Genomic DNA, 57,671 nt, shown 5'->3' with positions numbered 1-57,671 from the left:
TTTTGGCATGACGAGAAAAAGTGAAGATTTCAATTTTTTTCGATCAACTCTTGTGCCAGCTGTATGTGATTTGTCGCCCCGCGTGAACCGGCATCGTACATAAGCGCCGGCTTGGCATGGCTCTGTGATTCGCTGAGTGTGATATTGCGCTGAATAACTGTGGTGAACACCAACTCTTTGAAATGATGTTTCACTTCTTCATATATCTGATTATGAAGACGCAGGCGGGAGTCATACATGGTGAGCACGAAACCCTCTATTTCAAGCTTGGTGTTCAGTTTCGATTTGATGATCTTTATCGTATTCAGCAGTTTACTCAACCCTTCAAGGGCGAAATATTCGCATTGTACGGGTATCAATACCGAATCGGCGGCAGTAAGCGCATTGACCGTGATGATACCTAATGAAGGCGAGCAATCGATCAGGATAAAATCATACTGCCCTCTTATGGGATACAAAAGATCCCTGAGCCTTTTCTCCCTGTTCTCCATCTGCACCATCTCCAATTCCGCGCCTACCAGATTGATATGGGACGAGATAATATCGATATTTTCAAATGGAGTATGTTGCACCGCCTCCGCGGGGGCACATTTACCGATCAACCCTTCATAAATAGTATTTGCCGCTTTTTTAATATCAATACCCAAACCGGAGGAGGCGTTAGCCTGCGGGTCGGCATCCACCACCAACACCTTTTTTTCCAATGCGGCAAGTGATGCCGCAAGGTTAATCGTGGTTGTGGTCTTGCCCACCCCTCCCTTCTGATTTGCCAGAGCGATGATTCTTCCCATATTATTCCGTTTTCGGGCAACAAAATAAGTAATAAATCAGTTAACTCTGTGTTAATTATTTAAAACATTGTTTTTTTTGTTGATAAAAAGGGGAAATCAAGACAATCCACACAGGAAACCGCGTGTCTATTCCCATATGAAATCGATATCTTTTTGGTATTTACCCAACAGGTTATCTTTCTGGAAGAAAAACTCTTCTTCCCCGAAAGCCGGCTTGAGTTCATCGAACCAGGTCGCCTTTTTATCGTATCGGGCAAAGAAAGGGATATCCACTAAATGGGGATTACGGCACTGAAGGAAGCGAAGCACAAACACCTTCTCCCCTCTCACTTGCGTAACACCCAACACCTGTATTTTTCCGGGATTAGCGCTCATGCTGGGGCCGCGGACAGTCCGACAGATACCGCTCACATTCCGATAAGCCTTCCTGAAAACATTCCATGCTTTTTCAAGCGGCACTTCGAAAAAAGTTTTGGAACCTGTGTCGCGCGCGACAAACATATAATAAGGGATCAGTCCCTGCCTGACCTGCTCTTTCCACATGTTTGCCCACACCTTCGGATCATCGTTAATATGACGCAACAAAGGGGATTGGGTCCGGATCTGCGCACCGGTATTAAGTATCCTCGCAATAGCCTGTTTCACCGCATCGGTAGAGAGCTCTACCGGATGATTGAAATGTCCCTGAAAAGCAAGGTGCTTTCCGGCTTTCTTCACCTTCTCGAACAAGCGTAACATGTCATCGGCATCTTTGTCTGTCAGGAACCGGTAAGGCCAGTAAGCCAGCGTCTTAGATCCTATACGGATATTACGGATATGTGAAAATTCCTTTGTCAGTAGCGGTTCGATATAGGCCGACAGGATACTTGCTTTGGCCGTAAGCGGATCGCCCCCTGTAAAAAGCACATCCGACACCTTGGGATGCTTCAACAGATATTTATGGAGCAGATCTGCCTCTTTCATAGCAAATTTCAGCTCGTTCATGCCGGAGAACTGCGGCCAGCGGAAACAGAAAGTACAATAAGCGTGGCATGTCTGCCCCTGACTGGGGAAGAAGAGTACCGTCTCGCGGTATTTATGCTGCATGCCGTGTAGTTTTATCCCATCCACCATCGGCACATTATGTTCCTGTCCCGCCGGATTGGGATTCAGCTTCATCCTGATATCATACACTTTCTGCTTCAATCCTGCCTCATCATTTGCGTCGATCAATTTTTTCACCTGCGCGTAATGGGTTTTCGCCAGCATCTCTTCCCGGGGAAAAGTGAGCGTGAAGATAGGATCTTCCGGCACATTGCCCCAGTCGATCAACTCTTCCACCACATAGTTGTTCGCCTTGAAAGGCAGTACCCTTCCCACCACTCCAATGGCCTCCCGCTCCTGATCGGAGAGGGCACTCAGTTGGGGCAGGTCATTATAGTTACGCAAAATGAAATTTCTATACTTTTTATTCTCCATATCCATTGAATTATGTTTTATTTGGTGAAACACAGGAAGCGCACAAGCACCCGAGTACCGGGAAATGAGGGTTTAGATCACAGTTCAAGATAAACAAAAATAAGACAAAAGTATCAAAAAGACAACCGAATTAATACATTTTTGTATTTTTTGGCGAAATAAAAAATCAGTTTGCCTATTTTTGAAGAAAAAGCAATATTTATCATCAAAGTATCGCGGTAAATACAAATATAATGATTAATTTTGCAGCCTGATGAAAATATATTTTTCACATACACACTACCCCAAAGCAACCGTTTTAGTCCGACGATGCTTTTGACCTATACGGAGACCCCGGTTTCCGTGCCATTCCCCCTTTTATCTTTTTTCGCCTTCGGGCATCACTCTGCCAACAACCCATTAATTTTTTATTGTTTTAGGATGAATGTTATTATTCATATAGCCAATAGCGGCTACGTAGGTTATGCGCAAGAGATTTGCGATTTGATTTACGAGTCGGCGCAAGCACGCGGTACCGGTATTGCCAAGCGCAGCGCCGAGTATATTGCTGAAAAGATCGAGGCCGGCAAAGCGGTAATCGCCCTCGATGGCGATAAACTCGTGGGCTTTGCCTATATTGAAACTTTCAGCCACAAACGTTTTGTGGCTAACTCGGGACTGGTGGTACATCCCGATTACCGCAACCAGGGACTAGCAAAGAAAATCAAACGAAGAATATTCGATCTCTCCCGCAAACTCTACCCCAACGCCAAGATATTCAGCATCACTACGGGTCTGGCCGTGATGAAAATGAACACGGAACTGGGATTTAAGCCGGTCACTTTTTCAGAACTGACGGACGATGAAGAGTTCTGGAAAGGATGCCAGGGATGCCGGAATTTGGATATCCTGCAACGTAACAACTACAAGATGTGCTTGTGTACAGGGTTGCTTTACGACCCCAAAGCCCATCCGGCACAGCAGGCCAGCCCCTTCGCCAAGAAGGTGGTCAAACCGGTCATCAAAATAAAGAAAACCAACAAATTGCATAAAAAATGAAGAAAAAAGTAGTATTAGCATTTAGTGGCGGCCTCGATACTTCCTTTTGTGTACCTTGGCTGATCAATGAGAAAGGACTGGAAGTACACACCGTGATTGTGAATACCGGTGGCTTTTCGGATGAAGAAGCAAAATCGATTGGAGAACGAGCCCTGAAACTGGGCGCTACCACGCACACCTGTATCAATGCTGTGGAGGATTATTATGAGAAAGGTATCAGATACCTGATCTATGGCAACATATTAAAGAACAACACCTATCCGTTGTCAGTCAGTTCCGAGCGTTTCTTTCAGGCAATGGCCGTCCTGGATCATGTAAAGAAACTAGGCGCTGATTTCGTGGCGCACGGAAGTACCGGTGCCGGAAACGACCAGGTACGTTTCGATCTTGTATTCGAAGTGCTGGCGCCGGAGGTGCAAATCCTCGCGCCAATCCGCGAACTAAGCCTTTCCCGACAGCAGGAGATCGACTACCTGAAAGGGAAAGGGTTCGACTTCTCGTGGGAGAAATCGAAATATTCCATCAACCAAGGTATCTGGGGTACCAGCGTGGGAGGTGTGGAGACGTTGAAATCATCGGGTGTCCTCCCCGAAGAGGCGTATCCGTCGCAGGTGACCGACTGGGGTACTGAGCGGATCACCCTGGGATTTGAAAAAGGCGAACCGGTCTCACTCAACGGCGAAAAGATGCCACCCGTGACACTGATCCACAGGTTGCACAAGATCGCCTCTAAATACGGTATCGGCCGTGATGTCCACGTAGGGGATACTATCATCGGCACCAAAGGACGTGTGGCTTTTGAGGCGCCTGCCCCACTGATCATCGTCAAGGCGCATCATCTGTTGGAAAAACATGTACTCACCAAACAGCAACTCTACTGGAAAGACCAGCTCTCCAACTGGTACGGACAACTCATGCACGAAGCACAATATCTGGAGCCCGTGATGCGCAATATCGAAACTTTCCTCGACGACACCCAGCAGTTTGTGACCGGCGAGGTGGAAATAGAATTGCGTCCCTACCATTTTGCGGTATTGGGATGTTCCAGCGAATACGACCTGATGAACGCTAAATTCGGCGAATACGGGGAGACCAACAAATCGTTCTCCGGACAGGATGTGGTAGGATTCACAAAAGTGATCGCCAACCCGTTGAAAATTTATTACACCATTCACGACAATGATTAACGTAAGTATAGCTGGCGGAACCGGCTACACGGCAGGCGAACTGCTTCGTATCCTGGTCCGCCACCCTGAAGTCAATATTGAAACGGTCATCAGCACCACCTCGGTGGGCATGCCCGTGGCGGAGATGCACCGTGACCTGTTGGGAGAGACCGAGCTGGTCTTTAGCGACACTTTCCGTCAACCCGACGTGCTTTTCCTTTGCCTGGGACACGGACTCTCACGCGCGTTTCTAAATGACAACGATGTTCCTCCCTCATGCAAGATCATCGATCTTGGAAATGATTTCCGCAATGATCCGGTATTTAACGGCAGGAATTTTGTGTTCGGACTGTGCGAACAAAATCGAGAACAGATCCGCACGGCAGACAGCGTAGCCAATCCAGGCTGTTTTGCCACGACCATCATGCTGGCGCTATTGCCGCTGGCATCCCGGAATCTCTTGACAGACGAAATACATATACACGCCATCACAGGTTCCACGGGTGCCGGGAAACGGCCGGCCGACACAACTCACTTCAGTTATCGCGACAATAATATCTCCGTATATAAGCCATTCACACATCAGCATCTGGAAGAGATCGTCCACACATTGACGAGTGCGGGTAACAGCGACCTACCGCGGATCAACTTCGTGCCAATGCGGGGCGATTTCACCCGTGGTATTTTTGCCAGTGTCTATACAAAGTGGAATGAGGCAATGCCCGAAGCTGCCGTGGTCGATCTTTACGAAGAGTATTACCGGTCGTCCCCGTTCGTCTTTGTCTCGCAACACCCCATCAGCCTGAAAGAGGTGGTAAACACCAACAAAGGATTATTGCATATCGAGTTTCATAACGGCTATATCCACATTACCTCGATTACCGATAACCTCATAAAAGGCGCGTCAGGACAGGCAGTACAAAATATGAACCTGATGTTCGGACTGGATGAAACGACAGGGCTGAAACTGAAAGGAAGCGCTTTTTGACAATGTGGGAAGGAGGGAAAGTGGGAAAGTGGAAAGGTCGAAAGGTGGAAAGGTCGAAAAATGGGAAGGTCGAAAAGTGATTACGCAGCATCCCAAATCAAACTTCCCGAATTCTTTCTTCACTTTTCATTCTTCATTTTTCACTTTTCATTCTTAATTTTTAATTCTTCATTCTTAATTTTTAATTCTTAATTTTTAATTCTTCACTTCATTAGATGAATCTATTCGACGTATATAGTTTATGGGAGATTGAACCGATACGGGCACAGGGTTGCCATGTATGGGACAGTGAAGGGACGAAGTATCTCGACCTTTACGGCGGACATGCGGTAATCTCCATCGGACACTCTCATCCCCATTATGTAAAAGCGGTGCAAGACCAAATAGAGAAGATCGGCTTCTACTCCAACTCGGTACAAAATTCCTTACAGCAGGAACTGGCCGATAAACTGGCAGAACAATCGGGTTATGCCGACTATTCGCTTTTTCTCTGCAACTCCGGCGCCGAAGCCAATGAAAACGCATTGAAGCTGGCATCGTTCCATACCGGAAAAAAACGTGTGATCGCGTTCCATGGGGCTTTCCACGGACGCACCTCCGGTGCGGTCGCCGTCACGGAGAATCCGGCCATTCAAGCGCCTTTCAACACAGGGCATGAGGTCACCTTTGTGCCACTCAATGATATGGAAGCAGTGAAAGCTGAAATCCTGAAAGGTGATGTGGCGGCAGTTATTATCGAAGGCATACTCGGTGTTGCCGGTATTTTTACTCCGGAAACTTCATTCTTGCAACAACTGGCGCTTCTCTGCAGCCAAAACAACGTTATATTGATCCTCGACGAGATACAATCGGGTTACGGCCGCAGTGGACAATTCTTTGCCCATCAATCCGCCGGCATACGGCCCGACTTGATTACGATGGCCAAAGGGATGGGTAACGGTTTTCCGATCGGAGGTTTACTCATCTCACCCCAATTCGAAGCAAAAAAGGGAATCCTCGGGACCACTTTCGGAGGCAATCATTTGGCTTGTGCTGCCGCCATCGCAGTTCTCGATGTATTGAAAGCGGAGTCGCTGGTGGAAAATGCGGCGTATATGGGTGATTATCTGAAACAGGAGCTATCGGAAATAAACGGTATCGCGGAGATCCGCGGACGGGGATTGATGCTCGGTGTCGAATTCCTTCCGGAATGTGGAGCCGTTCGCGACCGGCTTCTTTATGAAAGCCATATTTTCACCGGCGGGGCAAAGAACAACGTGATGCGTCTGTTACCTTCACTTTCGATATCAAAAGCAGAAATCGACACTTTTATTACTGAACTAAAAGATAAATTGATATGAGAAACTTCACTTCCGTGCATGACATCGGAGACTTGAAAAGTGCACTTGCAAAGGCAAAACAGGTCAAAGAGAACCCCTTTGCAGACCAGGAACTGGGTAAAAATAAAACCTTGTTGATGATCTTCTTCAATTCAAGCCTGCGTACCCGCCTGAGCACCCAGAAAGCGGCATTGAACCTCGGCATGAACGTGATTGTACTCGATATCAATCAAGGCGCCTGGAAGTTAGAGACCGAAAAAGGAGTCATTATGGATGGAGATAAACCGGAACATATCCTGGAAGCGATTCCCGTGATGGGCTCCTACTGCGATGTGATCGGGGTACGCTCTTTTGCCCAGTTCGAAAACAAGGCGTATGATTATAATGAAGTCATACTGAATCAGTTTATACGATATTCGGGTAAACCGGTCTTCAGCATGGAGGCAGCCACACGCCATCCATTGCAAAGTTTTGCCGACCTGATCACTATGGAAGAGTATAAAAAAACAGAGAAGCCGAAGGTAGTGCTCACCTGGGCACCCCATCCGCGCGCGTTACCCCAGGCGGTTCCCAACTCATTTGCCGAGTGGATGAACGCTGCCGGCTATGAATTCGTGATCACCCATCCCGAAGGATATGAACTGGACGACGAGTTTGTCGGGAATGCCGTAGTGGAATATGATAAAGAGAAAGCCTACAAAGGAGCCGACTTTATTTATGCCAAAAACTGGGCGGCATACCAGGATCCGAACTACGGAAAAATCTTAAGCACCGACCGCGCATGGACTGTAGACACCGAAAAAATGGCCCTGACTCATAACGCTTATTTCATGCATTGCCTGCCGGTACGCCGCAACATGATCGTCAGCGACGAGGTGATCGAAAGCCCGCGATCGATTGTGATCCCGGAAGCGGCTAACCGTGTGGTTTCAGCACAAGTGGTGCTGAAAGAGATATTACTGGGATTGTAAAAAAGTGGGAAAGTGGGAAAGTGGGAAAGTGGGAAAACGAAAACCGACTCATCAACCTTCTTCAATCCCATCCAATCTGAATCAACCTATATCAACATGACAGAGAGCAAAAAAGCGGCCCTTTCAATTGTAAAGATCGGGGGCAATATAGTAGATAATCCGGAAGCACTGGAACCCTTCCTGAATGACTTTCATCAACTCGAAGGGCATAAACTCTTGGTACACGGCGGCGGGGTGATGGCTTCCAAGATGGCAAAACAACTTGGGATCGAGACCAAAATGATAGATGGCCGCCGCATCACCGACGAAGAAACGCTGAAATTGGTTACCATGGTATATGCGGGATGGGGAAACAAAAACATAGTGGCGTTACTCCAAAAAACAGGATGCAATGCCCTCGGGCTCTCAGGTGCCGACGCCAATACCATTCCGGCAACACGTCGCTCTCCCGTACCGGTCGATTTTGGTTTTGCCGGCGATCCTGATCCGGATAAAACCAACACGGCTTTTATCTCTCAACTGATAGAGAGCGGCATCACCCCGGTGTTTTGTGCCATCACGCACGACGGTGGCGGTTCATTGCTGAACACCAACGCCGATACCATCGCCTATACATTAGCAACGGCACTTTCGGGAAAGTATCTTGTCTCGATCTATTACTGCTTCGAGAAAGAAGGGGTAATGATGGATGTGAACGATCCGGCCAGTATGATTCCGAGGATGACCAGGGAAGAGTATGAAAGATACAAACAAAAGGGCATTATCGTCGAGGGCATGATCCCAAAACTTGACAATTCTTTCAGGGCCATGGAGAATGGGGTGTCGAAAGTGGTGGTTTTACATGCGAAAAACTTATTATCCGGAAAAGGGACGGTGTTAGGCTGATGTGAAGAGTGAAGAGTGAAGAGTGAAGAATGAAGAATGAAGAATGAAGAGTGAAGAATGAAGAATGAAGAATTGAATTTGTAATTGGTAATTGGTAATTGGTAATTGGTAATTTCTTATGGATATTTTCACACAAAACGCGGTTGAACTGCTAAGGAAACTGGTTTCTATCCGATCATTTTCCGGAGAGGAGGATTTGCGGAGCAATTTTCTGACGGAATATTTCAATGAAAAAGGGATTTCCACAGAGCGTGTCGGCAATAACCTGATTGTCCGTCAACCCCGTCACGACGAGTCGAAACCAACGCTGATGTTAAACTCGCATCTCGATACTGTCCAACCCAACGCCGGATACACCTTCGATCCATTCACCCCACCCCACACCCATTCACATGTTTACGGACTGGGGAGTAATGATGCGGGAGCCAGTGTGGTTACTCTGTTGCAGACATTCCTATATTTCTACGAAAAGGAACTACCTGTTAATCTCTTGTTGGCTTTGTCCGCGGAAGAGGAAAACTCCGGTCGGAATGGAATGACGTTGCTTTGGCGGAAACTCTCCGACGAAGTGGATATGGCCATTATCGGTGAACCGACCGGCATGAGGGCTGCCATAGCCGAAAGAGGATTGCTGGTGATCGACGGGGAGGCGAAGGGGATGAGCGGTCATGCCGCCCGTGACGAGGGAGTAAACGCACTTTATATCGCACTGGACGATATTGCCGTCCTGAGAGCGATGAGGTTCGACAAGATATCACCCACGATGGGAGAGGTGAAACTGACCGTCACGCAGATCAATGCCGGCACACAACATAATGTGGTTCCTGACCGGTGCAGTTTTGTGGTGGATATCCGACCCACAGAAATGTACACCAACAGCGAGATCATGGAGATACTCCAACCGAAAGTGAAAAGCGGACTGAAAGCACGCTCGCTTACCAATCGGAGCTCAGCCACACCGGCTGATCACCTGTTACTGCGATGCGTGCGACAACTCGGCATTGAAAGCTATACCTCCCCAACCACGTCGGACTGGATGAGGGTCACCTGCCCTGCCCTGAAAATGGGGCCTGGGGAATCAGCGCGCTCCCACCGCCCCGATGAGTTCGTATTGACAGAGGAACTCAAACAGGGTATCGAAGGATATATCCGTTTGATAAACAATTTAATGAAGTGACAAAACATAAAAAGACATGGCAAAAATATGGGATAAAGGCTTTGATGCCAATCAGAGAGTGGCAGATTTTACCGTAGGAAACGACCGTGAACTCGACCTGCGTTTGGCAAAACATGATATCCTGGGCTCGATGGCGCACATCAAAATGCTGGTGAAAATCGGCCTTCTGCAGGCGGAAGAGGAGACCGTACTACGAACCGAACTGCAATATATCCTGACAGAGGTGGAACAGGGAAATTTCAAGCTCGACAACGATGCCGAAGACATCCACTCGCAAATAGAAGCGATGCTGACCGAGAGGCTGGGAGAAATGGGCAAAAAGATCCATTCGGGCCGTTCCCGTAACGACCAGGTATTGGTCGATATCAAGCTTTATCTCAGAGAGGAAATCCGGCAGATCAAGGAGGAGGTGATTCAACTGTTCAATTTGCTGCAGTCACTCAGCGAACAACATAGAGAGGTATTGTTGCCCGGTTACACGCACGGACAGATAGCCATGCCCTCTTCTTTCGGGTTGTGGTTCGGCGCCTATGCCGAAGCGTTGGTAGACGACATGCATACGCTGGCGGCAGCATGGCAGGTAGCCGATCAGAATCCATTGGGTTCCGCCGCCGGTTATGGCAGTTCTTTCCCTTTGGATCGTGAGATGACCACCCGCGAACTGGGATTCGCGACGATGAGCTACAACGTGGTTGCCGCCCAGATGGGACGTGGCAAGACTGAACGGATCCTGGCCCAAAGCATGTCGAATATTGCTTCCACACTCAACAAGCTGGCCGCGGATAACTGCATGTACCTTTCAGGGAATTACGGATTTATCTCTTATCCCGACGAACTGACCACAGGATCGAGCATCATGCCACACAAAAAGAATCCCGACGTGTGGGAACTGATCCGGGGGCACAGTAACCGACTGCAGAGCCTGCCCAATGAAATGGCATTGATGACCACCAATATGCCGCACGGCTATCATCGTGACTACCAGTTGCTGAAGGAAGTGCTCTTCCCGGCCTCGGAAACCCTTCACCGGCTTTTACAGATGACATGTTTCATGCTGGAAAATATTTCGGTTAACAAAGAGATTCTCTCCGACCCTCGGTATGAATACCTCTTTACCGTGGAAGAGGTGAACCACCGTGTATTACAGGGTATCCCGTTCAGAGAAGCTTATCAGCAGGTAGGCAAGGAAGTTCAGGCCGGTTCTTTCCGTGCCCCGAAAGAAATACACCACACCCACGCCGGCAGCATCGGCAATCTTTGTACGGAAGAGATCAGAAAGAAGATGGAGAGAGCTTCAGAGCCTATCAGGTAACAAAAACTTTTTATCAAAATATTTTCTCAATATTAATCTTTTCACTAATTTCGCAAAATTAAATTGAAAGCCTTGAGACCATAGTTTGTACATCTTGGATCTCCCGACATGTTTAAAATATTCATTACACACCCGAAGGGAATGATTATTTTGAACATCGAAGGTTCCATATACCGAAATGAAAAATAAAATAGTCATATGAAAAAAATAATTATCTTTTTATTTGTCTTAAATATCAACGTCCTACTCAGTCAAGAGAAGATAGATTTTGATGAATTTTTATCTAAATTCGAAATAATTCAGGCAGACACGATCAGTAAAGCAGATGTATGGTGTCCAAGACTTCATATTAACAAAGAGTCCGTCATATCATTCGTTACAACGGAAAATGACTGTAAGTGTGAGGAAGGGATGTTGTGGTTTCGGTACGAAAAAAAATAGAGTTTGGTAAATATTTTATTGCATTTATAAGAGTTACGATTCGTGTGAATCAATAAAACAGATCAAGATGAAAAAATTAACAAGAAAAAGTTTGGATGAATTGGCAATTAAAATGCCGATTTTAGATGAAATCCAACAAAAAACATTTGTGGGTGGAGGAGAAGGGTCTCAATATAATCCTTACACCGTGGCTGAATTTGATGCCATGTGTGCAAGTGGAAGTTGGAATGGAGGGTATGTAGAGGGTTGGGGATATACTTTCCCGGACATAACCGTTAGTGGATCATATGGTGGGAGTGGATCATATGGTGGGAGTGGATCATATGGTGGGAGTGGATCATATGGCTACAATTATACAACAATACAATCAGATAATTTTTATGGTTATGATAGTTCAGACCCTCAGGGTTGTTATCGGAGGTGTCAGGAAATGTTAACCGCAGGAGGAGGGACATTGAGTGGTGAAAGAATAGCGATGACAGAGGTAGGAGAAGACGGCGTCGCAGGTGCAGCGACAACAAATGCAGCAAATGGTATCAGTGCAATTGATGCTGCATTAAGGGCGGGACAACCTATTATTGTGGGAGTTGATTATAAGTCAGGTAGTCCCAACTCAGATAATATGACTGATCATTTCATTATTATAACAGGAAGTACAACCACCCTAAATTCTGACGGCACAACTTCTACTATTTATAATTTCTATGACCCAGCGACCAATAATTCAACATATGGCACTTCTTCTAATAATACATTAAGCTTGAGTGACGGAAGACTTACAGGGAGTTTTCAAAAACCTAATGGAGATGTAAATAATTATACAGTAACCACTGTCCGAACCAACCAATAAAACAAATAAAATGAAAAAGATTATTGCATTTTTATGCGTGCTAAACACCACTATAGCTTTAGGGCAACAAATTGAATTGTTCGATAGTTACATGATCAATTTCAGAGAAATTCAGGCAGATACAGTCAGTAGAAATAATTTCATCTCCGGTAAGGAAATTTCCAAGGAATTGGTTCGGTGTTTTGTCCCCGATAAAGATGACTGTGAGTGTTCAAAAAAGGGAGTATGGTATAGATATGCGTCGAAGATGGAAAAAAGTGATTTTATTATCGCAATTATCTCCAAAGATTGCGATATAACAAAGGCAGGGTTTTATCCGTATAGTGATGACATACTCATGGTATACTCAAAAGAAGGAAAAATAATAGATTATGAAGTCGTTTCCCGAGAAGGAGATGCATGGCATTGCTATTATAGCGGAACATGGGAACCCCTTATGCTTCAAGTAGAACAGGCTTTCGTGGAGAATCGAAATATGAAATCCCAAGGAGCTCTCCCATGTTTTATCAATACATACCTTTATACGATGACCAGTAATGGAATGATAAAGAAAACAATTCTTTCGGAAAAGCAAGAAGGAGAAATTATAACTACAATAGATCAAGATGGACCAAAAAGATTGATTATTAAAAAACGAAAATAATAAATAATCGAATCAGAGAATTAAAAACAAATCAGGCACCCCCTCAGGCAACACATTAATCCTTAATCACAAGCCATTCCTTCCTGCGCAACAAATACAAAAAGAATAAACCGGCAGTTGCCGCCGTAAGGCGGTGTGCCGGCAAACCAATGGGCGAAGCCTGGCGCGACACCATCCTCACAAAGCCTTCTGACCCTATTGTTTATCGAAAATGTTGACATTTTGCCACTCCATGTGCGCTTTTTTTCGTACTTTTGCGGGAAATATTGGATATTCTGAAATCGTTCCCAAGGGGAATTAAGAACCAAAGCATACATCCACCATTAGTGAATTTAGCAAACAATGAACTTACTTGACAGTTTGATCGAAAGGGCAAAAGCGGACATACAACGGATCGTGTTGCCCGAAGGTACCGAAAAGCGAACTCTGACAGCAGCCGATCAACTGCTCCGTGATGGTCTGGCAGAAATAATACTGCTGGGAAATCCCGCGGAAATCAGGGAAATCGCAAAAGAATCAGGACTCTCCCATATCGGAAAAGCCCACATCATCAATCCAAAAGAGCATGCAAAGAAAGAGGCGTATGCCCACCTTCTTGTCGAATCACGTAAAAAGAAAGGGATGACATATGAGCAGGCCTCTCAATTAGTGGAAGATCCGCTATATCTGGCCTGTCTGATGATCAAAGCCGGAGATGCCGACGGTGAGATCGCCGGCGCGAAGAATACCACAGGCGACGTGCTCCGGCCCGCCTTGCAAATTATCAAGACCTCACCCGGAGTAACGGTTGTGTCGGGGGCGTTCATCATGTTCACACAAACCCCTCAATATGGGGAAAATGGGACATTGCTTTTTGCCGATTGCGCCGTAATGCCTGATCCTACCGCCGAAGAACTGGCATCTATCGCCGTCGCCTCGGCACAAACCATGAAAAGCCTGGTGGGCGTGGAACCCCGTGTGGCCATGCTCAGTTTCTCCACGAAAGGAAGCGCCGAACATGAGATGATCGACAAGGTACGAGAAGCAACCCGTGTGGCAAAGCAGATCGATCCGGAATTGCGGATTGACGGAGAGTTACAGGCAGACGCCGCACTTGTCCCCTCTGTGGGAACAAGTAAAGCGCCGCAAAGTACCATTGCCGGCAAAGCCAATGTACTGGTTTTCCCTACCCTCGAAGCGGGAAATATCGGTTACAAGCTGGTACAGCGACTGGGAAACGCGGAAGCTGTCGGACCGGTATTGCAAGGCATGGCTGCTCCGGTGAACGATCTTTCACGTGGCTGTTCTGTAGAAGACATTTACAACATGGTAGCCATTACGGCCAATCAGGCTATCGGATTAAAACAAAACAAATAGCCGCAGGATATGAGTGAAACAATCATAGAACCTATTGAGAATTATGGACTTACCATCTCCCCCGAGAGCAAGAATAAACCATTGTTCTCGAAGATAGGGGTAGTAGGTGCCGGGAAAGAGGGACGGACCATCATCAATATGGCTGCGACAGCCGGCATGGAGGTGGTCTTTTTGGATGAGTCGCAGGAACGAATCGACTTTGTCATAGGTGAATTGGGAAAGATCATGGATCAGAAGATCAGCAGTTGGGGATTGACGCCCTCAGAAAAAAAGATCATTATGAACCGTATCACCCCCACTCTTGTGTATGAGGATTTCAAAGGCTGCGACCTTGTCATAGAGTGTACACGGTATTCGGAAAGCGGTCGTCGTAGCACGCCCCTACGTAAGAATATCTTCAAAAGATTGGAAGAGATACTGGATGAAGATGCCATCATCGCCTCCAACGGATCCACCGTAATCATCAGTGAGCTGGCTGCCGATCTGGCTCATAAGGAGCGCTGCGTGAGCCTCTATTTCCCTGTGTCTCATCCCGATGCCCGCATCCTGGAGATCGTGAGCGGCATGTACACCTCGGAGGAGGTTTATCACAAGATGGAGATCTTCGCCAAATTGATCAAATACAAGCCTCACCGCATTAACGAAAGCAACGGGAACGTAAGCCTGCGGATGCTGGTAGTGATGATCAATGAGGCTTGCCAGATCCTGTTGGAAAGAGTCAGTTCCATAGAAAATATTGAAGAGACTTTCACCATCATTTACGGCCAACGCTACGGTATTTTCCGTATGGCCGATATTATCGGGATAGAACGCCTTGTCACCCTCATGGAGGCCATGTTCAACGATTTCGGGGCGAAGCATTATAAGCCCAATCCTATTTTATGGAAACTCTACCGTTCCAACCAACTGGGTGTGCGCACAGGAAAAGGGTTCTATATTTACGATAGTGACGGGAACCCGGTATCCATCAACAAAAACATAGTTTAATCAGCGTCAAGGCACAAGGGCCGGGAACCAAGACTTGAAAGTCAAGATAATTTTGGCATAAAGAACAAAGAAGATGAAGATATTGGTCTTAAATTGTGGAAGTTCATCCATCAAATATAAGCTTTTCGAAATGGAAAGCAAAGAGGTGATTGCCCAGGGGGGTGTGGAAAAAATCGGAATGAAGGGATCTTTCCTTAAATTCGTCCTTCCCGACGGAGAGAAAGTGATGTTGGAGGGCGAGATCCTTGAGCACCGTGCCGGTATTGAATACATTTTGGGAGTTCTGCTCAGTGAGAAATACGGATGCATCAGGTCGTTGGACGAAATAGAGGCGGTCGGCCACCGCGTGGTGCATGGTGGTGAACGTTTCAATTCAAGCGTACTTATTACCGATGAGGTGATTGAGATATTGAACGAGTGTATTGAACTGGCGCCACTGCACAATCCCCCCAACCTGAAAGGTATTTATGCGATCCAGGAACTGATGCCCGACACGCCACAGGTGGGAGTCTTCGACACCGCTTTTCATCAGACCATGCCTGATTATGCCTACATGTACGGGATACCCTATTCATTATACGAGAAATACGGCATCCGCCGATACGGTTTTCACGGCACCAGCCATCGCTACGTTTCGGCACGTGCCTGTGAATTCCTGGACGTTCCTTACGAAGAGCAACGTATCATCACCGCCCATATCGGCAACGGAGGATCAGTGGCTGCCATCAAAAACGGGAAATCCATCGACACCAGCATGGGGATGACTCCCGTGGAAGGTTTGATCATGGGTACCCGGTCGGGTGATGTGGACCCCGGTGTGATCTCCTACATCATGGAAAAAGAACACATGGGTACCACAGGCATCTCCACGCTGTTGAATAAATTCTCCGGCGTACTGGGTATTTCCGGCATTTCTTCCGATATGCGCGAGATCGAAGCCGGCATCAAAAACGGCAATAAACGAGCGATCCTGGCAATGGATAGTTACAATTACCGCATCAAGAAATATGTGGGATCATACGCTGCCGTGCTGGGAGGTGTGGATATCCTGGTGTTTACGGGAGGCGTGGGCGAAAATCAGGCTGTCACCCGAAGGGATGTATGCAGGAACATGGAATTCATGGGGATTGAACTGGATGAGGAGGTGAACGCCTCGGCACGCGCCAAAGAGGTGGTGATCAGTAAACCCACTTCCAAGGTGAAAGTGGTGATCATCCCTACAGATGAGGAGTTGTCAATTGCAAATGACACGATAAAGATACTACAGGGGGAGTAAAAAAAACCGGTTTCCAATCAATCTCCGGCGGAGCAGCGATGGGGAGAGAGGATAGAGGAGGTACAGTGGCAATTTTTGACTTTCATCCATGCGAGGGTTACTCCATAGATTAGTGGTAAAACTCTGCTTTACCGGCATATTTTTACTGCCAAATGGCAATTTATCGGCGCAGGAAAATATGCATATACAGCTACTTGGTCCTGAACAAGGGCTGAGTCAAAGCTCCGTTTTAAGCATCCATCAGGATAGCTTGGGATTTATTTGGATCGGCACCCGGGACGGATTAAACGAATACAACGGAACCAATATAAAAGTTTACCGGCATGTGTTGAGTGATTCTTCCAGTATCGCCGGCAACCATATTAATGACATAGAAAACGGGAAAAACGGAAATATATGGATTGCCCACAACAAAGGTGTCAGTCTTTTTGACAGAAGAAGAGGTGTTTTCAGGAATTACGAAGTGGGAAGATATTCCAATAACGAAATGCGCTCGATATCGGTCATCAATGGGCGTATCTGGAGCTGTGGCTGGACAGGGATCTACCTGTATGATGAGGAGAAGGACCTGTTCACAAAACCTGACATTCACGCTCCAAATGCGGATGTGTTTGACGCTTCCGTATCCAAGATCGTACTATCGCCCCAAAAGGATGAGTACTGGATTGCCACAACAACCCGGGGACTCTTCCGTTATAATCACACAAAAAACGAGATCACCCGGCGACAGGGTAAACCGGGGGAAATGATCCGGTTAAATGAAAACGAACGAATTGAAGATATTCTTTTTCATCCTAACGGGAAAGCATATGTTGCCACCTACCACCACGGCGTTTATGAATGCGACCTTACAGGAAAACCTCTACGGCATTGGTCATCCTCCGGTAAGGGAACCTACTACTCTCCCTATAATAATGTGCGATCTTTGGCATTGGATAAAAACGGGAAAATATGGATCGGTAGTTTTCAAGGCATTGGACTGCTTGATCCGGTGACGGGTGAACTGGTCAACATCAATCTATCCCATGGATTCACCAATATAGGAAATGCCTCTATCCGTTCATTGCTGGTCGATAAGAACGGATCCTTATGGATAGGCACATACCATGACGGGCTATTCCTGTATGACGATTATTTATCCCGGTTCAAAACACACTATATCCATACGAGTAACAGCCATGATTCCCACAATATCGTAAGTGCTTTTGCAAATAAAAACGGAATTTTACTGACAGGCACGGAAAACGGCTATTTGCTGGAATATGACGAAAGCCACAACTTACTCAAAACCAGCAAACTGGAAAGTAAAGAAGGGAATCATATGGTTATCAAGTCACTCTATTACGATGAGAATAAGGATGTGCTCTGGATCGGCACGTTAAGAGACGGATTGTATAAAATAGAGAAGGGCCGGACAACATCTGTTGGATTAGAAAAACTCGGCGTAATCAACCATATTGTGAAAGAATCGGAATACAGCTTGTGGTTGCTTTCCGATCGAGGTAAGGGATTGAATCTGTATAACACACTCAGTGGTGAGATGGAATCGTTCCCCGCGCGCGATAAATTATACGCATTGACAGGAAAGAGCCAGGGCAACCATTTATTCAAGACCGATAGCGGAAAATACCTGCTATCCACCACAGGTTCGGGATTGATTGCCTTTGAAAATAAACCGGAATGCGTCGTTGAAAGAATACTCCCTGACGTAGATGATGTGAACCATGTATTCGTCCTTGCCGATACGTGCTATGTGAGTACTAACGGGAACGGATTGTTTACCCTGAACCGGGATCTGGAAGTCATCAAAAATTTCACTACCGGGGAAGGACTACAAAACAATACGGTATTCAATACCATGTCGATAGACGGAGAGATATGGGCAAGTTGCATTAACGGACTTTCCCGGTTAACCGGCCGGGAATTTTTCGTCAATTATCATGTGCGGAACGGTTTTCCTCTCTCTGAAATAAACAAAGGCGCGTACCTGCAGATCGGCAACTCTCCTGATCCCTTTGTGATAGGTGGCAAAGACGCATGGATATCTTTTCATCCTCAACGTGTATATAAAAATCCTTATAAACCGTCGGTATATTTATCGGGGATCAAGATAAACAACAGGCCGCTCTCTTCTATTCCCGACTTCCATCATTTCGATATCCTGCGGCCCGGCGAATTACGGTTAAAACACGACCAGACAACCCTCACTTTCGAATTCGCGGGACTCAACTACTTAATCCCTGAGAACAACAACTATAAATTCATTTTAGAAGGTTTTGACAATGACTGGCGGTATACGGGACAGGATGGGCAGGCAGAATACAGTAAAATCCCGGCAGGAAATTATCTCCTCAAAATTCATGCCAGCAATAACGACGGTGTATGGAGCGACGAACTGGTGATTCCCGTCATTGTGCGTCCGCCATGGTGGCTTTCCCCGCAGGCAATAATATTGTATATCTTCCTTTTATTCATAACCATATGGTTAATAAGATCCAATGCCTTAAGAAAGGTTGAGTTGAAACACAATATCCAGTTAAAGGAATTGGAAAAACAAAAGCTTCAACAGATCCATAATATGAAAGTAAAGTATTTCACTGACATCAGCCATGAGATACGCACTCCGTTAATGCTGATACTCAGTCCGGTGGAAGAAATGCTGGAAGAGTCTTCCCTCAAACCGAGGGAACGTAAAAAGATGTCCAATATACAATATCATGGGAGGAACCTGCTGCAGCTAGTCAACCAGTTACTGGAGATCAACCGGGTGGAATCAAAAAAAGAGACACTGCATGAGGTGCCCCTGATGTTGAAAAATTTCCTGGGAAATGTGGACAGTTCATTTCGCTCCCTCGCCATAAAGAATGGTATCACATGGAGAACCGATATGTCGGAAGTAACCGAACAAACCCTGCTGATAGACAAGGACAAGATGGAGAAAATATTAATGAACCTGCTATCCAATGCGTTCAAGCATACTCCGAAAGGTGGCACCGTTTTGCTTTTGGTGAAAACTTTTCATAAAGAGAATGATCAATATAGCTTATTGATTGAAGTGGAAGATACCGGTAGCGGCATCGCCCCGGAACAGCTGCCTTATATCTTTGACCGATTCTTTAAGGGAGATAATAAAAACATCCCCGGAAGCGGAATCGGACTCTCACTGGTTAAGACCATCGTGGAAGATTTAATGAACGGAACAATCAACGTGCAAAGCACCTTGGATAAAGGGAGCATTTTCTCAGTAAGGTTAGATGACATAAAACCATGTGAAAACAGCACTGTCATGCCTGCGGAGGAGTTTGTTCTCCCATCGGAAATAGCCTCATCACTTGAAAGAGAGGAGGAGGAAATCCTGTGTATCGATGAAAAGAGAGACAAGAACCACAGCTTGCTCCTCGTGGAGGATAATATCACTTTGCTGAATACACTTTCCCATAAACTCAGCAAATCATTTAACGTGGTGAATGTGACATCCGCGGAAGAAGCCTCAAAGGTATTGCAGGAAAAAGACATTGATGTGGTTATCTCAGATATCATGTTGCCCGGGAAAAGCGGGAACGAGCTTTGCGCTGAAATCAAGTCGGCTATTGTGACAAGCCATATACCTGTTATTTTGCTGACTGCCATTCAGCAGGAAGAGGTGAAGATGGAAAGCCTCGGGTTAGGGGCCGACGACTATCTGACCAAACCGTTTTCCTATAAAGAACTGGAGCTGCGTGTCAATAATATCCTGCGCCGTCAGGAACAGTTACGTGAGCTTTATAAGAAAGATCTGTTGCCGGAAAAGGATGAAATGCGGTTCAACAAATATGACAACGAACTGCTGAAACGAATCGACGAGCAGATAGAAAAACACCTGTCCAATTTCACCTATTCGATAGAAGACCTGAGTGCCGATGTGGCGCTCAGCCGCGTGCACCTTTACCGTAAAGTGAAAAAGTTATTAGGCGTTTCCCCATCGCGCTATATACGGGATTACAGGCTTAAAAAAGCAATTTCCATCTTATCATCCGAGGAGATACGTATTTCCGAGCTTGCGGACCGGGTGGGTTTTCAGGACGCCAATTATTTTCTGAAATGCTTCAAGGAAAAATTTGGCGTTTCTCCCAGAGAATATTCCAAACCAAAAGCATAGTTACTCCCCATTTAATTGAAAATTCACCACAGAAGAGAAATTGTCGCTGCTGAACGAAGCGATACTCTCAAGGTATCTGAAGCCTCATCTGTTTTGGTCGATGGTATAAAAAATCGCCGTCGGTTGTCTCTTAATTGCATATATGTTTACACTGCATATATATATGTTCATTTTTCCATCAATCACTGTCCGCAGATTTGTCATACATGAAATAAAACCAAAAATATCAAAATAAAATGGCGTTCAGCACCTAGTTTTGGCCACTGAAATCTAAATGTTATACAAAAAATGAAAAATTGCATCAACAGGCATTTACACATTTGCTGGCTTTTATTGTTTATAGGACTATTTTATGCGCAATTGGTATCATCCCAGCAATCTACCATCCTTGTACGAGGAACGGTTTTAGATGTGGAAGATGAGGCCGTAATTGGCGCCGTTGTCAGAATCCAGAATCGACAAATAGGCGTGGTCACTGATGAAAAAGGTAATTTTTCCATAGAAGCCTATATAGGCGACATTTTGGAGATATCATCCTTGGGTTACAAAAAACAGACAGTCAAAGTTGCATCTTCACAACCTCTAACCATACTTTTAGAGGAAGATGCTATTGAACTGGGCAGTGTCGTTGTAGTCGGATACGGAACTACAAGCCAAAAAAAATTGACAGGCGCGGTTGCCAGTGTATCCACCACTGATTTCAAGAACCGTCCCATTACCGATGTGTCACAGGCTCTTCAGGGTAAGGTCACCGGTGTGCACGTGACTCAGAATTCGGGACAGCCCGGTTCGGACGGGGGAACCGTTGTCATCCGCGGTATCGGCACGCTCAACGACGCTTCTCCTTTGGTCATCGTGGATGGCTTCGAATCTTCCTTCGACAAAGTGGACCCTAAAGATATTGAGTCCATCAGCGTGTTGAAGGATGCTGCATCCGCCGCTATTTATGGCAACAAGGCGGCCAACGGTGTTGTTTTAATCACGACCAAGAAAGGAAAAAGCGGAAAAATGTCCCTCGAATACAATGGTTATGTTGCCGTCCAGGAAGTTACCCGCTACCCTTCTCTGCTGGGTTCCGTGGATTTTTTGGAGTTATATAATGAGGCACGTGTCAATTCGGGATTGCAAAGGTCCCATAGCGAGGAATACATAGACAATTTCAGACGCGGAGATGACCCGGCACAATATCCCGACCGCAACTGGGCCGATTTTTACTTCAAGCCGGCGCTTCAGCACAATCACTATCTGAAAATGACCGGTGGAACGGAGCAATTGTCCTATACGCTGTCTCTCGGCTATTTGGATCAGAAAGGTATCTTACAGGGAACCGATTATAAGAAGTACTCCTTCCGCTCAAATGTGAACAGCTCATTCTTCAACAACAGGTTGAAAATCTCCTCCAACATATCCGGTTATGTCGGCAACCAGATCGACCTGGTTGATGGAACCCAGTCAACGCTGGCCCGTATCGTTCAGATGCACCCGACTGTTGTCGCCAAAATGGAAGGTTACGGTTGGACATCTTGGTTCTATAACGACGCCGCTCGCGAGGCCGGAGGGAAGGACTCACGCGACAGGAACAGCTTTACGGGCAATCTGAATGCCATTCTCGACATAACCAGGCAATTGAGACTCGAAGGTGCCGTCAGTTTCGACCGCAACATCGAATTCCGGCAGAATTACGCGCCCAATGTCAATCTCTACACGATAGAGACCGGCACCAACGGGGAGCAAACCATCGGTAAATACTCCTCCCGCGAATCGACGATAAGGGAGAGCAGTTATCGTCACGGTACCTTATCCAGCTATGCTACTCTTTCTTATTGGGCCAACGTCAAAGATGATCATCATTTCAAAGTGCTGGCCGGCGCGCAGCAGTCAGAATGGGACGGTAAATACTATCAAACCTGGCGTACCCGACTGACGGTCAACCTTCCCACCCTCGAAGTGGGAGATCCCGCCACCCAGAAGAATTCAGGGTGGGAATCCCTCTCCCGCTCTTTGTCTTTGTTCGGACGATTCAATTACGATTATAAAGATAAATATTTGTTTGAAAGCAACATCCGCTACGACGGCTCTTCCAAATTCGCCATCGATCATAAGTGGGGCTTGTTTCCGTCTTTCTCGCTCGGGTGGCGTATTGCGGAAGAGCCATTCATCAAAAATAACATCTCCTGGCTCGATGAGTTCAAGCTACGTGCCTCCTGGGGTCAGTTGGGTAACGAGAAGATATGGAGCCTGTATGCGGGAACCGATATCTTGTCGGTCGGCAATGCCAATTATATCTGGAACAAACAACAGGTAACGGGGGCTGCAGTATCGTATATCGCCAACAAAGATCTGACTTGGGAAACGACGACGCAAAGGAATTTGGGAGTCGACTTCACGATTTTCAATACCCTCTCCTTCTCGGCAGACTACTATGTCAAGCAAACGAATGATATTCTGATGCGACTGCCGGTTTCCGGGACATTCGGATTTACCGAAGACCCCTGGATGAATGCCGGTAAAATGCGCAACCATGGATTTGAATTCACCTTGGGATACAACAAAACCGGACTCTTCAATGGCCTAGATATCCACGCCAATGCTACTTTCTCATTCAATAAAAACAAAATCCTGGATTTGAAAGGTGCCAGTCCTATTCTCAGGGACAACCTCGGCATCCTGTTGAAAGAAGGCTTGCCTATCAACACCTTATACGGCTACGAGGTGGAAGGTATCTACCAGAGTGAGGAGGAAATCAACAATCACCTGATCACCTTCGATGACGACGGAAATACGGTCAACTCTTATTCGGGACTGATAGCTGTTCCCGGCGATATTCGTTTCAAGGATCAAAACGGAGACGGTATCATCGACTTGGAAAACGACCGTGTTCCTTTGGGCAATCCTGCACCTGACTGTTTGTTCTCATTCTCTACGGGAGCCAGTTACAAAGGATTTGATTTTACGATCTTCCTGCAAGGCGTTCTTGGAGGCAAGGCCTGGAGCACCGGACAGCTCGTTTCACCTTTCTACAACAGCTACAACACCGCCGGGTGGATGATACACCGGTGGACACCTGAAAAGCCGAACAATACCTATCAGCGCGTGTTTATTGACAACCAACGCTCAAGTATCAAATCGGCCTACTATGCTGAGGACATGTCTTATTTGCGTTGCAAAAATATCGAACTGGGGTATTCCATCCCCCGAACGCTCTTACATAGAGCCAGTATTTCCGGTCTCAGGGTTTTTGTCAGCGGACAGAACCTGTTCACTCTCACCCGTTATAAGGGATTTGATCCCGAAAGAGCCGGTTTTGACAATGACTATGGCACGAGCAATATTTACTCCTATCCTTTGGTGAAGACCTTTACTGCTGGTATCAACATAACATTCTAAGCAATGAAAAAGAATATATTAAAACATTTTGTCTCAATCCTGTTTATCTTGTCGGCAAGTGCTTGTTCTGACTACTTGAATACGGTTCCTATCGACAAGTCGTCTCCTGACACTTTTTTACAAGAGATGGAACAAGCCCAGAGCCTGTTGGCAGGTATTTACAACTGCTTGTACGATGCGAATCAAAACCAGATGACCCCCTATACTTTTGAAAATATGTCGGATAATTCCTATAATCCACATACCTGGGAACAGTCGACTGAATTTGGCAAAGGCACACACACGGTATCGAGCTGGTGGGCCGAGTATAAATGGACCAAGAACTGGCTCGCCATTTCACGGAGCAACTCGTTGATTCGCGGATTGGAAACGATCCAATCATTGTCCCAAGCGGAAAAGAATCTGATTTTGGCCGAAGCTCGCTTCTTAAGGGCACTGTTCTATTTCGACCTGATCTGGTTTTACGGACGTGTCCCCCTGGTGGATGAAAACACGCCCATTGAGAACCAGCCTCGTGAAGAGATTGCCACGGTGCTCGCCCTGGTGCACGCGGATATAGACTTCGCCATTTCCAACCTAAGACATTCATTCGGTGGCCAGTACGCATCCAAAGGGGCGGCTTATATGCTGAAAATGCGTGTCGCCCAATATGAATATGACCACCAAACGGTCATCGATGCAGCCAAGGAAATCAAGAATCTGGGTTATGCTTTGTACCCCGATTTTACCAAATTATTCTTGGAGGAAGGGACGAGTGATGGGGCCAACAAAGAAATTATCTTCAAAATCAATTATGCCACCGACCTTCGTTCCAGTTACATGACGATGCTATGGTACCACTGGAATTCTTTCCAAACCACCTTGCCGATGGTCGAGAGTTTCTTTACCGTCAATGGTCTTCCCATCAGTAATTTGGAAGCCGATGGCGGAGAATCTATCTCCAAGGATCCCACATACGATCCCAATCGTCCTTTTATCAACCGCGACCCTCGCCTGCATTTGTCTGTTCTTTGTCCGGGATACGAATATCGCCAAGATGGTGTGTCTCGTTACGATGCCCATTGGCGTCCCTCTTCCTGGGGGAACGTCTCGGGTTTCCGTCCCAAGAAAGGAGCCAACGAAACGCTCCTCAATACATCCAATGATGGTTGTGACAAAATAATCATGCGATATGGTGAAGTGCTATTGGCCTGGGCCGAAGCCGAAAATGAACTGAACGGCCCCGCGAATGTCTATCCCTTGATTGATGAACTGCGCGACCGGGTCGGTATGGTTACACTGACGGCATCCTTGCCCAATCTGACCAAGCAGACGATGCGTGCCCTGATTCGCAACGAACGTCGTGTCGAACTTTTCCACGAAGGCCAGCGCTGGTTCGATATCCGTCGATGGAAAATCGCGGAAAAGGTGATGGTGGATGCCGTCGGACTCGATGTCTCCAAGATGAAATGGTATGCGAATGGAGAAGTCACGGACGACTGGCAGTATGTTCCCATGGTGATCGATAAAAGGACATTCAACAAGGACAGGGACTATTTGTGGCCCATCCCTCAAAAAGAAATCAATGCCAATCCGATGATGGCGGAAGATCAAAATCCTAATTATTAAACATCTAGACAGAACCATTATGAAAACAGTGAACGATATCTTTATACTCTTTCTTGTATTCATGTTCTCCGCCTGCGAGCAGAAAATAGAATATGTAAACCCCACTTGGGCACAGCCGGAACAACCGGAAAAGGGAGCTGTTGTCAAAATAGACTACTTCAAGCCTGACGATACGCAGGTATTCTCCTGGAAAGCAAGGCCCAATTCAACCTACAAGCTGTATTTTGACCTCGATCAGAAATTTGAGAATCCTACTGTGTTGGATGTAGGCGCCAGGGAATCGTTGACGATGTCCAACCGGGACTTTCTGAATATGCTCCGGGAGATGTATCCCGAGTTCTCAAGTATCAAACGTTTTTTCTGGAAATTGGAGCAAGACACTGGTGGTGAAATTTCCACGTCGTGGCGATACTTTGACGCGGTTGTCTCCATTGAAAGCTTCGTCGATCCGCGAGATGGGGAGATTTATGAGGCGCGGCAATTCGTCATGTTGGATGGCTCACTGATGACCATTATGGCAGAGAACCTGCGGGCAAAAGTCTATGCTGACGGAACGGAATTACCTATTCCTTACAAGGGCGGTTCGAGAGATGATGAAGTCTTCAACAGCCGGGTAGGCGGATACTACAACTGGACGACGGCCGTGCGGATGACGTGGGAAGAAGCCAAGCAGGCCACGCTCAAAGGCGAACACATACAGGGGATCTGTCCCGAGGGATGGCACCTCCCTTCCTTGGCCGAATTCGATAAGTTGAGGTCTTTTCTGGGGCCTTCAGACGGTGCCAACAAGATTAAAGACCCGACCTATTGGCATACGACTGAGCCGTTAACCAACAGTGCCCGGATGGGGGTCGTGGCATCCGGATATTATTGGGACGAGCATATTCAAGGTACCACGCTGGGTCTGGGGTCCGGCAATCCGGTTGCCGGCTTCTGGAGCTCCACACCCTATTTGGCAGGCTTGAGACTGGCCTGGGGAGAAAACCCCACCGAGGATAATATGGAAAAAGCAACCTTCTTGTCTTTATACGATGATTCACAAGGGGTGCATCTTCAGGGCGCGCCGATCATCCCCGGAGGGCAGAATCGCCGTTATCCCTGCCGATGCATTATGGATGAGTTTTAATCAATTATAAAATAGGAGTGATACTATGGATAAAATGATAATGGTCGCCACCTGTCTTCTCGTGACATTGGTAAGTTGCAACATCGAAAATGATTTTTATGAAGTAGGCAAGCAGCCCGTCTTTCTGAATTATCCCGTCGAGGATACCACTTGGGTGCTCAACAAGCAAAAGCCCGACTCGCTTTACAGCTTTTCCTGGGGGTCGAAACGACCTTATATGGAATTCAACCTCGTGTTCAGCGCGGATGCTGATCTGAGTGGGCAACGGGTAGAAGTGCCCACCGGCATCAAAAGAACCTTCTACCTGACAACCAGAGAGATTGACCGAATATTGAGTTCATTGGACTTTGGTCTGGGAGAGCAATGTACCGTCTATTGGTCAGTCGATGTGATCAACCCCCCCGACGCCGGCTGGTGCGATGAGAGAAGGTCGTTGAAAATTACCCGGCCCGACACGGCCCTAGGAGAATAAATACATAAGATACAAAACAGATCAGACAATGAAAAACCTGAAACAGAATATCAAATGGATAGGATATCTTGGCATTCTTATCCTGACAGTTTGTCAATGTCAGCAAGACGGCACGAGTGAGTACATAGATGATGAAGAATATTTACAGGAGCCCGGGGTCGAAGTCATCACAAGGCGGGATATTTCCGGCTATACAGTCTATTACATAGACTCCCAGAACGGAAATGACGCCCACGATGGCCTAAGTCAAGCCACGCCGTGGCGGACCTTGGACAAGCTATATGGTAACGGTTTGTTAAGAGAAGGTGTGGCCATCCTCTTGAAACGAGGTTCCGTTTTCAATGCCGCACTATGGGGATTGCCGGGGAGCGGCAGCGAGTCCAGACCCATCGTCTTTTCTGATTATGGAGAAGGTGAACTGCCCAAAATCGCCGGGAGTCAGCATCTTGCCTTGCAGTTGATAGATAACTCCTATTGGGAGTTTTCCAATATTCATTTTACCAGTCAGGTTCAGGAAGAGCATCCCAAGATTATGGGCGTAACTGTCCGGGCAGTCAATAGTGTGGTCAGGCATATCCATTTCACCCATTGTACTTTTTCGAACATCAAAGGATATAAGGATTGGTCATTGGGCGGAACGGCCCTGCTGATTTCCAACGCGGAAAAGAACGGAGCTTTTTTTGACGATTTCCGCGTTGAAAACTGCACTTTCCGCGACTGTGCGAGAAACGGTTTCAACATGTTTTTGGATGTGACGACCTACGATGTGTCCCAAAAACTCAACAAACGGGTCGTCGTCAAAAACAACCTCTTCGAAGGAATTCCGGGTGATGCCATCCTTGTTTCCGGTACTGATGGCGCACTGATTGAAGGCAATATCGTGCGTTTCGGGGGCGAACTGGGTGTGGGGTATGCCACGCCCGGGCAATTGGATGTGAAAAGGCAAAATTATGCGGCCGCGATATGGGTGATGCATGCCAAAAACTCGATCATACGCTACAATATCTCGCAAGATTCTCACACAATGCGCGACGGTGGCGGTTTTGATGTGGATTCCGACTGCGAGAACACCCTTGTCGAGTATAATCTCAGTTATAATAATTCCGGCGGTTTCTTGCTGATTTGTCCCACTGACAATACGCCCCACAAAAATACGATCGTCCGTTACAATGTAAGCATTGACGACGGCCAGCGGAATTTCCAAAGACAGGGCCAGACGGAAAGCGGTCTGGATCCCACACCGGACGCCTCCCTGATTCAATTTGTAAAGGGAATAGAAAGTTGTTATATCTACAACAATATCTTTGTAAAAACTCATTTTCCGGCCACCACGGCTTGGAATGACAATACCGCCTTTGCTTTTTCCAGCAGTCTGGGGGTCAGTAGACCCGCCAAAATCTATATTGCCAACAATCTCCTTTATACGACAGCGACTGAAAAGAATCCTTTCTGGAGAACGACGACGGGGCTTCCGCTGGCTGAAGGGGTCGTATGCTTTATCAACAACTATATCCAAGGTTATTCCAACCAGGCTTTCGGCACCGAAAACAGTTATTACAACAATGCCAATATCTATCGGAACGCATCGGATCCTCATCCTTTCATCGCACCCGTCGGTAGTTGGAGTGCCGCCATGGAGTTTATTGCCGCCAGAACAAAACTCAAACCTGCTCCCGACTCTCCAGTCAGAGGCGCGGGCCTGACAATGCAGATGCTGGCCAACACATTCCCCTTGGAAGCCGCTGTTTTTCAGGCTAGCACGACGGATTTTTGGCGAAGAGACATCGGCTCAACCCACCATATAGGCGCCTATAATCATTAATTACTGCCATTTTTACGGAATTCGCTGGGCGATACATGGAAATACTCTTTGAATTGACGGCTGAAGTGGTTGGGACTGCAATATCCAAGGCGGTACGAGATTTCAGAGGACGTGAGACTGGTGGACAGGAGCAGATGCTTGGCCTGGTCCATTTTTAGGTTCAAGATGAACTTGGAGGGAGTCTGATCTGTCATCCGCTTGATGTTCAGATATAGTTTCGTGCGGCTGATATTGGTATGCTCTACCAGTTGCTGGACAGACAGGTCCGGGTTGGCGAGATTGTCGTTGACATATTCTATCAGTTTCTTGATGAAGATTTCGTCGGCATTGTTGTTTACCTCGGACTTGTCAATACTTAATTGAACGAAGCCTGAAAAGTAATCGCGAAGAACATTCTTTCTTTTCAATATGTTGTTGAGTCGCAGGATCAACTCTTGGATATTGATCGGCTTTTGCAAGAAAACATCCGCTCCAGATTGGAACCCTTTCATCTTGGCTTCGGCAGATAATTCGGATGTGATGAGAAAAACTGGTATATGCTGGGTCTTGGGATTGCTCTTCACCTGACGGCAAAACTCATATCCATCCATTTCGGGCATATAGATATCGCTGATGATAATATCCAGGTGCTGAGATTTCAATATCAATAAAGCTTCTTTGGAGGAGGATGCGGTCAGGATATGAAAATTATCTTGCAATTTCTTTCGGAGCATCTTGCGTGTATCGCTATCGTTGTCGATAATCAGCACTTGACAATCAGCAGAACTGTTTTCATTCAACAGGTTCGTCTGTTCCTCTATGTACATGGTATTATCTATAATCTGATTTACAATATTATTTCTGTTGGACGATGAGCTAATCTCCATTTTATCATCTTGGTTGATGGGGATGTTCAGTCTGAAGATATTGCCTTCGTTCTCTACGGCCAGCACTTTAAGACCGATATTCAGCAGTTGTACAATGCTGTTGACAATGGCCAGCCCAATGCCGCTGTTGGGGTTGGTAACGGAAGTATCGGTGCGGTAATAAGGCTGGAAAATAAGGGCCTTCTGTTCGTCGGAGAGACAGGGCCCACTGTTGAAAATGTCGATAACCAACTCATCACCTTCTCTTCTTATCTTTAGATAGCAGTTTCCGCCTTGATGGGTATGTTTGACGGTATTGCTCAACAAATTGCCGACCAGCATTTCCAATTTGTCTGCATCGAACATCATCGGAAGCGCGTCTAATTCACTCTCCAAGTGATATGCGATCTCCTTGTGCTTGTATAGCGGAACAAAGGCCTCATAAATTCCTTTGATAAAGGAAATGATGTCGTAATTTTCAATCTTGACCGAGGTGTGTTCAGATTCCATATTTCGGAAGTCCATCAGCTGGTTAATCAGAAATTCGAGACGTTTTACACTTCTTTTGAAGATATTTGTATCGCTGTCCGCCTCGAGGTTGGAGGGGATAATTTCATTTTGAAGCGTCGAAATAATGGCTAACGGCGTTTTGAATTCGTGGGAGATAAAGGTAAAGAAGTCCAGTTTCATCGCATTCAGCCTGGTCAATTCGTCTTGCTCGCGTCGGGCCTTGCTGATGATTTCTTTCGTTTCCCGCTGCCGTGTGACATACTTGTTGATGAACCACAAAACCACAGATAACAGGATGATGTACAGCACAATCATATACCAGCGAAGCCATAGCGGGTGCTTGATGTATAATTCTATCCTCTTCGAGGCCAGCGTCTCTCCATTTTCCGCCACTAATTTTGCGTGAAAGAAGTATCTCCCGCTTGAAAGTCCCGTATAGGATATCTCGTTTGATGCCGGATTCAGTTCTGCCCAATCATTGTCAATGTTCTCGAGCATATAGACACACTTGTAAGGAATGCCTTCGTCGGGCGTGAAGTCAATGCAGGAAACTTGAAAGGAAATGATATTCTGATGATGGTCAAGCATTATCTTCTCCGTGTTGTTGATGTGTTTTTTCAAGATGTCGGACTCTCCAGGTACCAGCGAATTTTTAAACAGACGAAAGTCGGAAATATAGAGTTCCGGGCGTCGTTTCTCCTGTATGACAAGATCTTGGGGACGGAAATGTATCAGGCCGTCTGTCGTTCCAAAATAGATTCTCCCCTCTTTATCGGTATAAGAAGAACGTACATTAAACTCATTGTCTCCAAGCCCCCAGGCCAGATTGATACGTCTTACGCTTTTCTCCGGGGTAATTTGAAGGATGTGATTGCCGGAGGTCAGCCAAAGATTCTGACTGTCGTCGCCCTGAATGTTGGAAATGCTGTTGTGGGCCAGATTTTTGTCTGAAAGGTAGGTGGTGAGCGTGTCGTGCTCGAAAAGCAACAGCTCTCCCTTGGCCGTACCGAGCCACAAACGCCCCAACACGTCAACATAGCTGCACTGGAAATGATTGTCCCGGTATTGCGGATAACTGAACTTTTTCACTTCGCCCGCTTCTCTGTCGATTCGAAAAAAGGAGAACAAATCCGTGGCGTAAATGTAGTTCTGAAACTCGGAAATGTTCGTGAACGCATAATCTTCGCGCATCGTGCTAATGATATTGGAGAAGCTGTTCTGACCATGTAAATAGACATCAATTCCTTTGTTGCTGGCTATAATCAGACTGTCACGGTTGAGGGAATGCAGGACAAACACCTTACTGCCGGCAAGGGAATTCTGGTCGTTGTGTTGATGGATAAAGTGCGTTATCTTCCCGCCGGGCTCGATCTTATACAAACCATTGGATAGCGACCCTGCCCAGACATGGTCCCTCCCGTCTATTTCTAAGGAGACGATATTGTCATTGATGGAGGCATTGCTGTGGTTTATATGACTGAGCACTTTGCCGTTGGCATCCAGAATACTGATTCCCATACAATTGGTACCGACCCACAGGCGGTCGCTTTTATCTTTGACGATACCGTTGGCCGTAATGAGTCCCGTATTTGTGCGGTTATCGCCCAGATGGCTGAGTCGTATGCCGGGACTCAAGTCTTTGATGTAAAAGAACCCCGTAAAAAACGTCCCGAGGGCCATATGCTGATCTTTGGTTTTATAGATCTTTGTGACTGTCGTGGTCAGGGTGATGTTGTAACTATTCTCAAACATATAGTTGGTGAAATAGTTGTTGTTATAGTCATATACCGCCACGCCACTGTTGTGACCGATCCACAGGCGGTCGTATCTGTCTTCGTGAATGCTGTTGATATTCTCGATTTCGTTGATTTGATAGGCCGAGGTCAACTCCTCTTTCCTGAAATCATCGTATGCCCGGTTGTATCGGTAAAGTCCGTCTTTTATCGTGCCGACCCATATCGCTCCTTTCGAGTCGGGGTATAAACAGATGCCAATCAATGGGGATAGGTCGTTATTTACCAGTTGATAGGATTTCACAATGTCGAATTTTTCATCAATTCTATAGACCATTTCGCGATGTAATCCCCACATCGTCCCGAATTTGTCTATACACATCAACTCATAGGGTACATCGCTTTTCAACAAATCCAGTTTCCCCTTCTCGTAGCTATATATGGCACCATTTGCCGTGATGACATGCCGACCGTCATATGGGAAAATGGATAAAGTGAATTCCAGGTCTTTTTCTTCCCATCGTATGCGTGAAAAAGTCCCCAGCTCATAATCATATACGTCCATATATGTTTGGGTGGCAATGAGCATTTCTCTTCCTGTGTCATACAGCGAGTAAATATAAGAACCCGTGTATCGCTCAACGGTGGACAGATGGTGACTGTCGTATATGTTCAAGCCTTTGGCGGTTCCTATCCATATCCGTCCGTATATGTCATCCGATATGGCGGTCACATTATTGTTGATGATTCCGTCGTTTTTACCGATACGGATATAGTCCTTAATCACATCTTCTTCCCGGGCAGATAGACAAAGGGTTAGACTCAGGAGGAAGAGTATCGTGCAATAACGAAAATAAAGGTTCAATTTCATTGCACCTTTTCCCGCCATGCCCGAGTTCAAACAAGTTTTCCTCGGGTCATCTGGCTTAATGAAAACGTTCTTCATATACAATGTTTAAAAAGTACAGATGTATTGCCGTATATTCATTCACGACGAATTCAAAGATAAAATATAGATGTGGAATTGTCAATATGTGTTTGTGTATATTTGTTCATGCTGGATATATATTTGTTCATTTCGAATGTCACTTTTCAGACTGTTATATAATTGCCGCTATTCTGTACTTACGGATATTCCTCCTCTTTTGACTTACAATTATATTTGTTAAATCAAATTTGTCCCGCTTTTTTTTCGGCTTAAGAGATACAATTGCTCCATAATCCGGAATAATTAAAAAAAATTAGATATGAAGAAGATTTTAGGATTGATCATGTGTGTTTGTGTGACTTTGGCTGTGTCGTGTACAAGAAAACAAGCTGTTGTTGTAAAAATACCTCTTGACGGAAGAAACGATTACACCTCCATTGTTTGGGAAACTTTACAACAAAACAAAACAGGAAATTTGATTCTTGAATTTGAAAAGGGAGTGTATCATTTTTATCCTGAAAAGGCGAAAGGAATGTATGTCCGTGTATCGAATAACGATAATGGATATAAAAAGATAGCCTTCCATCTCAACGAAATGAAAAATGTCGAAATCAGAGGAAATGGCACTGAATTTATGTTTTACGGATCCATTGTGCCATTTTATATCAATAGATGTTCAGAGGTGTCTGTTTCAGGTATCAGCATTGATTACAATACTTCGTTTATACTCGAAGGCAAAGTGATGGCAAACGATCCGGTCAACAAAAGTATCGATATAAAGTTGCGGGAAGACATCAACTATGAAATCAAGGACAAGCGTTTGTTTTACAAGGGTTACGACTGGTCGCAGCCCTTGGGTCAGAACATCGTTTTCGATCCGGCGACAAATGCTCCTTATTATTATACGTCCAAATACTTGCATCATGAATGGAAAGGGCAACTGCTCGCAGAAGAATTAGGGGAGCAGACCGTTCGTCTGTCTGGATTTGCAGCCACCGAGGTCCCGCCTGTGGGATCCATCTACATTGATAAAGGTCCTTATAGGAGCAATCGGTTGGTGCCGGGCATCATTCTGCATTCATCGTCGGATGTGCGCTTTTCCGATATGAATATTTACATGGCTGGAGCTATGGCCCTGATCGGAGAAAACACTGAAAATGTGACGATGAACCGCTTCAATGTAAGACTGCGTGAAGGCTCGGGACGCTATATCTCGGCTTCGGCCGATGCGACCCACTTCGTCAATTGCCGAGGGACCATCCACTTTGAAGATTGCGTCTTTGAAAATATGCTGGACGATGCTACCAATGTGCACGGTACTTATATGGTCGTTGATGAGAATATATCTGATGACTGTATATTCCTGAGATTCGGACATGTTCAACAAGAAGGATTCTTGTTCGCCTCGGTGGGTGATACGCTACAACTGGTAGATCGCAAGAGCCTGTTGCCTGTGCACCGATTCGTGGTGAAGGACGTTAAAATGATCGACGATAATTTTTGGGTAATCCGTTCTGCGCAGCCGTTTCCCCAGATGGATAAGTCCGTCCGCCTGAGCGTGGAAAATCTAACCAACACCGCGGATGTGGTCATGCGGCGCTGTACGGTAAGGAACAACAGGGCACGGAGTATATTGTTATCTACGCCCAAACCGGTTTTGATAGAAGACAATTATTTCGATTCAATGATGGCAGGCATCCTCATTGCCGGTGATGCCAATTCCTGGTTCGAGTCAGGAAATGTAACAGATGTTGTCATTCGTAACAATACCTTCGTCAACATGGGTAAGGGAGGCGAAGTACCCCAATCGGTATTGCAGATTTCGCCGGAAATACCGAAGTCTGAAAGGACTAAGGGTTGTTATCACGGTAGAATTCTGTTTGAGGACAACTTGATCAAAACCTTCGATGTGCAGGTTGTCTATGCCTTGAGTGTGGACAAACTCATTATCAGGAACAATGAGTTTATACAGACTCACCAATACAAGCCCATCTTCAATGGCCTGCCATTTATCGACCTCCAAAATTGCAACAGCGTGGCAATTGAAGGAAATTCATTTGTCGGAGACCGGGAGATGGAGATCAGTTCTTTCCAATGTGGAGATGTCTATTTGGAAGAACAAGCTGGTTTTAAAAAAGAGATTGTGAATAAACCGAACATTTTTTTCTATCAACAGTAACAGGTATAATGAAAAGCAGAATTACATTTACACTGGCCGCTTTGATGCTGTTGTCAGCCTGTGCGGGACCATCTGGAAACCGCTACTTTTTTCCCGGTGAAATCTGGCCGGACAACAATCACGTTCACATCAATGCGCACGGAGGCGGTTTCTTGTACGACAAGGGGGTATATTATTGGTTTGGCGAGCACAAGACAGAAGGCGAAAACGGCAATTTGGCCAATGTGGGCGTGCACTGTTATTCCTCGCGCGACTTGTACAATTGGACCGATGAGGGAATCGTCCTGGCCGTAATGCCCCCTTCATCGGGTAGTGATATCGAGGCGGGGTGTATTCTCGAAAGGCCCAAAGTGATCAAAAATGGCAAGACGGGGAAATATGTCATGTGGTTTCATCTCGAACCCAAAGGAAAAGGATACAAGGGCGCTTTAAGTGGCGTTGCCATAAGCGATAATGTCACAGGGCCATATACATATATCAAGGCCGTGCGCCCCAATGCGGGTCATTATCCCGTCAATGTGCTGGATATTCACAAAGGGGACAGTCCCGCCCTGCATCTGAGTTTCGATGGCGGAAGTCTACCCGCAAATGCCGATACGCTCAATATCCTGGGAAGAGATATGAAAAGCGGGCAGATGGCGCGCGATATGACACTCTTTGTCGATGATGACGGCAAGGCCTATCATATCTACGCCTCGGAAGAGAACAGCACTTTACATATTGCCGAGCTTTCGGATGATTATTTGTCTCATACCGGCAAATATGGGAGATTCTTTGTCGGGCGCTTTATGGAAGCTCCGGCCATGTTCAAGCGTGAAGGCAAATATTACCTGATGATGTCTGGCTGCACGGGCTGGCGTCCCAATCAGGCCCGTTCGGCCGTATCAGACAATATATTCGGAGAATGGAAAGAGTTGGGTGATCCCTGTATAGGAGATACAACCCAAACGACCTTTCATTCGCAAAGCACCTATATCCTGCCTGTGCAAGGAAAGCCGGATACCTATATCTACATCGGTGACAGGTGGAACCCCCAAAATGCCATAGATGGAAGATATGTATGGCTGCCCATCACATTTGAAGGAGACCGCTTCACAATCAGATGGAATGATAAATGGAAAATAGAAGAGTGATCAATATTTTTGATAAACTGTTGGAATTATTTAAGCAGATGTCGGTATTGCAAGTGTCAGTGATGATCGTTTCATCACTATAAGTCTTTGGAGGGTTCCTTTCATACGGGAGAAGAAGCGGCTGAGACTTTCCTGTAAATGGTTAATATAAATACCCCCAAAGGAACTGAAAAGGCTTGGTATAATTCACCTCCACAGTGCTACCCTCCACATCAACGATTGCACCGTCGCCTGCCAGTTTCACGAAGTTCATCTCATCTATATCCCGCGACAAATCATATCTCCCTGTGGAATGTGACGTATTCTCCCTGAACAGAAGCACATATACCCTGTCGTCCGCACAACTCACGAAACCCGGGAAACTAAACCCGTCGGGGATCTGCCCCACCGGGGAGATGACCCCTTGCTGCATCCGGCTTCTTTCCGATTTCCAGATATCGATCAGGCTTCTCACATCGAAGGCTTCGTCAGGTAATCCCGTTGCTTCCATCCAAGCCAGCGGTTGTCCCATCATGGTGATGGCAAACTGATAATCAAACGGTATATTGCCGGGACTTAGCGGATCGTTTTCCGGATACTGTTGCTCATTCCTCCATTTGTTCAGCCATTCAACCTGAATTCTTTGTATCGGAACATATTCGGCCAACGACCAGATATTCCTCAACGTCAAATGAGGATAATAGTTTCCCCAGTCGGTATAACGGTTTTCCAGAAAGATATTGCCCAAGCGGTTGAAATAAAAATAACCTCCGCGTTTTCCCGCTGTCACATCCATGTTAAACTGCAAACGAAAATCGCTTTCCTCGGCTGCCCCCTGTAACATCTGTCGCACCCTGCTCTCCGAAAGTTTGTCGCCAATCTCCAACCCGTCTATCTTTATCCATGACAGGCCATGTGTCCCATGCAGGCCGGTGAGGATATCCTTGTCCCGTTGCCATGCCGCGTAATTCCCCTTCTTGGAAGGATTGAACCACAATCCAAGTGATATTCCCATCGAAGCGGCTTTTTCCTTTACCTTTGCCAATCCGTTCGGAAAGCGGGTGCTATTTACCTCCCAATCGGAAGCACCCCAATCATCCCACAACATATTGGCTTTCTGGGCCGAATTCCTTGAAAGGCCCTGCTGCCAGCCATCGTCTATCTGATAATGGGTAATGCCAAGTCTCGAAGCGGCCTCCAACTCATTCAGGATAAACGCCTCATTGATCCGGCTGTCCCTGTTGCGATCCCCCCACGTATTCATGGTAAACGTGTTATCCATGTGAGGAAGATATCGATGAACCGTCAGTTCATACTTCTTATACAGGTTCAGTGCCGTTTTCTCGCTTCCGGCGTACATTACCGTGAACAGGCAATATGCTTCCTGCCAGCAGGTGTCTCTTCCGGGATCATACCCAAAATCAAAGCCCGGGGAATGAACTTTGATACCTGAAAAGTCCGTACTGAAATCAAATCCGGTGTAGGCGGACTGTGCATCCTGCAACGGAGACTGTTTTACTACCAGATGAAATTCATTTTTGCGGTTATTTCTCGCAATCAGCACATTTCCCTCGTAATATTGCGGTTTCCGATAGGGCAATTCCGTGCTTGACCGGACAATATTGCTATGATGATCCGTCGCCTCGCGGAAAGAGACTATTCTCGTTGCATAATGCGGCGAGGAAAATGGTAAAAAGTGATAATAGGGCGCGCTGCCGTTCAATAACGCGGGATTTTCCACAAGGTCGGAACCGGAAGAGGATACCACCGGAAACAAACTGTTCTTCCCCCTCATGGCCAACCGCCATTCAATACCGGGACAATCGTCATACACACGCAGGCTCCGGATCAATTCATAATCCGGGAAAACAGCATGCATATCTATTTGTGAGTATGCCGAAGTCCGTTCGGTTGCCTCTACCCTGACGGCTTTCCAAAACGTCCCGGTGGGATCGCTGTCGTTGCTCCTATCGGCGGGCACGGATGAAAAGACATCGATATGCGAACCGGATAATGGTCTTGCCCGCAACATCGTCAAAGTTCCTTTTTCCCACAGGTAAAACTGCTCGCTCATACCATCCATCACACGAAGAGTCTTACTATCCAGCCAGACAAACGGGTTCGTTTGGGCAGTGAGGTTCAACAACAGGCCTGTAAGGCAAATAACCAAGGTAAAGATCTTTTTATCCAAAGTCATTCCGGTTTATTGATTTCGAATTGATCGATCAGATGGTTTGTTTCGCTATATGCCTTGTATGTAATTCTATCTCTTGTCAACTCGATATACTGGTACGAGCTGACATGGGATATGGCGACATCCATCCACGGCTGCCGATCCAGTTCATAAAATTTATCCCCTATCACTGTCACGGTAAATACCGGATGAGAAGGGTTTGTCTTGTTGACATCGCGTTCAGGAAAGCCCCCGCGGGCATAGGTATGGTCATGTCCCTGCAGCACCAATCCTATTTTGTCTCTATGTTTTTTTATTACGGGAAGCCAGTTTTCCTGTAATCCTTTATTCTGCCGGTTCTTCGCTCCCGAAAATACCGGATGGTGGGATACCAGCACCACCCAATCCTGTTGCGTGTTGTTTAGCAGGGAATCCAACCATTCCGCCTGCGCGTCCAATTTCTCATTGGAGTTCAGGACAATGAAACGGACAAAGCCGAAGTCCATATAATACTGTCCGGCATCCCATTCATACGGATAGGGAAAAGTGGATGTCCAATAGGCCGAAAGTCGCGTTTTCTTGCCATCCAGGTTTTTGAGGTATTCATGATTGCCCGGTGTGGCAATCACAGGCAGTGTTGTGTTTATGTCGCCGGTGGCGGCATGCCATTCCGACCATTCGTAGTCGTTATCGGCGTGATTGATCAGGTCACCGATATATACCGCGAGCCCCGCATTGTCGAATTTTTTGGCAGCTTCCTTATAAATTTTCGTCGTATGTTCATAAATACCGTTTTGGGTATCGCCGAAATACAATAGTCTCACGGTATCTTCGAAATTCCCATGCCTGTAGGTGTGCCACGGGCTCCAATCGGGAGAATTGCCTACTCTGTATTTATACAATGTTCCCCGATCCAGGTTTTTGACAATCACCTTATGGTAATGCATCGGGTAATCTTTATAATGAACAACATTATAAGATCCGTTGAAGCGTCGACGGTTTTCCTTGGGAAAAGTAAGGGTATCCGCGGCAATTATCTCTATCCTGCTGCTTTTGACAGTGGTATCGGTTCTCCATATGACCGCCATTTCATCCGCGAGGGAAGAGGCGGGAACAAGGGTTATCCGGTCCGGCAGACGAGACGGCGCGTGATGAAGCAATGGATTTTCAGGAAGAGAATTTTCCTTATCCCATTTCGCCTGTAATTCCGGAGAAACCTGTTGTGCGGACAAATGGGCACCACAAGTAACACACAAGAAAAAGAGTAAATAATAAACAATTCTCATTCTTTTTGATCTTAAAGCAAATACCTGGCCCTTATCAGGCCGGAGGTATCTGCAAAGGTAGTTTTTTTATCTGATTGACCCGTCGGGATTTTTCACCCACCCTTTCGTCCAGTCCTCATTGCTGTTTTTTACCGCCCCCACAAAGGGAGCCGCAGCAAAGAAGGACCCTAACGAAGTGGGATTGAATTCGCTTGCCTGTTCCGCGTCGGGGACAAAGTCCGCTATGCCGATGCCGGGGATCGATTTGAGCGTATAGTTACCACCGGTAAGGTTTGTCACATTATTATGGAATGGATTGGTCGCGATGGTGCCGTCGGCGTTGAATGTGCCGGCAAAAGCTTTGGCAAGATCACGGAAAGGGTCACGGGGCACGTTGAATATATAAGAATAGGCAAATACGGCCCGCCCGTCGAGGTCGGTGATCTCCACATTGTCAGCCGCCCTGAGGCCTCTCCTGGGAAATTCGGCAATCACCGCATTATACACTTTCGGCGCGGCATTGGCCCTCATACGCATACCGTGGGTATTCTTACCCAGGCCGCTTCCCGCGCCCAAGAGCGTAACATTGGATATCACTGGCGCGGCATCTTCACGGATGGCAAAATCGTCGTTCTCAGCAAAATATTCCGAATTAACAGAAACAACAAACTGCATTTTACCGGCATATTTATCGCCTAACCTGTAAGAACCGCCTTTGCAATCTGTGGCAACGATATATTTCAGACCCGCATTTCCGTCCGTGATCATAAATCCCTCTCCTTCGGACTTATACACTTGCACATGATCGATTTCTGTGGCTTCACCCACATCCGAGAGCCTGAAAGCCCGGTCACCGCCGTATTCTATGCGCAGATAACTCACTTTTCCGTTATTCGACGATTCTCCTGTGCCGGTCAACCGGAATACCGACCAGTCGCCCGGTTCCGCCGGATTATCAGGTGTAAGCACCCTGGAACTGGTCATAACCACAGGATCCACAGCCGTCCCTTGAATATAGGCTTCGCCCCCGATCTCGATACCGGCAGGGAACTGCGCACCGGCATTCATATATAGCCACACTCCTTCTTCAATCTTTAACACAGAGCCGGGTTCGAACGTGAGCGGCCCGGGCACAAAATAATTCCTATTCTTGATCAATGTGATCTCCGTCCCGGCCGACACAATACCGTCCGTTCCTATATTCAGGTTATATAATTCGGCATCTCCCACCGATACTTTGCCGTATAGGGCCACTTTAATCACAAACGGGATTTCCGGACTGTCCACATTGTCGTTGTTGGTCAGGATAAAACCGTATCGTATCTCATCCCCTTCGCTAAGACCTCCGGGAACAGCTTCCGTGGTATATACAAATTCGGTAGCCGTAGCATGAACAGGATATTCCCTCAGAAAACCCCCGTTTTTCATGACCACCACAGATTTTGCCCCACCGTCCCCTTTCAGGGCAAGCGATATCTTGACTGTCTCTCCCGGAGAGAGGTCTATGGAATCTGATCCCGTCACGGCTATTTCCGGAGTGGCGAATTTTGGACTGTCATCCCGGCAGGAAGATATTCCGATAAATATTGCCGGGAAAAGAAACAGGGCAATTGCCAATGATTGTTTTTTCATTTGTGTCATCATAATCTGTTATTTGAGTTTTAGTAATTCATTGTCTGAAAGATCCATCTTTATTTCTGAACCATGTCCCGCCTGCCGTCCAGTCGTTCCGCGGATCGACCGCGCCGATGTAGGGCGCACTGGTGAACCAACTACCCATGGATGTAGGATTATAAGGACTGTCTACAATTCCGGTAAAGGTGTCGAGGGAAATCCCCGCAACCGGTGTTTCGTTCAGGTTATAGAGACCGCTCTCAAAGAAGTGATCCTGGGCCTCCTGCCCCCAGTTGGCAAAATTGCCGTAGGAATGCATGTTGTCTATAAGGGTGGTAGTTCCCAGTGACTCGATGGGCAGGTCCTCCACCCGTACCGCATCACTGGGGAATTGCGTGACAATGGCATTATGCAGAAGTCCCTGTGAACCGGTCCGTATCCTTATTCCGCGGCGGGTGCCGGAATCTGTCCCCTCGGCATATCCGTTCCCGATCAGGGTAATATTACTCAGCCTGAAAGTAGTGCGCGGTTGCTTTTCATAAAACGAATCATCATTCCTGAACTCGATGGATCTCGCCTGGTTCCAGTAATTGACGGGAACCAGCGTTGCCTTGATATCTGTCTGGAACACCCAGAACTGTCCGTTTCCCTGCCATCCTTCATCGGCCCAGATGCCGTAACCGCCATGCTGGATACCCGAAATGTACCTCAGGGAAACCCGTCCTCCCCTCACACGGAAAGCGGTGTTATATGATTCGTAAGACTGGATGTACTCAACAGTTGTCCCGCTTCCCACACCAAATAATTGCAAGGCATGGCGATCCCTTTTCCCCGTATATTCAATCCGGACAAAACGCAGCCTCCCGGAATTATCGGAAGCCACTGTTCCTCCATATCTGAAGCCGTCACGGATCACTGTGGTTCCGGCATTGGTGGGCGCAAAGCCATGGATCGCCAAACCGCCCCAGTCTCCGCGCGCGGCATTGCCGGAGAGCGTTTTATCGCTTGTGAAAACAATCGGTTCGGAACGTGTCCCTTCGGCCATTATCCTACCTCCCCTCATAATGGAAAGCAAACTTACCCTGTCATTATTGGAGAATGTCCTGAAGTAGACAACCGTACCGGGTTCAATGGTAAGCGTCGCTCCCTGATCCACACTCACAATACTGTCTATCAACCATTTGTGCTCTTTGGTGAAAGTCAGGTCTTTATTGACCCTTCCATGGATCTTGCGGAATGTATTGCCTCCCTGGGTAAAGTCAGTAATGTTAAACGGCTGTTCCACCTTTATGGTGATCACAGGTGTGGAAACGGTACGCCCGTTTTTATCTTCCATGGTGAATACAAGTTGAATTTCATCGCCCCTATTCGCGTTTGCCGGCACATTATAGGTGTAAGCATAATCATGGGTGAACAGGTCACCGGTCTCTATCGTTTCCACCACAGATCCGTCGACCAGCACGTCGATCTTTCTCACACCGGCAAGCGAGCGGGAAACAATGTGCAACTCCACCTCTCCCGACGGTTCCTGTATGATGGCATTTCCGGCATAATTCTCCACGGATATGGTGGCCTCCGGCAACTCGATCTCCCGTTCCCTCTCACATCCGGCCATGACCACTGAAAAAACAGCGAACAGTGATAATAATTTGAGTTTCATTTTTCCGTTTTTAATTTTTTATTTTTCCAATGACACATTTCATAACCTGTAAGTGATTCCGAATCTCGTCCACCATCCGAAATAAGCAAGGCGCGAGACCTGGTGCTTATATCCCTGGTATTGTCTCGAGGGTGAATTGGTGATATTCACAAACTCGGCATACAGGCTGATTTTTTTTGTAATCCGTTGAGACAGGTTAAGGTCTAGCTGGAATCTGTCATCCTGCATGATATCATCGTTTTCGTTGCTGGCAACAGATCTGATGTATGCGCCGTTATAATTGAGGCTTGCCTTGGAGGAGAAACCTTTATAGTCCCATGACAAAGCGGCATTCCCGGTATGCATCGCTTGTCCCGGCAAACGCATATTGCTCCTGTCCTGCGTACTGGCGTCACTACCGGTAAAGGTATAGTTCAGATAGGTGCTTATTCCTTTGAGTGCGCCCGGAAGAAAATCCATTTTTTGCATAAAGTTCAACTCGAAACCATATACAATGGCTCTTTCCCCGTTTTGTTCCTGCCGGAACTCAAATCCCGCCGTTTGGGGAAATCCCGGATAGTCTTCAGTCAGCGAAGGGACGATCCTTGTAAACTGGAACCGGTTCATCTCTTTGTAGAAAAACCCCGCGGATATGATTCCCCCGCCGCGATCGTATTTTTCAAACATCAGGTCGATATTCTTCGAAAGCGACGGTTTGAGATCGGTGTTTCCGATAAAAAGCCGTGCCGCGTCGGCATCATAGTTAATGAAGGGCACAATATCCACAAAATTGGGCTTTCCATACGAATGGGTATAGGCCAGCCGGATATTGGTAAGTTGATCCAGACCATATTTCACATGGACACTGGGCAAGAGGTAACCATAATTGGTTCCTCCGCTTATGGGAGTAGCCACAACGTTCGTCCCCGATCTTTTCACATCGAAGGCGTTATAATTCACATCGTTGTACTCGTACCTCAACCCTGTGATCAATAAGAATTTCTTGAGTTGCACGCGGTTCATCAGATAGGCCGCATAGACATTCTCCCTCGCGTCATAAGTATCGTTTTTCGACAATCGCTCCGCATCCCATGAGTCATCCGCCTCTACAAGGAGCCTTCTATAGGTATCCATATAGTGAAGGAATTTCTCCTTGTCGACTCTGGGGCCATATTCGTATCTCCCGTGAAGGAAATCGACCGGTTCGGTATTCCTGGCCACATGGGCGAACGCCTCTTCCCTATTTAATATCTGATTGGGATCAAAGAAAGAGAGCACGCGGTTATTGCGGAACTTATCATTCGTTACGCTTCTCGCTTTGCCGCCGAACTTAAAATTCCCGCTATAATCACTGAATATATAATCTTTTCTGACATTGAACTTACCAACCATGTTGGATGCGTCGGTAGTCTCCATATCCTCTTCATATCTCCTGAAATCGTTCAGTAACAAGGGATTTTTAATATCCAGCGGATAAACCGGCCTGAGTTGTGGCACTTCATCCATGATTCCCCGGCTGTTATCAGCCACAATGGTAACGCCATCCAATGAGAAATCCCCTCTGGTACTTGTGTGATCCCTTCTCGAATTGGTATAGAAAAGTCCCCAGTCCAACACCCAACTGCTCAAAGTATGCGTCCCCTCGAGATTGAAATTGTGGTTGCTCTTTATTTCGTTCCACAAATTGATATCCCTGCGTATTCTTCCGTTCCGCATACTATCGTGTGTGATCCATTCCGAATTGCTGCGGTTGAAATCGAACCGCAGGCGGTTACGCGTGTCGTCGTCTTCACGATAGTTGTACATGTAATTAAAAATAATCTCGTGGTTTTTCACCTTGTAATCCACGGTAAAAGTCGTTCCCACCCGCGTACGTTTGTTTTCGGTTTTCCGGAACTGGAAGTCTTCCGGCATGATAAGGCTTTCGTTGACCATCTCCACCGGCCTCCTCACTCCCGACCAGGTAGCATCCATGCGATCTTCGGAATTGTTATTGCCATAATAGCTGCCGCTTGCCAACAAGCCAAGCCGTCCCCGCGGATTGCCCGCGTCAGCAAAAAAGCGTTGGCTGAGTTGTAGCTTGCCGATATAATTCAATTTTCCCGAAAGATCATTGAATCCCAAACCGGCGTCACTCCTGATCTGCAACTTATTGGCACGGGCGGTAGGAGTCCTCAGATTAATGTTGCCCCCGACAGCGTCTCCGTCCATATCGGAGGTCAAAGCTTTTGTCACTTCGATAGAGCCCAACTGGTCCGCCGGGATCAGGTCTAACGCCTCGGTCCTTGTCCCGCTTTGCTGCACGGACGCCAACTGCTCACCGTTGATACTGATATTGGTAAAATGCTGGGGCGTGCCGCGTATACTCACCGTCGACCCTTCTCCTTTATCCCTGGCGATATTTACCCCCGGGAGCCTTTGCAAGGCTTCCGCCACATTCTTATCGGGAAATTTCCCGATCAGGTCGGCTGACACGATATTCTTTATGTTATCGGCCGCCCTTTGCTGGTTCAAGGCTCGCTGCTGTCCCTCAAAACTGCCCATAATGATCACCTCGGTCAACACCTTGTCTTGGGGAGAAAGACGAATATCCACCACCGTATTGTCATCGGCTGGCATATTCACCTCTTTTTCCACTGTCTCATACCCTAAATAGGATATGGCAAGCACCGTCTTTCCCGGTTTCAGGTTTGCCAGACGGAAACGGCCTTCCAGGTCGGTCGCCGTCCCATTGTAATTCGCATTATCATACACCGTTGCCCCGGGTAAGGGTTCACTGGTGGTATCATCCAGAATCCGACCCTGAATTTCATAGGTTTGAGCCTGTGCCGACATTTGCATGACCGTAAAACCAATTGTCAAGATCACAAGAATTAGATTGTTTTTCATACGATTATCTTTCTTCAAAATTGCGATTCAACCTCCATTTTTCTATATATTATTTCAGTGCGCCAAAATACTCTTAATTTATCCATTCAACCCTTAACCATGTTACCAAAAAGTGGAACTATGTTACATTTATCACCAGGAGGCTGTAAAACAGACTATTGATCGCCTGTCTACCGGGTCAATACCGGACAGAACGAATACGTATCGCGCTAACCACAGGTTCTCTTTTAAACGGATGAAATTGTATCGACAACCCGGCATTATCTTTCACAGTATGCCTGAATACCAACCGGTAGGGGACATTCAATCCGTAACTTCCTCCCATATCAATGGCTTGTTCAACCACTCGGCCATTGACGGATATTCCGAAAACGCGCCTCCCCGGTTCATAGGTGATCTCTTTATCCTCATCGGCGAACCGCCTTGATTTTCTCACATAATCGACCATCAGCAATTCTATCTCATAGGTGCCGTCCGGGACATCAGCCCTGAATTCCGAAGGATCTACCCGCATGGTCTGGTAAAGGGGATCTTCTTCGTCCGCGGCAAGAATATCTTCCTTAGTCCCCACCTTATCACCTATATAAAGTTGCTTGCCTCCGATGATGCCCCAACTGCCACTCCTATGCTCCCGTTCGGGAATCCAGTAAAGGCCGGTACGACTGTCGATAAAAGCGTAATTCACTCCCAGATTCATCGCGATATCGAGTGTCGGTTCATCCTTCAAATGGAATGGGATGAGTGTTGTCTCTATCCGTTTTTCCGGCGTATATGTGCTGTTTTGTCCCAGCGACAAAAGGTGTTTTCCGGGAGGAAGGCACAATAACCATTCGGCCATGCCGTCTTTCACCTCACTTTCCGCTGAAAACCGGTTATTCACATACAAAGAAAGGGTCTTTTGATTGGAAAATGCGTACATCCGCACCGGAACCAACGTGTCGGAAGGAGATACGGCCGCATGTACCCATTGCTGGCGGAAAGAATAGCCCCATTCCGATACCGGTTTTTCGGAGAGCATTGCCTGCACAAGGTAATAGGCATCCTTTGGTTTTCTGTCAACGGTGACCAATCCTTTATTATTTATATGGGAAGTGGCATCGACCCGCCTTTCGGAACTGAAATCAATCAGGTTCCACAACGCGCCCCCGGCAATATAGGGACGGTCAAGGATCTGCCTGGTAATAGCTCGCGTGAAATTGATCTGCTCTTCGATGGTGAAATCGAACTTCTCCGGTTTTTCGGAATACAACCTCACATCGGAACCGGCTCCGTATTCACTGATAAAATGGATCCGTCGCGGATATTTCAACCTCTGTTCATCCATGAATTTCCCGAAATCTTCATGGTTGCCATAATACCATCCGTGATAGAGATTCCAGCCGGCAATCATGGGAATATCGCCCAACCCGGTTTCTTCATACGCCGGGTAATTATGCATGGCCATGGCTGTATAACGATAGGGATCAAGCTCGCGGGCAAGATCTTCAAGTTTCCGGGCAAGAGCCAGCGTGGCCCGGTTTCTGGCCGGCAACTCTTCTTCGGGTTTGAAGCGGTGCGCCCAATAGATCTCATTCATATATGCCCAGATAATCACCGAGGGATGGTTGTAATGCTGCCTGATCATCTCTTTTAACATCATCTCCGCATTCTCATCGTGTTCGCGACTGATGGTCACTTCGTTTACCAACGGGATCTCCTCCCATACCAGCAATCCAAGCTGATCGGCGTTATCCAGTATTTCGGTTGCCTGAGGATAGTGAGCCGTCCGAAGAAAGTTGGCCCCCATATCTTTCAACAGTCGCATGTCCTGTCTATGCATATCGTCGCTTAACGCGTTACCATAAGGTATCCTGTCTTGATGACGGTTGGCCCCCATCAACTTGAGATTCTCGCCATTAAGGAAAAACCCTTTTTCAGGATCAAAGTGAAACCACCTGAAACCAAATGGCTGTGTGAGATTATCCACCAATTCGCCTGATTTGAAAAGATGGCTCTCCACATAATACATGGCAGGGTTATCCGGGCTCCACAGTTCAAAACCGCCGATATCAGGGCATATTACCTCCACAGTCCTGTTTTGTAATGCGGGAACAATCACGGTTGTTTTTTTCCTTGCCAGTGCCGAAGAGCTCTCTTTCTGGATAATTGTCTCGATGGTCAATGCCTGATCATAAGCATTTCCGTTCTCCAAATGGTATTCTATATGCACATCCGCATTTTGGGAGGTTACCCGTGGCGTGGAGACATACACTCCCGGGCCGCCGTAATCGGACATGCTGAAATGTTGTTCTCCGGTGGTTATGAGATGTACCGGCCGGTATATTCCTCCGGAAAAGGTGAAATCGGCGGATAAGGGAGGGATATTTTCATTAAAACTATTATCTACCTTTACAGATATATACTGCTCTGCTGACGGATCAAGAAAAGGAGTGAGCTCTATATTGAAGGCGGAATAACCGCCGATATGCTTCCCGGCGGCTTTCCCGTTTACAAAGATCTCGGCTTCCTGATTCACTCCTTCAAAACGGAGGAAGTACTTCTTCCCCTCTTCCGGTTGAAGACGAAAATTCTTCTTATACCAACCGATACCGCGGTAATAACCCCGTTCTCCATCGGCCAGCACATCTTTGTCGTTCCATGTATGGGGAAATTGCACTGACTGCCATCCAAGAGTTGCCCTATCGGGTAATGAGGCATCCCTGTCTCCTTTTGAAAATAACCACCCGGAATTAAAACTGATTTTTTGACGTCCCTCAACAGCAGTTTGTCCAACGATATTTGTAACCAGGGAAAAACAGATTCCAAAAATAAACACACACTGACGCGTCATCCTGTTTTTTTTGACGCAAAACTACGCCAGACAAACCGTCCCGGGTGGTTGAAATGTTACCAAAAAGTGGAATTATGTTACGAAGTGAACCTGATAGATACAACACAAAAAAAATTCGGCATCTCAGCGATACTTCTTTAATCGCCTCGCCCATGGCATTGTAATCCAGAAGCTGGTATCACAAAATTTCAATGCTGCCCCTTCAAATGAATGGATTTTTTCTTGATTATTTTGTGACAATACCGTATATTTGTTGCGAGAATAATGGGTGTTATATGGCAACCTGTCGTACCCGATGAATGATGAAAAACGCTTGGTTAATAATAGGGCTCCTTTCAACAGTTGGATCGCATGCGCGCCAACGGGGGGACGGATTGGGTTCCCTGCCTGTGACATCCCGGATAAAACACAACTCACCAAAAAACTTATTGTCAACCATTTATTGAGAAAAAAAGAAAGGAGGGCGCCTATTGAAATCACATTACCCCACCCATTGAGCCTGTTTATTTACTAAACGCTTAACCGAGAAGAGATTTTTCATTATTAACTCACAAAACCGCATCATGAAAAGACTGATCTTATTTCTTGTTTTGCTGTTGCCCGCGTTGACCATAAAAGCGCAGCAGCAACTCTCTTACGCGTACGATGCTGCGGGAAACCGCACGAGCCGCACCATTGTTTTGGGCACACGCGGCGCCGACGCCACCGTGAATCAAACCGATTCGGTATTCTTTGAAGAGGTGTTGGCCGAAAAGCGGGTGAAGATTTACCCCAATCCGGTACAATACGAACTGACCATCTCCATCACGGGATACGAGCAATCCATGCGGGGAGAATATTCGCTTTTCAACCTGGGCGGATCGATGCTGGTCCGGCGCGGGATAACGGGAGAAATCACCCGCGTTGACATGAGCCGATACCCCAAAGGCATTTACATCTTGAATATCCAATTGGAAGGACGGCCCACCAGTTGGAAAATCATCAAACAATAACCCTCGAAAACACACAATAGCTATGAAACACCTTGATTTTTTCATGAGGCCAGTGCCGGCGGCCTTGCGTGTGGGAACCGTTTTCCTTTTCTTGACCAACGCATGGGTGTTCGCGCAAACCGGCAACGACAGCACGGCCCGCCCCACGGTTCCACCTCCCGGCATACAGGAAAAAGACACCCTCTTCAACCCCGGAGCCATGGCGGAAAGCCTCCAAAGGCGGCAGGATGTGAAGACCCGGGTGGAAATAACCGGAAAGGGAGACACAATCACCCATTTTATTTATGAAGCGTTCGATTTCGGTGAGATCTACACGGCAAATTCGGCCGTAAACGCCCGCGTCAAAAAAGCGACCGTCCGGAAAGGTGAACCGGATGAACCCGATGGGGAACCAGGCCGGCAGATGGCCGCCAACGTCACGGTCCGCTCCATCGACCCGGGAAAGTCGGTGGGACAGATTCCCTTCGATGAAGGAGTAACCCCCTCGGGCGGGAAAACCATCACCATCCCCATCCTCACGGCCACGGTAGCCTCTTCCGCCCCGCAAGTAACCTTAAGCTACAACAGCCAAGCGGAAAACTCAATGGCGGGTTTCGGATGGAGCGTGTCCGGCATACCCGCCATCAGCGTGGCCAACAAGACCATCCATTATGATGGTGTCGCGGCACCCGCCGATATTTCCAATCCGGCCAACTGCGTGTTCTCGCTCGACGGCACCCGGCTGGTCGCCAACAATAACGGCGCCGCGCCCGGTTACCATTATGAAACGGCGCAGGGATACACACTGGTCAAAAAAATAATGTACGGCAATCATATCGCGTGTTTCGAGGCGTTGTTTCCCGACGGCAGCAAAGCCACCTTCGGGTTCCCCGGCAATACGACAACCCGGATCTTCTATCCCCTCACTTCCTTCGTGGACATGAAGGGATACAGGATGGATTTCGAATATCTCTCCTCCGGAAACATGTATTTTATCAGCAAAATAAGATACGGTAGCAAAACCACCACGCATCCCGCCGAGATACGGTTTGAATATGTCTCCCGCGCGGACTTCACCACGGCATACATGTCAAACACCCCACTTTCACAAAACCAACTTTTAAAGAAAATTGTCTCCTACAACAGCGGACAGGAAATACGGACGTACACATTGACCCACACCTTGTCCGGCCAGGTGAACCGGCTTACCCGCCTGGACTGTTCCTCGGGCACAAGCTCGCTCAACCCGCTGGTGTTCGGGTACGATTTTTATCCCTCGTATATGTCCGACGGCCAGTTCAGTGAAAGCCTGTACGGGTTTCTCGCGCAGTATTTCAACAACAGTCCGGCCAATAAAATGCAGTTCATACGGGGGAAGTTCCGGAAAAACAGTTTCGGCGACGGAATGATCACTTTTCCCGGGAAGTTTTCCACCTACGGCCTGCTGGCCGCCCGCCGCCGATGGGTGCCGTTCCATTATGTGTATGCCTACCTCTACGGCAGCACCTATCCGGCCGACCAGACTATCCTGGTTGTGCCCAATCTGGATTTTTACAATGAACCCATATCCATCACGGCGGAATCCGGCTTCCAAGCCATCAACGCGGTGGACGTCAACGGCGACGGGGTGGACGAGATCGTGAAAGTGAATTTCAACGGAACATCGGGCTCCAAGACCATTCTTAAAATTACCGTTTACACCCTTACAACCGGGACAAGCTATACCACGCGCACATTTACCGTGCAGGTAGAAGGGGTGGTGAACAGCGATGATTATTATTATAGTCCGATATCAAGAAGCTATTACTTCGGCGATTTCAAGGGAGACGGCAAGGCACAGCTGTTGAGCGTTTCACACAACAAGACGTTCGACAACAAGGACCGCACTTCCTATTTCGCGCTCATAGACTTGAATGCCGGCAGCCTTCTGAGCGAAAACACCCTCTTTTCGCACTCCACCTACGAGGACACGTATGTCCACACCTTTGACGCGAACGGCGATGCGAAAACCGAACTCTGTCATGCAAGCAGTTCGGGTTATAACGTCTACGGGCTTTCAGGCAACAGCTTTACATGGCAATACGGTTCATCGGCAGTCCCCCGCTACGTGTTTAATAAAAACGTCAAATTCGGCGACCTGAACGCCGACGGCAAACTGGATATCCTGGTGCCCCCCAATGAATCCTATCAAAACACGCAGTATGTGGAAATCCCCGTGTGGGCTCCCCACCATTGCCCTTTCTGCGGGGGGCACGAGCCCATAACAGACTATTACGGAACCCATTGCCGGCACTGTAACCAGAACCTGCAATCCTTTTATGAACAGAATCCTTATTACGCCAGTTGCAGGGAGTGCGCCTCCCAACTGCAGTCGTGCAATTACGACCCTTACAACCCCTCTCCCGGGCAAGGGCTTTGTTGCCCCAATCATGGCCCGATAACAATGACCGAAATAAATTTCGGATACGTGGACAACGGCAATACCTGGACATGTTATATCAATACCGGGAAGGGGTTCACCGCCACTTATCAAAACATAGTAAATACGGAATACGGAGATAAAATCATCGTCATAGACATGAATCGGGACGGACTCTCGGATCTGGTACAACTCAGGGGCACGCAGGCCAGATTGTATTTGAACTCCAAAGGTGTCATTCAAGGCACAACTCCAATCAATCCGATTACCGTGACTTCGGGCACTTCCGATTTTATGCCGTCGAACGCGGTCAATTACTACAATTCAAGCTATCTGGTCTGTATCAAGAACGCTGAGATTTACACCGTGGATTTTACCAAGGACGAGAGCAAGGCCAATCTGCTCACCTCCATGACGGACAGTCACGGTGCCACGCATCAGAATTATTATTCCAATATGGCCGGCGGCGGAAACTACATTCCCTCAACCACATCCCGGTATTATCCGTATGCTTCCTCCATTTTTCCCCTGAATTTGCTCAGTTCCGCATACGTGTCTTTGCCTAATTATGGAAGTTATGTAAGCAATCAGTATTATACCTACCACGGGGCGGTCATCCACCAGCAGGGGCTTGGTTTCTGCGGCTTCGAAAAGGTGAAAACCATGGACTACATGCTGAACATGGAGTCGGTGGAAACCAGGAATCCCGAAATGTTCGGTGTGACCACCCAGGTTTCCTCACCCCTGAAAGACAGCTACTATTATTACGCGCGCAACGAGGAGGGCAACAAGCAGGCGAACCCGAGGGTGACTTCGACGTCGGAAAACGACAAGCTCAGGAATGTGTGGACATCCGGAAATTACCAGTACGACGCCTATAACAATCCCACGCAGGTCACACAGAACATGGGTTCGGCGCTCACTGTCGTCACCACGCAAACCTACTATACTTCGGTCACTTCCGACCGGTTCATTTCAGGCCAGCCGCTGGTGAAAACCGTGACACGCACCCGGGGCGGAAGCTCATGGGTGGATAAGGAAGAGATTTCTTACGATACCGCCACCCGGCTGCCTGTGAGCAAAAAAACATTTGCCGGAGCAAGCGGGACAAACAAAACCGGAGAAACACAATGGACCTATGACGCGAACGGCAACGTGACAAGCGAAAAATCGGCGCCGTACAATGTCACCGAGTTTCTGGGGACAACGTACACCTATGACTCGTCCGGCAGGTATGTGGCCACGGCTAAAAACGCGTTGAACCAAACCACCACCTATTCCAATTACGACAAGTACGGCAACGCCCGCGCCGTCACCGACCACAAGGGCAGGCAAACCACCCGTGTGTTTGACGATTGGGGTCAGATGATATCCGCCACAAGTCCCGACGGCGTGGTGGAGACCGCCACCCCGGCATGGGGAGGACAGGGGGTATATACCGTAACCCGAACCGTTACCGGACAACCGTCCACCGTTGTCCACTACGATGCCGCGGGGCGCAAAGCGCGCGAGGGCATCCAGCGGTTCGACGGCAGCTGGCAGTATGTGGACAACGCTTACGACAACAGGGGACGGCTGGAGAAGGTGTCGCTCCCGTTCAAAGGCGCGTCGCCCTCATATTGGGACACCTACTCCTACGACGTCTACAACCGCCCCACCCAACTTGCCGGGGCATCCGGCAAAACCACCGCGTGGAGCTACAACGGTCTGAGCGTCACGGAGACCCGCGACAGCATCGCCACCACCAAGACCACCGACGCTTCGGGAGCCTTGGTCAGCGTGAATGATCCGGGCGGAACCATCACCTACACGCTGCGCCCCGACGGGCAACCCTCGTCCATCACCGCTCCCGGCGGGGTGGTCACATCCTTCGGGTACGACGCCTTCGGCCGGCAGACATCCATCGCCGACCCCAGCGCCGGAACGCAGACCTTCTCCGAAAGCCACACCGCCGCCGGCGTGCGAACCCGCGCCGTCACCGACGCCAACGGCAAGACCGTAACCACCGTCTCCGACAAGCACGGGAGGGTGACCAACATAAACCGGCCGGAGTTCAACACAACCTACGCGTACAATACCGACGGGTTGCTCACCGGCGAGACATCCACCAACGGAACGTCGGCGGTGTTCACTTACGACAGCTACGACCGCCCCGCCACCGTCCGGGAAAACGCCCCCGACGGCAAATGGCTGCAAAAGACCTTTGCGTATGCGGCCGGCAATGTTTCGAGCGTGCAATACACTTCGCAAAACGGCACCATCGGGACGGAGAACTTTGTGTATGCTTATGGTCACAACACCGAAATAAAGCTGAACAATGCCACAAGCATTTGGCGACTGACCGAGGAGAACGCCCTGGGGCAACCCACAAAGGCCACCACCGGCACCATGGCGCGGACTTACGGTTACACCGCCTTCGGGATGCCCACAAGCCGTGCGGCAGGCAGCATCCAGAGCTTTACCTATAACTTCGACGTGCAGAGGGGCAACCTACTCAGCCGGACGGACAACACCCGAAACATAACCGAAACGTTCGGCTATGACCACCTCAACCGTCTGAGCAGCATGGGTAACCAAACCATATCGTACGCCGCCAACGGCAACATCACCTCCATGCCGGGGGTGGGAACAATGGCCTACGGCAATACGGCCAAGCCCTACCAGGTAACCCTGCTTACACCCACAGGCGCAGCGGTGCCCGTAAGGGAACAGCACATAAGCTACACTTCCTTTCAACGACCCAATACTATTTCGGAAAATTACAAATATTGCACCTTTACCTATAACGCTGGCGGTGACAGGGTGAAAATGCACGTGGAACAAAATGAGGGAAGAATACTTACGCGCTATTACATGGGAAAGCAATACGAAATTGACGTGCAGGCACACGGCACTTCCACTCCGGATGTTGAACGCCTGTATCTGGGCGGCGACGCCTACAGCGCCCCCGCGGTTTACGTAAAAGAAGCGGGTGTGTGGAAAATTTACTACATTTGCAGAGACTATCTGGGAAGTATTACCCATATAGCCAATGCGGATGGTTCTTTGAAACAGGAATTGAGTTACGACGCCTGGGGGCGGCTCAGGGATCCTTCCACACAGGCGGCTTACGCACCGGGAAGCGAGCCGACGCTGTTCCTTGGGCGCGGTTACACCGGCCATGAGCACCTGCCGTGGTTCGGGCTGGTAAATATGAATGCCCGGCTCTACGACCCTGCGTTAGGCAGGTTCTTAAGTCCCGACCCGTATGTGCAGATGCCGGACTTCACGCAGAACTTAAACAGGTACAGTTATGCACTCAACAATCCGTTATGCTATATTGATCAAGATGGAGAACTTGTCTGGTTCATACCCGTTTTAATAGGTGCGGCAATAGGAGGATACTCAGGTTACAAAATAGGCAAGGCTCATGGTGCTACTGGGTGGAAAATGTTTGGTTATATTGCTGGTGGAGCTGCAATTGGAGGGTTATCCGGAGGAGCCGCAGCTGGTGTGAGCGCATTAGGAGGTGCGGCTTGGTGGGCAGGTGCTGCCGCCGGAGCAGTAGGTGGTGCCGGATTTAATGGACTGGCAACAGGTTGGAATGGCGGGGCAATGTTGAAGGGTGCCGCGTTTGGAGCGATCTCGGGCTTTGTAGGTGGCGGAATAGGATCTGCTATTGGTGGCGGTTGGGGTGCAGTTGCTGGCGGATCCTCAAGCTCAGGTTTAAATGCAGCTTTAAACGGTGGTAATTTACAACAAATAGGTATTTCTATGCTGATCGGTGGCGCATTGTCTTATGGAACTTATGAGTTAACTTCTTATATTGCCTACAAACAAGCCAACTTATCAATAAATGATCATCAAGTGACATATAAACAGTTTAAAACGATGCAGGCGGATTATCAGCGTTCTCGTTTTTGGCGTAAAGAATATGGTGGAATACTGACAAAAAATGGTAATGTAATAAGAGCTCCCTCTCAAAACAGACACAGCTTAAGGGTTAATTTTACAAAAGGAATGGTTAATGCCGCTAATAACGATGGCGGTGTTGCTGCTTCATATCACACTCATTGGGCAAGAGGAGGAGTTGATTATTATGTAAATAATGTTGATGATATTGTAAGTAAAACAAATGCTTTATCTTTAGTGACAACGGTCAAGGGACCTTCTCCGGGGGATATGAATGGAGTAGCAAACTATTTCGGGGGAAATCAATATTTGATTGATAGAAACAGTTTTTATTATTATAATACTACCACATCAGGCAATAATAATGCTTTCATGTTTAGATATTTTCCGATGTATTGGTGGTAATTAAACAAATGAAAAAATCATGAAGAGTTTTTTTATTTTTATATTTTTGATGGTTAATGTTACAAATATGATTGGTCAGAATGCCGACAGCATTATAGTTTCTTCTGGTAGTCCGAGCATTATTTATCCATTAATAAATGATAAAAATATTGAGAAACGCCAGAAGGCAGGTATAGATTGTCATTATATTCATCCTTTGTTGATTTTAAACAACTTAATAATCAGAGAGGAAGAGAACGTGAATTGCTTTAGAAATCGATTTGAATTTGCGAATTTGAAGAGTATAAAACTAATTTCTAAAGTAGACGCTGAGAAAAAAAACATTCCCAATGTCCCAAAAGACGGAGTATTATTTGTTACAACAAAAGAGGACTATTATTTTGATTTTTCGTGCAAGTAAATTGCCTTGATAATATCTCTACAATTACTTTTGGCGCAGGTTTAATGTAGGGTAACTTATGCCCAAAATACTGTCAGTTTTTAACTGCAATAAAGATGACGCCAACAGCTGTCCCGCGGCGGCGGGGTAGCTTTCCCGATCCAAACTTATTTTCATCCAAAACAAAAAACGGCAACATCACCTCCATGCCGGGGGTGGGAACAATGGCCTACGGCAATACGGCCAAGCCCTATCAGGTAACTCTGCTTACCCCCACGGGAACAGCGGTGCCCGTAAGGGAGCAAAGTGTCACCTACACTTCGTATCAGCGCCCCAACAACATCACGGAAAACGGTATTACCGCAACATTTACTTACAATGCCGGAGGAGAAAGGGTGAAGATGCAGGTGGCGCAAGGTGCGACGGCGCTGTTGACAAGATACTACATAGGCAAACAATACGAACTGGATGTGGAGAACAACATCGAGCGGCTTTACTTGGGTGGCGACGCTTATTCCGCTCCGGCAGTTTATACGAAAGAAGCGGGTGTGTGGAAAATTTACTACATTTGCAGAGACTATCTGGGAAGTATTACCCATATAGCCAATGCGGATGGTTCTTTGAAACAGGAATTGAGTTACGACGCCTGGGGGCGGCTCAGGGATCCTTCCACACAGG

33 protein-coding genes and 1 pseudogene are annotated in these 57,671 nt (G+C 47.3%); 25 read left to right on the top strand and 9 right to left on the bottom strand.

Going from position 1 to position 57,671, the window contains the following annotated elements:
- Window positions 1–29: 29 nt before the first annotated feature.
- Together D7D25_RS15365 and D7D25_RS15360 are read right to left on the bottom strand one after the other, a co-directional pair.
- A complete protein-coding gene (locus D7D25_RS15365) occupies window positions 30–791 on the bottom strand; it encodes a ParA family protein (RefSeq protein WP_122969810.1) in 762 nt (253 codons plus the stop codon).
- A 126-nt stretch (window positions 792–917) separates the two neighbouring features.
- Window positions 918–2,249, bottom strand: a complete 1,332-nt coding sequence (locus D7D25_RS15360) for a KamA family radical SAM protein (protein ID WP_255417343.1) — start codon at window positions 2,247–2,249, stop codon at window positions 918–920.
- Window positions 2,250–2,669: 420 nt separating this feature from the next.
- Here D7D25_RS15360 and D7D25_RS15350 point away from each other — a divergent pair, with 420 nt between their 5' ends.
- From D7D25_RS15350 to D7D25_RS15250, 19 genes are all read left to right on the top strand, one after another.
- On the top strand, window positions 2,670–3,287 hold the full coding sequence (locus D7D25_RS15350) for a GNAT family N-acetyltransferase (RefSeq protein ID WP_122969818.1): 618 nt from the start codon (window positions 2,670–2,672) through the stop codon (window positions 3,285–3,287).
- The gene (gene argG, locus D7D25_RS15345; protein ID WP_122969807.1) at window positions 3,284–4,474 is read left to right on the top strand and encodes an argininosuccinate synthase; all 1,191 of its coding nucleotides are present in this window, start codon (window positions 3,284–3,286) and stop codon (window positions 4,472–4,474) included. The genes D7D25_RS15350 and argG overlap by 4 nt, the downstream gene beginning before the upstream one ends.
- Window positions 4,467–5,441, top strand: coding sequence for an N-acetyl-gamma-glutamyl-phosphate reductase (gene argC / locus D7D25_RS15340; RefSeq protein ID WP_122969806.1), 975 nt, complete (start codon window positions 4,467–4,469; stop codon window positions 5,439–5,441). The genes argG and argC overlap by 8 nt, the downstream gene beginning before the upstream one ends.
- Window positions 5,442–5,656: 215 nt before the next feature.
- Window positions 5,657–6,781, top strand: a complete 1,125-nt coding sequence (locus tag D7D25_RS15335) for an aspartate aminotransferase family protein (RefSeq protein WP_122969805.1) — start codon at window positions 5,657–5,659, stop codon at window positions 6,779–6,781.
- Window positions 6,778–7,731 carry an N-acetylornithine carbamoyltransferase gene (locus D7D25_RS15330; protein WP_122969804.1) on the top strand — a complete coding sequence of 318 codons (954 nt, stop codon included), beginning with the start codon at window positions 6,778–6,780 and terminating at the stop codon, window positions 7,729–7,731. Before D7D25_RS15335 ends, D7D25_RS15330 begins: the two co-directional genes overlap by 4 nt.
- Window positions 7,732–7,827: 96 nt before the next feature.
- Complete coding sequence (argB, locus tag D7D25_RS15325) at window positions 7,828–8,616, top strand: acetylglutamate kinase (protein ID WP_122969817.1); 789 nt, start codon at window positions 7,828–7,830, stop codon at window positions 8,614–8,616.
- 118 nt (window positions 8,617–8,734) lie between these two features.
- The gene (locus D7D25_RS15320; protein ID WP_122969803.1) at window positions 8,735–9,793 is read left to right on the top strand and encodes a M20/M25/M40 family metallo-hydrolase; all 1,059 of its coding nucleotides are present in this window, start codon (window positions 8,735–8,737) and stop codon (window positions 9,791–9,793) included.
- Between the two features lie 16 nt (window positions 9,794–9,809).
- Entirely contained in the window at window positions 9,810–11,105 is a 1,296-nt protein-coding gene (gene argH, locus D7D25_RS15315) for an argininosuccinate lyase (RefSeq protein WP_122969802.1), read from the top strand.
- A gap of 508 nt (window positions 11,106–11,613) precedes the next feature.
- A complete protein-coding gene (locus D7D25_RS15300) occupies window positions 11,614–12,396 on the top strand; it encodes a hypothetical protein (RefSeq protein ID WP_122969799.1) in 783 nt (260 codons plus the stop codon).
- A 10-nt stretch (window positions 12,397–12,406) separates the two neighbouring features.
- Window positions 12,407–13,039 (top strand): hypothetical protein, encoded by a 633-nt coding sequence (locus D7D25_RS15295; protein WP_122969798.1) that lies wholly within the window; start codon window positions 12,407–12,409, stop codon window positions 13,037–13,039.
- 342 nt (window positions 13,040–13,381) lie between these two features.
- Window positions 13,382–14,395, top strand: a complete 1,014-nt coding sequence (gene pta / locus D7D25_RS15290) for a phosphate acetyltransferase (RefSeq protein WP_122969797.1) — start codon at window positions 13,382–13,384, stop codon at window positions 14,393–14,395.
- A gap of 9 nt (window positions 14,396–14,404) precedes the next feature.
- The gene (locus D7D25_RS15285) at window positions 14,405–15,382 is read left to right on the top strand and encodes a 3-hydroxyacyl-CoA dehydrogenase family protein (protein ID WP_122969796.1); all 978 of its coding nucleotides are present in this window, start codon (window positions 14,405–14,407) and stop codon (window positions 15,380–15,382) included.
- A gap of 73 nt (window positions 15,383–15,455) precedes the next feature.
- Window positions 15,456–16,658 carry an acetate kinase gene (locus D7D25_RS15280; RefSeq protein WP_122969795.1) on the top strand — a complete coding sequence of 401 codons (1,203 nt, stop codon included), beginning with the start codon at window positions 15,456–15,458 and terminating at the stop codon, window positions 16,656–16,658.
- Window positions 16,659–16,836: 178 nt separating this feature from the next.
- Window positions 16,837–20,796 carry an ATP-binding protein gene (locus D7D25_RS15275; protein ID WP_255417342.1) on the top strand — a complete coding sequence of 1,320 codons (3,960 nt, stop codon included), beginning with the start codon at window positions 16,837–16,839 and terminating at the stop codon, window positions 20,794–20,796.
- Window positions 20,797–21,084: 288 nt separating this feature from the next.
- Window positions 21,085–24,183: a TonB-dependent receptor gene (locus D7D25_RS15270; protein WP_122969793.1), complete on the top strand. Its 3,099-nt coding sequence runs from the start codon at window positions 21,085–21,087 to the stop codon at window positions 24,181–24,183.
- 3 nt (window positions 24,184–24,186) lie between these two features.
- Window positions 24,187–25,791 (top strand): RagB/SusD family nutrient uptake outer membrane protein, encoded by a 1,605-nt coding sequence (locus D7D25_RS15265; RefSeq protein ID WP_122969792.1) that lies wholly within the window; start codon window positions 24,187–24,189, stop codon window positions 25,789–25,791.
- A gap of 19 nt (window positions 25,792–25,810) precedes the next feature.
- Window positions 25,811–26,917: an FISUMP domain-containing protein gene (locus tag D7D25_RS15260; RefSeq protein WP_122969791.1), complete on the top strand. Its 1,107-nt coding sequence runs from the start codon at window positions 25,811–25,813 to the stop codon at window positions 26,915–26,917.
- A 25-nt stretch (window positions 26,918–26,942) separates the two neighbouring features.
- The gene (locus D7D25_RS15255; protein WP_122969790.1) at window positions 26,943–27,389 is read left to right on the top strand and encodes a hypothetical protein; all 447 of its coding nucleotides are present in this window, start codon (window positions 26,943–26,945) and stop codon (window positions 27,387–27,389) included.
- A gap of 28 nt (window positions 27,390–27,417) precedes the next feature.
- The gene (locus D7D25_RS15250; protein ID WP_122969789.1) at window positions 27,418–29,211 is read left to right on the top strand and encodes a right-handed parallel beta-helix repeat-containing protein; all 1,794 of its coding nucleotides are present in this window, start codon (window positions 27,418–27,420) and stop codon (window positions 29,209–29,211) included.
- On the opposite strand, the gene D7D25_RS15245 is transcribed toward D7D25_RS15250, so the two are convergent.
- A complete protein-coding gene (locus tag D7D25_RS15245; RefSeq protein WP_158602641.1) occupies window positions 29,208–33,170 on the bottom strand; it encodes a hybrid sensor histidine kinase/response regulator transcription factor in 3,963 nt (1,320 codons plus the stop codon). The two genes, D7D25_RS15250 and D7D25_RS15245, sit on opposite strands and share 4 nt — an antisense overlap.
- 376 nt (window positions 33,171–33,546) lie before the next feature.
- Between D7D25_RS15245 and D7D25_RS15240 the strand changes: the two genes are divergently transcribed.
- Both D7D25_RS15240 and D7D25_RS15235 read left to right on the top strand, forming a co-directional pair.
- On the top strand, window positions 33,547–35,406 hold the full coding sequence (locus D7D25_RS15240; protein ID WP_122969787.1) for a hypothetical protein: 1,860 nt from the start codon (window positions 33,547–33,549) through the stop codon (window positions 35,404–35,406).
- An 8-nt stretch (window positions 35,407–35,414) separates the two neighbouring features.
- A complete protein-coding gene (locus D7D25_RS15235) occupies window positions 35,415–36,539 on the top strand; it encodes a glycoside hydrolase family 43 protein (protein ID WP_122969786.1) in 1,125 nt (374 codons plus the stop codon).
- Window positions 36,540–36,681: 142 nt separating this feature from the next.
- Here the strand turns inward: D7D25_RS15235 and D7D25_RS15230 are convergent, their stop codons facing one another.
- From D7D25_RS15230 to D7D25_RS15205, 6 genes are all read right to left on the bottom strand, one after another.
- Entirely contained in the window at window positions 36,682–38,715 is a 2,034-nt protein-coding gene (locus D7D25_RS15230) for an alpha-galactosidase (RefSeq protein WP_255417341.1), read from the bottom strand.
- Window positions 38,712–39,977 carry a metallophosphoesterase family protein gene (locus D7D25_RS15225; protein ID WP_122969785.1) on the bottom strand — a complete coding sequence of 422 codons (1,266 nt, stop codon included), beginning with the start codon at window positions 39,975–39,977 and terminating at the stop codon, window positions 38,712–38,714. Before D7D25_RS15225 ends, D7D25_RS15230 begins: the two co-directional genes overlap by 4 nt.
- 66 nt (window positions 39,978–40,043) lie before the next feature.
- Window positions 40,044–41,600, bottom strand: a complete 1,557-nt coding sequence (locus D7D25_RS15220; protein ID WP_255417340.1) for a hypothetical protein — start codon at window positions 41,598–41,600, stop codon at window positions 40,044–40,046.
- A 25-nt stretch (window positions 41,601–41,625) separates the two neighbouring features.
- Window positions 41,626–43,230 carry a hypothetical protein gene (locus D7D25_RS15215; protein WP_122969784.1) on the bottom strand — a complete coding sequence of 535 codons (1,605 nt, stop codon included), beginning with the start codon at window positions 43,228–43,230 and terminating at the stop codon, window positions 41,626–41,628.
- A 39-nt stretch (window positions 43,231–43,269) separates the two neighbouring features.
- Window positions 43,270–46,098: a TonB-dependent receptor gene (locus tag D7D25_RS15210; RefSeq protein ID WP_122969814.1), complete on the bottom strand. Its 2,829-nt coding sequence runs from the start codon at window positions 46,096–46,098 to the stop codon at window positions 43,270–43,272.
- A gap of 178 nt (window positions 46,099–46,276) precedes the next feature.
- Window positions 46,277–48,928, bottom strand: a complete 2,652-nt coding sequence (locus tag D7D25_RS15205) for a glycoside hydrolase family 2 TIM barrel-domain containing protein (protein ID WP_122969783.1) — start codon at window positions 48,926–48,928, stop codon at window positions 46,277–46,279.
- Window positions 48,929–49,491: 563 nt separating this feature from the next.
- On the opposite strand from D7D25_RS15205, the gene D7D25_RS15200 reads away from it, so the two are divergent.
- The 4 genes and pseudogenes from D7D25_RS15200 to D7D25_RS15185 form a co-directional block, all read left to right on the top strand.
- A complete protein-coding gene (locus D7D25_RS15200) occupies window positions 49,492–49,920 on the top strand; it encodes a T9SS type A sorting domain-containing protein (protein WP_122969782.1) in 429 nt (142 codons plus the stop codon).
- A gap of 22 nt (window positions 49,921–49,942) precedes the next feature.
- Window positions 49,943–56,614: an RHS repeat-associated core domain-containing protein gene (locus D7D25_RS15195; protein WP_122969781.1), complete on the top strand. Its 6,672-nt coding sequence runs from the start codon at window positions 49,943–49,945 to the stop codon at window positions 56,612–56,614.
- A gap of 19 nt (window positions 56,615–56,633) precedes the next feature.
- On the top strand, window positions 56,634–57,014 hold the full coding sequence (locus tag D7D25_RS15190; RefSeq protein ID WP_255417339.1) for a hypothetical protein: 381 nt from the start codon (window positions 56,634–56,636) through the stop codon (window positions 57,012–57,014).
- A 95-nt stretch (window positions 57,015–57,109) separates the two neighbouring features.
- Window positions 57,110–57,671, top strand: a pseudogene (locus D7D25_RS15185) (hypothetical protein); the annotation flags it as partial.

The organism is Proteiniphilum sp. X52 (assembly GCF_003712195.1).
Taxonomy (GTDB): Bacteria; Bacteroidota; Bacteroidia; order Bacteroidales; family Dysgonomonadaceae; genus Proteiniphilum.
Note: the sequence above shows the minus strand (reverse complement) of the source record. Positions and strands in the feature narration are given on the sequence as shown.

Bases quoted from the DNA above. Each gene is read 5' to 3' on its own strand.
- D7D25_RS15205 (WP_122969783.1), bottom strand. From the start codon at position 48,928: ATGACGCGTCAGTGTGTGTTTATTTTTGGAATCTGTTTTTCCCTGGTT.
- D7D25_RS15255 (WP_122969790.1), top strand. From the start codon at position 26,943: ATGGATAAAATGATAATGGTCGCCACCTGTCTTCTCGTGACATTGGTA.
- D7D25_RS15335 (WP_122969805.1), top strand. From the start codon at position 5,657: ATGAATCTATTCGACGTATATAGTTTATGGGAGATTGAACCGATACGG.
- D7D25_RS15200 (WP_122969782.1), top strand. From the start codon at position 49,492: ATGAAAAGACTGATCTTATTTCTTGTTTTGCTGTTGCCCGCGTTGACC.
- D7D25_RS15215 (WP_122969784.1), bottom strand. From the start codon at position 43,230: ATGAAACTCAAATTATTATCACTGTTCGCTGTTTTTTCAGTGGTCATG.
- D7D25_RS15220 (WP_255417340.1), bottom strand. From the start codon at position 41,600: ATGATGACACAAATGAAAAAACAATCATTGGCAATTGCCCTGTTTCTT.
- D7D25_RS15365 (WP_122969810.1), bottom strand. From the start codon at position 791: ATGGGAAGAATCATCGCTCTGGCAAATCAGAAGGGAGGGGTGGGCAAG.
- D7D25_RS15280 (WP_122969795.1), top strand. From the start codon at position 15,456: ATGAAGATATTGGTCTTAAATTGTGGAAGTTCATCCATCAAATATAAG.
- D7D25_RS15285 (WP_122969796.1), top strand. From the start codon at position 14,405: ATGAGTGAAACAATCATAGAACCTATTGAGAATTATGGACTTACCATC.
- D7D25_RS15300 (WP_122969799.1), top strand. From the start codon at position 11,614: ATGAAAAAATTAACAAGAAAAAGTTTGGATGAATTGGCAATTAAAATG.
- D7D25_RS15270 (WP_122969793.1), top strand. From the start codon at position 21,085: ATGAAAAATTGCATCAACAGGCATTTACACATTTGCTGGCTTTTATTG.
- D7D25_RS15230 (WP_255417341.1), bottom strand. From the start codon at position 38,715: ATGACTTTGGATAAAAAGATCTTTACCTTGGTTATTTGCCTTACAGGC.
- argC (WP_122969806.1), top strand. From the start codon at position 4,467: ATGATTAACGTAAGTATAGCTGGCGGAACCGGCTACACGGCAGGCGAA.
- D7D25_RS15225 (WP_122969785.1), bottom strand. From the start codon at position 39,977: ATGAGAATTGTTTATTATTTACTCTTTTTCTTGTGTGTTACTTGTGGT.
- D7D25_RS15235 (WP_122969786.1), top strand. From the start codon at position 35,415: ATGAAAAGCAGAATTACATTTACACTGGCCGCTTTGATGCTGTTGTCA.
- D7D25_RS15260 (WP_122969791.1), top strand. From the start codon at position 25,811: ATGAAAACAGTGAACGATATCTTTATACTCTTTCTTGTATTCATGTTC.
- D7D25_RS15295 (WP_122969798.1), top strand. From the start codon at position 12,407: ATGAAAAAGATTATTGCATTTTTATGCGTGCTAAACACCACTATAGCT.
- argB (WP_122969817.1), top strand. From the start codon at position 7,828: ATGACAGAGAGCAAAAAAGCGGCCCTTTCAATTGTAAAGATCGGGGGC.
- D7D25_RS15210 (WP_122969814.1), bottom strand. From the start codon at position 46,098: ATGAAAAACAATCTAATTCTTGTGATCTTGACAATTGGTTTTACGGTC.
- D7D25_RS15350 (WP_122969818.1), top strand. From the start codon at position 2,670: ATGAATGTTATTATTCATATAGCCAATAGCGGCTACGTAGGTTATGCG.
- argG (WP_122969807.1), top strand. From the start codon at position 3,284: ATGAAGAAAAAAGTAGTATTAGCATTTAGTGGCGGCCTCGATACTTCC.
- D7D25_RS15265 (WP_122969792.1), top strand. From the start codon at position 24,187: ATGAAAAAGAATATATTAAAACATTTTGTCTCAATCCTGTTTATCTTG.
- D7D25_RS15320 (WP_122969803.1), top strand. From the start codon at position 8,735: ATGGATATTTTCACACAAAACGCGGTTGAACTGCTAAGGAAACTGGTT.
- D7D25_RS15190 (WP_255417339.1), top strand. From the start codon at position 56,634: ATGAAGAGTTTTTTTATTTTTATATTTTTGATGGTTAATGTTACAAAT.
- D7D25_RS15195 (WP_122969781.1), top strand. From the start codon at position 49,943: ATGAAACACCTTGATTTTTTCATGAGGCCAGTGCCGGCGGCCTTGCGT.
- D7D25_RS15240 (WP_122969787.1), top strand. From the start codon at position 33,547: ATGAAGAAGATTTTAGGATTGATCATGTGTGTTTGTGTGACTTTGGCT.
- argH (WP_122969802.1), top strand. From the start codon at position 9,810: ATGGCAAAAATATGGGATAAAGGCTTTGATGCCAATCAGAGAGTGGCA.
- D7D25_RS15360 (WP_255417343.1), bottom strand. From the start codon at position 2,249: ATGGAGAATAAAAAGTATAGAAATTTCATTTTGCGTAACTATAATGAC.
- D7D25_RS15275 (WP_255417342.1), top strand. From the start codon at position 16,837: ATGCATATACAGCTACTTGGTCCTGAACAAGGGCTGAGTCAAAGCTCC.
- D7D25_RS15330 (WP_122969804.1), top strand. From the start codon at position 6,778: ATGAGAAACTTCACTTCCGTGCATGACATCGGAGACTTGAAAAGTGCA.
- pta (WP_122969797.1), top strand. From the start codon at position 13,382: ATGAACTTACTTGACAGTTTGATCGAAAGGGCAAAAGCGGACATACAA.
- D7D25_RS15250 (WP_122969789.1), top strand. From the start codon at position 27,418: ATGAAAAACCTGAAACAGAATATCAAATGGATAGGATATCTTGGCATT.
- D7D25_RS15245 (WP_158602641.1), bottom strand. From the start codon at position 33,170: ATGAAATTGAACCTTTATTTTCGTTATTGCACGATACTCTTCCTCCTG.